This window comes from Kitasatospora sp. NPDC096077 (genome assembly GCF_040303245.1).
GTDB lineage: Bacteria > Actinomycetota > Actinomycetes > Streptomycetales > Streptomycetaceae > Kitasatospora.
This window is the reverse complement of the sequence record NZ_JBEOSV010000013.1, coordinates 113282-162955: the sequence shown is the minus strand read 5'-3', so window position 1 is coordinate 162955 and position 49674 is coordinate 113282. Positions and strand designations below refer to the sequence as shown.

The window sequence follows — 49674 nt, the reverse complement described above, 5'->3', positions numbered from 1 at the left end:
GGGCGGGGGGCGCCCCGCCCCGCCCCCCCGCCCCCCCCGCCCCACTGAGGCCGGCAACGCCCAGCCCCGGTCCGTTCCCGCCCTCCGCCCGCCCGGCCGGGCGTGCGGACCGCGGCCCCGAACCCACGGCGAGGGTTCGGGGCCGCGGCGTTCACGGAACGGGGTTCAACGGACAGGATTCAGCGAACAGATTTCAGATGACAGAGTTCAGCGAACAGATGATGAATGCCGTCATCTGTTCGCTGAACTCTGTTCGTTGTCAGCTGTTCGTTGTCAGCTGTCAGCTGTTCGCCGTCAGGCCGTGCGCCCGAGCGTCGCCAGGTAGGCGCGCCAGCCGCCGTGGTGGGTGATCTCGCGGTGCACTCCGCGCTCGACCTCACCGCGGGCGAGCAGCATCGAGAAGCACGCCGAACCGTCCTCCAGCTCGATCACACCGAGCTCCAACTCCCGGGGCTCGCCGGGCAGGATGACGTCCCGCAGGCGCTCCAGGGTGATCTCGTACAGCTCGCCCTCGATCGCGCTGTCGACCGCCGGGTCGGACAGCAGGCCCGGGCAGACGTCCGTCCCGCCGCTGTGGTCGATGGAGAAGAAACGGTAGCCCGGAGCGGTGCGGGCCGGGCCGATCAGGGCGTCGGCGACCTTGGCGTGGAACGGGCCACCGACCATCGCCTGGCCGTTGAAGAAGATGCGCGCCATCTCTGAACTCCTCAGGTGCAAAAGGCCGTTCCGCACGGCGACGAGAGGACAGGTGGATTCGTCGCCGTACGGAACGGAGTTGGGGGGAAAGGGGTGCCGCTCAGCCGAGCAGCGGCAGGGCCGGGAGGGTCAAGAAGTCCGCGAACTCCTCGGCCAGGGCGACCTGCTCGAAGAGCTGGGCGGCCTCCCGCCAGCGGCCGGCCTCGTAGGCCTGGTCGCCGAACTCGGCGCGCAGCTCGGCCAGTTCGGTGGCGACCAGGGTGCGGACCAGCTCCGAGGTGGCCTTCTCGCCGGTGTCGGCGAGCACCACCCCGTTGTGGATCCACTGCCAGATCTGCGAGCGCGAGATCTCGGCGGTGGCGGCGTCCTCCATCATGTTGAAGATGCCGACGGCGCCGAACCCACGCAGCCACGCCTCGATGTAGCGGAGGCCCACCTGGACGGCGTTGTGCAGCCCCGCGCGGGTGCAGGTGCCCCCGGCGCCCGCGATGTCGAGCAGTTCGGCGGCGCCGACCGGCTCGGCCGGTCCCGGGTTGTCCTTCTGGTTCGGCCGCTCGCCGAGCACCGCGTCGAAGGAGGCCCGGGCGACCGGGACCAGGTCCGGGTGGGCGACCCAGGAGCCGTCGAAGCCGTTGCCGGCCTCGCGGTCCTTGTCCGCCTTGACCTTCTCCAGGGCGGCGGCATTGACCTCGGGGTCCTTGCGGCTGGGGATGAACGCGGCCATGCCGCCGATCGCGTGGGCGCCGCGCCGGTGGCAGGTCCGCACCAGCAGTCGGGTGTAGGCGGCCATGAACGGCGAGGCCATGGTGACGCTGTTGCGGTCCGGCAGGATGTAGTGCTCGCCGGCGTCGCGGAAGTTCTTGACGATCGAGAACAGGTAGTCCCAGCGCCCGGCGTTGAGGCCGGCCGCGTGCTCGCGCAGTTCGTGGAGGATCTCGTCCATCTCGAAGGCCGCGGTGATGGTCTCGATCAGCACGGTGGCCCGGACGGTGCCGTGCGGGATGCCCAACTCGGCCTGGGCGTGGGTGAAGACGTCGTTCCAGAGCCGGGCTTCGAGGTGGCTCTCGGTCTTCGGGAGGTAGAAGTACGGGCCGGAGTTGGGGTCCTCGGCACCCTTGGCGAGCAGCCGGGCGGCGTTGTGGAAGAAGTACAGGCCGAAGTCGACGAAGGCGCCGGCCACCGGGACGCCGTCGACCAGCAGGTGGTTCTCGTCCAGGTGCCAGCCGCGCGGGCGGACCACGACGGTGGCGAGTTCGGCGGCGGGCTTGAGGGCGTAGGCCTTGCCGGCCGAGCTGGTGAAGTCGATCCGGCCCTCGAAGGCGTCGATCAGGTTGACCTGCCCGCTGACCACGTTCTCCCAGGTCGGCGAGGTGGCGTCCTCGAAGTCGGCGAGCCAGATCCGCGCCCCGGAGTTGAGCGCGTTGATGACCATCTTGCGGTCGGTCGGGCCGGTGATCTCGACCCGGCGGTCCTGGAGGGCGCGCGGTGCCTCGGCGACCTTCCAGTCCCCGGCCCGGACGTCGGCGGTCTCGGGGAGGAAGTCCAGCGTGCCGGTGCGGGCGATCTCCGCCCGTCGGGTCCTCCGCCTCGCCAGGAGCTCCTGCCGGCGGCCCTCGAAGGCGCGATGGAGGCCCACGACGAAGGCGACCGCCTCCGGGGTGAGCACCTCCTCCGCCCGGTGGACGCGCGGTCCGGCGACAGTGACGACCGGAGCGGCGAGAGAGGAGGTGATTGGGGGTACCCCCGGCCGGAGGCTGGGGGAGGGTCCCTGATCTGCAGCCATGAGCAGGACACTCCTAAGACGGTTGAGCCTGACGAAGGGAGCTCCGGTGGGAACTTCCTGGGGAACTTCCTCGATCGTTACCCGCCTGTCGGCGAGTTCGATTCTGTAAGGTGGAGACTAGTTTCCGCGATACAGAATTTCAACGGTTTGTTGAAGAGGTCGCCGGGACTCTACTCCTCCCCGACAGCGAAGGGAACGCCGGTGGTTGCGACCCCCGACACAGCATCGACGACAGGCGCCGACCGCGCGAGCGGCGGCGTGCAGTCCGTCGAGCGCGCCTTCCAACTCCTGGAGGCGCTGGCCGACTCCGGCGGGATCGCCACCCTCAGCGAGCTCTCCAGCACGTCCGGCCTCCCCATGCCGACCATCCACCGACTGGTCCGCACCCTCGTCCAGCAGGGCTACGTCCGCCAGGACACCGCGCGCCGCTACACCCTCGGCCCCCGGCTGATCCGGCTCGGCGAGACGGCCGGCCGCCTGCTCGGCAGCTGGGCCCGCCCGTACCTGGCCGAGCTGATGGAGGCCACCGGCGAGACCGCCAACCTGGCGGTGCTGGAGGGCGGCGAGGTGGTGTACGTCGGGCAGGTGCAGTCGCGGCGCTCGATGCGGATGTTCACCGAGGTCGGGCGGCGGGTGCAGCCGCACTGCACCGGCGTCGGCAAGGCGCTGCTCGCCCAGCTGCCGGAGGACGAGGCACGCGCGATCCTGGGCCCCAACCCGCTTCCCGCGCACACCGAGTACACCCTCACCGACCCGCAGCAGCTGATGGACCAGCTCGCCGAGGCGCGCGAGCGCGGGTACGTGGTCGACGACCAGGAGCAGGAGATCGGCGTCCGCTGCATCGCGCTCGCGGTGCCCGGCGCGCCGACACCCACCGCGTTGTCGGTGTCCGGCCCGGAGGCCCGGATCCGGGCCCTGGAGGAGCAGGCGGGGGAGTCCGCGCTGGTACCGGTGATGCACCAGATCGCGGCCCGGCTCGGGCAGGTCCTGGCGCCCTGACCTCCGGGTCCACTGACGTGATGCCCCGTCAATTCATCTGCACAGCACGGGTGGAGACGCAAGAACCGGCAGCCGCCCGACCTCGGGGAGGTCGGGAGGCTGCCGGTTCCTGAGAGCGGCTGGTCCTGGGGGTCGGCTGGCCTCGACGGCCTACGCGACGGCCTAGCGGTAGACGCGCACGTAGTCGGCGGAGAAGCTGATCGGGGTGTTCCCCTGCGGCGCCGGGTGGTACTTTCCGGCGCTCACCGAGAGGTTGAGGATCAGGTACGCCGAGAAGTTGGCGCCCACGCCCTTGTTGTCCGAGTACACCTTGACGCCGTTGACGTACCAGTCCACCGAGTTGGCGCCGTAGTAGGTGCCGATGGTCACCCACTGGTCCGCGGCGACGGCCTTGGCGTCGGTGTAGTACTCCGGGTTGCTGGGGTTGACGTGGTTGGTCAGCTCCAGCAGGTTCGGGTTGTCCGGGTGGTACTCGAAGGAGTCGATCTCCCCGTTGCCGTTCTTCCAGGTCCACAGGGCGGGCCAGGCGCCGGCCACGGAGGGCATCTTGACCCGGGCCTCGGCGTAGTCGCCGGTCTTGACCTGGAAGCCCTCCGCGGAGCCCTCGGTGGTCAGGAAACCGGTGTTCCAGGACTGCTGGCCGTTCTCCAGGGCGGGCCCGCCCGGGGTGGCGGTGAAGGTGGCGACGCCGTTCGCGACGGTGACGTTGTTCTTGTTCAGCCAGTCGAGCTTGTTGTCGCCCGGGTTGTGGTTGCCGTACTTGTACGCGGTGCTCTTGTCACCGACCCAGCGCTGGCCCCAGGCGATCGGGCCGTTGAACTCGTCGGACCAGGTCAGCGACTTGCCGGCGATCGGGGAGGACGGCGCCGGGGTGCTCGGGGTCGCGGTGGCGCTCGGGGTCGGGGTCGGGGTGACGCTCGGGGAGGGCTGCGCGGTGGGGGCGGTGGTCGGGACCGGGGTCGGGGACGGCTTGGCGGTCGGGGTCGGCGCCGGGGTCGGGGTCGGCGTCGCGGTACCGGCGCGGGAGACCACCAGCTGCTGCGAGGGCAGGTTGTGCCAGGCGCCGCCGAGGTCCTGCCAGAAGCCGAACTGATTGTACGTCCCGGCGGGCAGGGTGCGCGCGCCGCTGGTGAAGCTGAACCCGCTCGGGCATATCTGCACGTTGCTCGCGTTGCCCGGGAAGTCCAGGTTGGTGCCGCGGGCGTCGCGGACGCCGACGCCGACGGTCTTCGCGGTGACGCAGGACGAGGAGTGCAGGGCCAGCGAAGCGGTGGTGGCCTGGCCGGCGACCATGGCGGCGGGGGCGAGCCGGTCCTGGGTGACGGTCGGGGCGGTGGCGGCCTGGGCGCCGGACGGCAGCGCGAACAGGCCGGCGCCGGTGATCGCGATCGCGCCGGTGGCGGCGAGGGCGGCGTTACGGCCGCGGTGGGAGGGACGGGCGTGGCGGGGCGCGCGACGGCGCCCGGCAGGCTGGTGCATGGCGGGTCCTCTGCGACGCCTGCGAGGTGAGCTGTCGGATTCGGGCTGCAGTTGCCCGGCCGCCTGTGGAGCGGCTTCACCCCTAGCCACGGCCCGCACGCTGGTGCGTACGGGCCGGGCGCTGACCTTGGTTCCCCCGCTCCCGTCCGCTGTGGTGCTCGAGTGCCCGCCGGCGGGTGGACGGGACTCGGCGTCCCGGCGGCGGGGTCCGCGACGGCGGACGACCGTTGCAGGCTAGGCAGTCCGTCCGTGAACGGACAACTGGATCCGGCCGGTTGTCGCACAGCTCACAGTGGTGTCGATCAACGACGCTGCGTGGTCGGCGAGTTGATCAATCCCCGGGCGGTGCCCGGAGGCTCACCCAAGGGCTCGACCGAAGTTCGACCGGGGACTCGGCGAAGGGATCAGCCAAGGGCTCGGCCAAGGGCACGGCCGGAGCTTCAGCCGAGCCAGGCGGCGACCTGGGCCTCGGCGTCCGGCGCCCAGGCCAGCTCCAGGTGGTTGAGCCCGGTGAGCAGCCGGGTGCCGCCGACCGTCGCGATGCCGGTGGTGTCCAGGGCGCTCGCGGTGAACACGATGCCGTCGCTAGGTCCGCGGTTCTCGTTCAGCACGCCCGGGATGTCGGCCGACCCGCCCGCGAGGAGGTAGGTGGGCACCGAGGCCGGGATCCCGGCCCGCTGGAGCGGCGCGATCAGCGAGCCGGCGTCGACGGCCGCCTGGATGCCCTGGCCGGAGGTGTAGAAGCCCTGGCCGCCGTAGTAGGTGGTCCACCAGTCCTGGGCGGTGGTGTCCACCCCGTAGGTCGCGTCCCAGCGGGCCAGCAGCTGGCGCTGGCCCGGGTAGCAGTCGCTGCCGCCGGTCGGCAGCACGCCGAGGCAGGGCTGCGCCGTGTACGTTCCGTAACAGGTCATGTACAGGTGCGGGGAGGGCGCGTTGGCGGTGCCCCCGCAGGCCGGCCAGGTGGCCAGGTCGAAGTCCCAGCCGTGTGCGTAGACGTAGTCGAGCCCGCCGTTCGGCCCGCCGAGGGTGATCAGGCGGCGCACGTCGCCCGCGTACGCCTGTCCCCGCGCCGGGCGCACCGAGGACACGTACGCCCGGGCCGCCACCTCGCCCTTGCTCCAGGCCACCACGTCGACCCGGGGGACGCCGAGCCGGGCCCGGATCAGGGCGAGCGCGTCGCCGACGGCCTGGGCCTGGAGCAGGTTGTCGCCCTGCTTGTGGGCGAAGCCGACGGCGAAGACCCGGCGGCCGGTGCTGGCCAGGTACTGGGCCAGGCCGGTGGAGGGGCAGGCGGACGCCCCACAGGTGCCGCTCTCCCCCGGGTTCGCCCAGGCCCGGTCGGCGTTGTCGTTGGCGCCGTGGACCAGCAGGACGGGCGTGCCGGTGCCGCCGGCGTCCCAGCCGGTGGCCGAGTAGAGCAGGAAGCGTGCCGAGGAGGGCTCGCCGGTGCCGAAGTAGGTGCGGCGGGCGCCGTCCTGGTCACCGCGGCCGTCGGCGGGGTACTGCTCGGGGCCGAAACCCGGGGTGGGGTCGAGGTAGCGCTCGACCTTCGCCCAGCCGTTGCCGGGGGCGGGGAAGGTCGCTTCGAGGGTGAGGGGGACGGCGGTCGCCGTGGCTGCGGTAGGGGCCGCGCCGGCGGTGGGGGCGCCGAGGAGGAGGGCGGTGAGGGTCAGCAGCAGCGCGACGAGTGCGGCGGGGACGCGTCCGGCGGGGGTCCGGGCGGGCGTCCGGGCGGGGCTCCGGGCCGGGAGCCCGGCTGCGGCGCTGGTGGGGGCACTGGTGGGGGCACGTCTCATGGGCGTGGACGGTAGGACCGGCGCGTCGTCCGTGCCCATGTGCCGGTCGCACACCGCGGGCGGCCGGGCGATGGCGGACCGTACCGTGGCGCGGGGCCGCCCGAGTCCGCCCGGTCGGATAAATTGGAACCCTGGCGTTTTCCGCGGTGCACAAAGAGCACCGAACCCGAGCCGCACGATCCGCACCGCCCGTGACCGTCCGTGACCGTCGCGGCGCACGCTTCCGAGAAGAGGTCCCGCCCCACCATGACCGCGTCCCTGCCCGCCTTCGCCGGCCGCACCTACCTCTTCCAGGTCGACAACGGCGCGGCCTTCCGCAACTCCTACTCGGCCGACGGCACCCGGCTGCGCTGGGAGGGCCTCGGCGAGTCGGCGGGCCAGTGGGAGGACGTGCGGCTGCACGTCGCCGAGGTCGCGCCGGAGATCTACTTCGTCAGCTGGACGGAGCAGAGCGGGATCACCGTCAGTCATGTGATGGACCTCAACGCGCTGACCGTCCGGGCCTTCTGGACCTTCGAGGGCGAGGGCGGCCGGGTCGGCCAGCTGCACACCGGGACGCTGGAGCGGGTGGCCTGACCGGCTCCGCGCCGAGCATGCGATGAACCCCCGGAGCGCCATCGGCTGGCGCTCCGGGGGTTCATCGTGTGCTCGGCGCCGGCTCGCCTGAGGGAAGCCTCGTCCGAGGGGGGCGTCGCCCGAGGGGCGTCAGACGGTGTGGCCCGGCTGGGCGGGCACCTTGAGGTGCTGGGACAGCCACTCCAGCGAGGACGGCAGCAGCGTGCTCCAGGTCTCGAAGTTGTGGCCGCCGTTCTCCAGCATGCTGTACGAGACCTTCATCGGGCTCTGGACGGCGTCGACGAACGCCTCGGTCTCCTGCCGGTAGTTGCCGTCGCCCTTCTTGGTGCCGGCCAGCAGGACCGAGACCTCCGGCTGCGGCAGGTTCTTCAGCCGCCACATCAGGTTGGCCTCGTTGCGGCGCTGCTTGCTGCCGCCGAAGAGGTCACCGGTGGTCGGGTCGTCGGCGGCGTCGTAGTAGCCGGAGAGGGAGACTGCGGTCGGGAACACGTCCGGGTGGCGCATGGCCATCTTGACCGCGCAGTAGCCGCCGGTCGAGTTGCCCATGAAGGCCCAGGCGTGCGGATCGGTCGAGACCCGGTAGCTGGCCTGGATCGCCGAGGTGACGTCCTTGGTGAAGTACGTGTCGGACTGGGCGCCGCCCGGAATGTCCTCGCACTCGGTGTCCTGCGGCAGGGCGGGCGAGGGCTGCAGCATGATCATGACGGTCGGCTGCATCCGACCCTCCTGCAGCAGCTTGAGCGCGGCGCCGGGGTAGTTGAAGCGGGTGATCAGGTTCTCGGCGATTCCCGGGAACCCGGTGCTGACGATCACGGCCGGGAACTGCCGCTGCGCGTACTCGGGTTGGAAGTACTGCGGCGGCAGGTAGACGAAGCCCTCGGTGGAGAGCCGGCTCTCCTTGCCGTCGATCCGGACCTTGCGGATCTCGCCGGACTGGCCGGGCTCACGGCCCATCGCGCCGCCGCCCTTGACCGACGCCTGGCCGATGGTCTCCACGAGCAGGCGGCCGGAGGCGTCCGCCTTGTTGTGTATGACCACCGGGCCGGTGCTGCCGGTACCCAGCAGGTCGTCCCAACTGCTGTAGAACGCGAAGTAGTTGTTGGCCACCAGGCCGAGCGCGGCGAGCACCGCGAGCTGGGTGGTGAGCAGCGCGCCGATCCGGCCGAGCACCGCCTGCCAGCTCTTCCTGGCGAGTCTGGGCCACAGCCAGACCGTGCCGACCATCATCACGACCGCGATCAGTACGGCCAGTGCCAGCACCTTGTGGCTCGTCAGACCCATGTCCCAGTTGCTCCCACGCCTCGAACTCCGCGCCCCCTCCGCTCAGGGACATCCGAGGCGATCACCCCGGTTCCCCCACCGGGGCACGAGGACCAACCCTAGCGGGAGCTGGGAGGAAGCTGATCGGCGGCTGTGCGGCTGCGGCCGTGGGGCCACGCCTCGGCCGTCCGACCCCAGAGCCGCAGGCCCGCCGTGAGCTCGCGCATGCAGCGGGCACCGAGGTCCTGCGGGGAGCCCGGGCCGGTCACCGGCGCCTCCGAGGCCGCCCACTGCTCCAGGGCCACCCGGATCGCCGCGGTGGCCGCGGCGGCGGCCAGCCGGATCTCCAGCGGGTCGGCGCCTTCCGGGCAGCGGTCGGCCAGCACGGACCGCAGCCGCTCCTCCGACGCCGAGTGGACCCGCTGCCAGGTGCCGTCCAGCCGGGGGTCGCGCAGCAGGCTGCGGGTCCAGTGCATCGCCTCGACGGCGCCGTCGTCGGCCGGGGTCAGCGACTCGACCGCCGAGCGCTCCAGCGCCTCCCGCAGCGGGAGCTCGGCCGGGCTCTCGGCGAGCAGGTCCACCCAGCGCTGCCCGCCCGCCGCCAGCAAGGGGGCGACGGCGTCCTCCTTGACGGAGAAGTACCGGTAGAAGGTGCGCAGCGAGATGCCCGCGGCGGCGGCGATCTCCTCGGCGGTGGTCGCCTCGGCGCCCTGCTCGGCGAAGAGCGCGGCGGCGGTGCGGGCGATCTCCAGCCGGGTGGCATCACGGCGGCGCTGGGTCAGGGTCGGGCGTCCGGTCACAGGGGTCAGCGTACGCACTCGACGATCAGCATGGCACGTCGCGCCGACATGTCACATCAAGCCTTATTGGCACAACGTGCCATCCAGGCGTACCGTGCCTCTTGAGGTCGAGAGACCACGAACGAAGGAGAACCACCATGGAGCGCTTCAGCGGACGGAACGTCCTGATCACCGGCGGCGGCTCTGGCATCGGCCAGGCGACCGTGCACCGGATCCTCGCCGAGGGCGGGAAGGTCGTCGCCGTCGACGTCAACGAGGACGGCCTGAAGAAGACCCTGGACCGCGCGGCCGCCGACGGCACCGCCGAGCGCCTGACGATCCAGGTGCTGGACATCTCGGACGAGGCCGCCGTGGCGGCGGGCGTCGCCGAGGCGATCGCGGGCCTGGGCGGCCTGGACGTCCTGGTCAACGCGGCCGGCATCCTGCGCTCCTCGCACACCCACGAGACCACCCTGGAGTTCTGGAACAAGCTCCTCGCGGTCAACCTGACCGGCACCTTCCTGATGACCCGCGAGGCGCTCCCCGCGCTGCTCACCGACGGCCGGGGCGTGGTGGTCAACTTCAGCTCCACCTCCGCGAGTTTCGCCCACCCCTACATGGCCGCGTACGCCGCGACCAAGGGCGGCATCCAGTCCTTCACCCACGCGATCGCCTCGGAGTACTCGAAGCAGGGCCTGCGCGCGGTCTGCGTCGCGCCGGGCAGCATCGACAGCGGCATGACCAACAACCCGGGCCTGCCCGCCGACGCCGACTTCAGCCTGCTCGGCAAGCTCTCCCCCGCCCTCGGCCAGGGCTTCGCAGGCCCCGAGACGGTGGCCGGCGTGATCGCCATGCTGGCCTCCGACGACGGCGCCTTCGTCACGGGCACCGAGCTCCGCATCGACGGCGGCACCCACATGTGAGCCCGCGGCCGTGAACCCTCGGTCCGGCTGTGAACCGTGGGTCCGGTTGTGAATTCTGGGTCCGGACGACGGCGGGGCCTGTGCCATCCCCCATGGGGCACAGGCCCCGCTCCATGGGCGCACGGGACGGTTCAGCGGTCAGCGGTCAGCGGTCCAGCGGTCCAGCGGTCCAGCGGTCCAGCGGTCCAGCGGTCCAGCGGTCCAGCGGTCCAGCGGTCCAGATGCTCTCAGGGCGTGCGCCAGTCGACGGCCAGGGCGACCGCCGGGTTGGTGACCAGCAGCCGGTCGGGCAGCTCGGGCCCGAAGGTGCGGGCCAGCCGCGGGGCGAGCTCGGTGAGCAGCCGGACCGGGCCGCCGGCCGCGCGGGCCGTCCGAGTGGTGGTGTCGGCACCGAGCAGCAGGCGGTCGGCGTGGCCAGCCTCGACCAGGTCGGCGATCAGGTCGAAGGCCTGGAGGTCGTCGGGGTGACCGATCCTGGAGGGGCTGTCCAGGGCGAGGAACACGCCTTCGGCGGCGAGGCTGCGGTGCACGGACCGGTCGGTGAAGCGGGTGAGGTGGCCGAGCACGATCCGGTCGGGGCTCACTCCGTGGCGTCCGGAGAGCCGGTCCAGGAGGCCGTGCGGGTCGCCCGCGGGTTCGAGGTGGACGGCGATCGGGGCGCCGGTGGCGTGGTGCGCCTCGGCGGCTGCGGCTGCCGTCCGGCGGGTGTGCTCGGTGAGCGGGCCCGCGTCGTCGGCGATCTTGATCAGACCGGCCCGGACGCCGTCGACGGCGCCGCCGGGGAGACCGGGGAGAGCAGGGAGACCGGTGGTGAGCTCGGTGACGAAGCGCTCGGCCAGGTCGGGGGACGGCACCGCCCCCGGGACGGCGTGCGAGGTGGGGCCGGGGAGACGGCCTGCGGGGTAGTGGGCGGCCTGATGCGCGCCGGTTGCGGCGACGAGGTGAACGCCGGTCGCGCGGGACAGCGCGGCGAGGGACTCCGCGCCGCGGCCCATGCCCCACGGGGTCCACTGGACGAAGGTGCGACCGCCGGCCGCGGCGTAGGCGCGCAGCACGTCCTCGGCGGCGGCCGGGTCGTCCAGCTCCTGGCCGGGGAGCAGGGGGCTGCGGATGAAGAGGTGGTCGTGGGAGTCGGTGGCGCCCAGCTCGGCGGGGGCGAGGTCGCCGAGGACGGTCCGCACCGTGCGGGTCGCCGTCATGCCGCGTCCTCCGTCCCGGTGCCGGCTGCCCCGGTGCCGGCCGAAGCGGCCGCGAAGGTCGTGGTGGCGACCCGCAGGCCGGCCAGGGCCTTGGGGACGCCGACGTACGGGGCGAGGTGGACGATGACCTCGGTGATCTCCTCGCGCGTCAGCCCGATCCGCAGGCTGTTGCGGACGTGGTCGGCGAGCTGCGGCTCGACGCCGCCGAGGGCGGTCAGCGCGGCCAGGTTGGCGATCTGCCGGTCGCGCAGGGCCAGGCCGGGGCGCTGGTAGGTGCCGCCGAAGAGGCTGGTGACGATCCAGTCGGGGAAGCCGGGGGCGAGCGCGTCCAGGCCACCGAGGGTCTCGGCGGCGACCGGGCCGCCGAGCTCGGCGAGCAGCGCGTAGCCGGCTTCGCGGTCGAGGGCGGCCGGGGCGAGGTCGGCGGGGGCGAGCGAGGCTGCGGCGACGTCGGCGGGGGCGGGCGGGGGCAGGGGCGTGGCGGGCATCGCGGGGAGGGGACCTTTCACCAGTGGCGACCGGCCGGCAGCCGGTCGAGTTCGGGGCGGGACAGGTGCAGCACCCGGTAGCGGGTACCGGGCACGTCCTCGGGGGCCGGGCCGTGCCAGAGGGCGAACCTGAGCAGTTCCCAACGGCTGGGGTCCACGGCGACGACGGCGGTGTGCAGGGCGGGGTGCGCGTGCTGCGCGGGGAGTTCGGCCAGCGCCCGTTCGACCACCTCGGCCGGGTCGGCGGCCTCGGGGAGCCGCACGGTCGTGCGGGTGGCGGTGGTCGGAGCCTCGGTCCGGCTGCCCTCGGCCAGGCCCGCGCCGAGCCAGTGGTGGACGACGGGGCGGCCGAAGTCGGCGCTCAGACCTCGGAAGCCCGGGCCCCAGAGGAATCCGTTCATACCCTCGGCGGTGCGCCAGAGGTAGAACGGCGCGTACTGGTTGACCGGCGAGCCGTCCTGACCGCGCTCGCGGACCAGGTAGGCCTTGAGGCCGAGGCCGGGGTGGGCGTCGAGCAGGTGGCCCTTGTCGGCCACGCGCTTGCGGATGATGCCCATGTCGTAGTCGGCGGGGAGGGTGATCTCGTACTGCATGGCGTGCACGGCGGGACTCCCGGGCTCGGCGGGCTTCAACGGTGGTTCGGCCCGCAGTCGGCGGGCTTCGGTCGTCAGGCCCGGCGGTGGGCGGCGAGCAGGCCGAGGGCGCCGCGGACGGCCTGGTCGAAGGGCTCGGCGCTGTCCGCCGCGCGGGCCAGGACGTAGCCGCCCTGGACGACCGCGACCACGGCGGCGGCGGTGTCCGCCGGGTCGAGGCCCGGGGCGAACTCGCCGTGCGTCTGCCCCTCGGCGACCAGGTCGGCGATCCGGCCGCGCAGCCAGTCGAAGGTCTCCTCAACCGGGGCGCGCAGCTGCGGGTCGGCGACCACGTCCGGATCCTGGGCCATCCGGCCGATCCGGCAGCCGCGCAGCACCTCGCGGTCGCGCTGCAGGTAGGCGGCGATCCGGTCGTACGCGGTGCCGGGGGCGGCCAGGTCGGCCTCGGCGATGCCCCGCATCTGCTCGGCGCTGCGGCGAAGGGCGGCGGCGGCGAGGTCGGGCTTGCCGGTGAAGTGGTGGTACATGCTGCCCTGGCCGACGCCGGAGCGCTGCTGGATGGCCTTCGGGCTGGTGCCGACGTAGCCGCGCTCCCAGAGGAGTGCCTGGGTGCTCTCGATGAGGCGGTCCTGGGTGCTCATGGCCCCACTGTACATACCAGTAGGTACAGAGGGAAGTGGTTTTCCTCGCCGGGCGGGAGCAAACAGTGGGGGCAGGCGGTGGGAACGCACGGTGGGAACGCGTAGTGGGAGCGCGCGACGGGATGGCCCGCGGAAGAACAGAGGGCCGTGCGCCGCCCCCCGGCGGCCACGGCCCCTCGACCGTTCGCCATCCCCCTGCCACCGAGGGGCATTCCGTCTCCGCCGGTGGCGCGCGTCACGTCACGTACCGTGGCGGGCGTCACACGGAGTAGGCACCGACCGACAGGGGCGGGGCCGGCCCCTCAGGGAAGTTCGCGCCGGATCACCGGGGCCACCTCCTCGGCGAACAGCTCCAGTTGCTCCCGCTGGGCACCCTCGGTCAGCGCGTCCACCCCGATGCCGACCACCTCGTTGCCGAAGGCCTCGTGGTAGCGGTGGATCTTCTCGACCACCTGCTGCGGACTGCCGACCAGGGCCGACCCCTCCTCCAGCGCGTCCTCCAGCGACCCGAACGGCGAGTTGTTGTGCCTGCCCGCCGCCGAGTTGAACATCGCGTCCCAGTAAGGGCGGAAGCCCTCGACGGCATCCTGGGAGCGCTTCGCGACGTACAGCCCACCGAAGCTCGCACCCACCCGGGCCTCCTTCGGGTCGCGGCCGTAGTGCTCCCAGCGCTCGCGGTAGTGCTCCACCAGGGCCCGGTACTTCGCCAGCGGATGGAAGGAGTTGGCCGAGAACAGCGGGTCGCCGAAGCGGGCGGCCAGGTCGGTGGACCCGGTGCTCGTCGCGCTGCCGTGCCAGACCGGGATCGGTTCCTGCAGCGGGCGCGGCCAGACGGTGACCTCGGTGAGCGGCGGGCGGGTCGACCCCTGCCAGGTCACCTTCTCCTCGCGCCAAAGCCTGCGCAGCAGTGCGTAGTTCTCGGCGAGCGCCTCCCACTGACGCTCCTCGGGGAGACCGAACAGGCCGAAGTGGCGCGGGTCATTGCCCTTGCCGATGATCAACTCGACCCGGCCGTCCGACAGTTGGTCCAGCAGTGCGTAGTCCTCGGCGACCCTGACCGGATCCAGGACGCTGAGCACGGTCACCGCGGTGAACAGCCGGATGGTGGTGGTGCGGGCCGCGATCGCGCTCAGCAGGACGGGCGGCGCCGGGGAGAGGAACGGCTCGCCGTGCCGCTCCCCCACCCCGTAACCGTCGTAACCGAGTTGCTCGGCCAGGACGGCCTGGTCGATCACGTTCCGCAGCTTCTGCTGCGGACTGCGCCGGACCCCGGTGACCGGATCGGGGACGTTGGCGACGAGGGACGAGACGGTGAACCGCACGGCGGTCTCCTTGGGGCGCTCGATGGTCGGAGGACGGGAGGGCACTGGGCCGCTCGGAGCGCTGCGGGGACGGGTGCGGTACGGGCACGGCGGCGCTGCGCTCGGGCGGGCAGCACCGGGGCGGACCGGGGACCGGAATCGGAGCCCGAACCGGGGGCGGGTCTGGATCCAGGACGGACCCGGCGGGCGAGGCCGCTCGGCGGCGGCCTCAGCGCGCGGTGCTGCGGCGGGTGCGACGACAACAACAGCGGGGCGCGGCGGTCACGGTCCGGACTGCCATCACGCTCCCCCTCGCCTCGCTCGTCGCTCTGTACGGCCCACACGGTCCTCCGCGAGGATAAGCAGCGGCCGGAAAGTCGGGCAAGGGCTTGATCGAGCGGGCCCGGCTGGCAAGATGTCCGGCATGAGCTACCTCGCCGCGGATGACCGCTATGCCTCGATGACCTACCGGAAGGCCGGCCGCAGTGGCGTGCAGCTGCCCGCCGTCTCGCTGGGGCTCTGGCACAACTTCGGTGACGCCCAGCCGCTGGACGTGCAGCGGGCGGTGCTGCGCCGGGCCTTCGACCGGGGTGTCACCCACTTCGACCTGGCGAACAACTACGGCCCGCCGTACGGCAGCGCCGAGCGCAACTTCGGTTACCTGTTCGCGCAGGACTTCCGGCCGTACCGCGACGAGCTGTTCATCGCGACCAAGGCTGGCTGGGACATGTGGCCCGGCCCGTACGGCAACGGCGGCAGCCGCAAGTACCTGCTGGCCAGCCTGGACCAGTCGCTGGAACGGATGGGACTGGACTACGTCGACGTCTTCTACTCGCACCGCTACGACCCGGAGACCCCGATCGAGGAGACGATGGGGGCGCTGGACAGCGCGGTGCGCTCGGGCAAGGCGCTCTACGCGGCGATCTCCAACTACCCGGCCGAGCAGCACCGGGAGGCGGTGGCGATCCTGCGCGAGCTGGGGACGCCGGTCCTGCTGAACCAGTCGGTGTACTCGATCCTCAACCGGAAGGTCGAGGAGGCCGGGGTACTGGACGCGGTGGGCGACACCCAGACCAGCCTGATCGCCTACTCGCCGCTCGCCCAGGGCCTGTTGACGGACCGCTACCTCTCCGGACAGGTGCCGGTCGGGTCGCGGATGTCGGTCGGCAAGTTCCTGAAGGAGGAGGCACTGACCGAGCAGAAGCTGGAGCAGCTGCGGGCGCTGAACAAGGTCGCCGAAGGACGCGGGCAGAGCCTGGCGCAGCTGGCGCTGTGCTGGGTGCTGCGGGACCCGCGGGTGGTGTCGGTGATCATCGGGGCGAGCAGCGTGGCCCAGCTGGACCAGAACCTCGACGCGCTGGCCGGGGGGCCGCTGACGGAGGAGGAGCTGGCCGAGATCGACCGGCTGAGCCTCTGAGGGTGACAGTGGCGGGCGGGTGACGAATGACGGATGACAGCTGACAGATTTCGAAATCTGTCCGCTGTCATCCGTTCGCTGTCATCTGTTCGCTGTTCGCTGACGTTTCGCCCTCGGTCGGCGGATCGGCGGATCGGCGGATCGGCAGGTCAGCGCCGGATGCCCAGCGCGGGCAGCACGGTCTCGGCGACCCGGTGGGCCTCCTCCAGCAACGGGTTGCCGGAGAGGATGAAGGTGTCGACCCCCAGGCTCTCGAACTCCTTCAGCCGTTCGACCACCTGGGCGGTCGAGCCGACCACCGCCGTTCCCGGCCCGGGGCGGAACAGGCTCATGCCCGGCCAGAGGTTGGGGTAGGCCTCCAGCTCCCGGGCGCGCGCCGGGACCTTGCCGCCGTGCTGGCGGAACTGGCGCTGCCAGCCGACGCCGTCCTCCCCCTCGGCCGAGCCCAGCTGTCGGGCGTACGTGGCCTGGCTGGTCACGTCCAGCAGCCGGTCGGCGGCCGCCCAGGCCTCGTCCTCGGTGTCCCGGACGATCAGGTGCAGCCGCAGGCCGATCCGCAGGGTCCGGCCGTGGGCGGCGGCGCGTTCGCGCACCAGGTCGAGCTTCTCCCTGAGCAGGTGCGGGGGTTCGCCCCAGGTCAGGTACACATCGACGTGCTGGGCGGCCATTTCGATGCCGGCCGGCGAACTGCCGCCGAACCAGAGCGGGATGCCGCCGGACTGCACCGGGGTGAGCTCGCGCAGGCTCGCGCCGGCGTTCGTCAGCTGGTAGAACTCGCCCTCGTGGTCGAAGACTTCGCCGCTGGTGAGGCGCCTGACGATCGACCAGTACTCGGCGCTGAGCCGGTAGCGGTCGTCGTGCTCGACGTTCAGGCCGTACTCACGCAGCTGCGCGGTGGAACCGTTGACCACGTTGAAGCGCAGCCGCCCGCCGTACTGGTGGTCGAAGCTGAGTGCCATCTTGGCCAGCAGGGTCGGCGAGACCAGTCCGGGGTGGACGGCCAGCAGCGGCTTGAAGGCCGGTCCGGTGGCGGCGGCGAGCGCGCTGCCGAGCGTCCAGACGTCGTACAGGTCGGTCGCGAGCAGCGCGCCCGTGTAGCCCAGGCGCTCGACACTGCCCGCGAGTTGCTGGAGGTAGCCCAGGTCCACCGGGCGACGGCCGGCCGGCTCCCAGGGGTAGTGGCCCTCGCGCGGGATGATGTACCAGAGGACTTCGGAGGCCACGGCTCAGCTCTCCTTCCCGAGCGCGGCGGCCACCGGGGCCTCCAGGGCGGGCAGATGGGCGTCGGCGACGGTCAGCGCGCGGTCGATGAAGCCGACCCGGTGGAAGATGTCCGCGGCCTCCTGCTGCTCGGCGATGAACTCGGCCGTGGCGGGCTCCAGTTGCCAGGGCAGTGCGGCGAACGCGGTGCGCCAGTCGGCGACCGTCCCGCCCAGTTCCCCGGCCGCGATCGCGGCGGCCTCGGCCGGGTGGGCCGCCACCCAGGCGTCCGCCCGGCGCAGTGCGGTGGCGACGGCGGCGACCACCTCCGGGCGCGTGGCGGCGAAGTCCCGGCAGGTGAAGAAGACCGAGCGGTCGGTGATGACGTCACCGGTGCGGATAAGCTCGCGGAACTCCCCGCTGCGGCGGGCGGCGGCGAGCTCGGCGCCCTGGGCGATCCAGCCCGCGATCCCGCCCTCGCGCAGCCGCCGGGCCTGGTCCTCCCCCGCCGTCGGACGCTCCGGGGTGACGTCCTCGCCGTACGAAAGTCCGTGCGCATGCAGGGCCTTGGCGAGCAGGTGGGTCTGCCAGGAGCCGACGCCGAGGACGACGGTGCCGCCCTTGAGGTCGGCGACCGTACGGACCGGTCCGCCGTCCAGCACCAGCAGCGCGCCGTGGTCGGGACGGGGCGCGGAGACGACCGCGTACACCAGGTCGTGTCCGGCCGCCTGGGCGGTGATCGGCGGGGTCGAACCGGTGCCGCCGAAGTCGATGGTGCCGTCGGCGAGCAGCTCGCCGGTGCGGGTGCCGTCGGTGTAGTGGTGGAACCCGCCGGTCTCGCCGAGCGGGGACAACTCCTCGTCCAGATAGGGCAGTCGGGCGAGGTAGTAGAGCGAGGGGTTGCTGGCGTGGACGCCGAGGGTGACGGTCATCTGGTCAACTCCGGTGGTGCGTGCGGTTTCTGCGGGAGGACTGCGAAGGCATGCGCGGGGTGGCGGGTTACGCGGGTTACGCGGGTTACGCGGGTTACGCGGGTTACGCGGGTTACGACGGCCCGCCGCTCAGTGGACGCCCAGGTCGGCGAGCAACCGGCGGCGCAGGTCGGCGAAGGCCGGGTCGGCGGGGTCGCGGGGCCGGTCGACGGCGACCGGCTCGTCCCGGACCAGAAGGCCGTCACGGAGCACGGCGACCCGGTCGGCGAGCCGAACGGCCTCGTCCACGTCGTGGGTGACCAGCAGGACGGCCGGACGGTGGCGGCGGACCAGGTCCCCGACCAGGTCCTGCATGCGCAGCCGGGTCAGGGCGTCCAGGGCCGCGAACGGCTCGTCCAACAGCAGGAGTTGGGGCTCGCGGACGAGCGCCCTGGCCAACGCGACGCGCTGCGCCTCACCGCCCGAGAGGGTAGCCGGCCAGGACTCGGCGTGCCGCTCCAGGCCGACCTCGGCGAGCGCCTTCAGCCCGGTCGCCCGGGTCGCGGCGCCGCGCGGCAGGCCGACCGTGACATTGGCCAGCACCCGCTTGGACGGAACGAGTCGGGGTTCCTGGAAGACCACCGTACGGACCGCCGGGACGAGCACCGTGCCCTCGTCGGCCCGGTCTAGCGCGCCGAGGATGCGCAACAGGGTGGTCTTGCCGGTGCCACTGGCCCCGAGCAGGGCGACGAACTCGCCCCGGGCGATGGAGAGGTCGACACCGTCGAGGACGGCCCGGGTGCCGAACACCCGACGCAGGCCGCGCAGATGGACGGCCGGAGTGGCGGCGGTGGTCGCGGCGGGAGTGCCGACCGGAGTGGTGGGGGACGTCATCGGGCGCCTCCTGGGACGGCCCGGCGCCACGGCATCAGCAGGCGTTCCAGGACCCGGACGACGCCGTCGGCGACAAGGCCGAGCAGCCCGTAGATCAGGATGCAGACGGCGAGGACGTCGGTGCGTGAGTAGTTCTGGGCCTGGGCCATCAAGTATCCGATGCCTTCGGTGGAGTTGATCTCCTCGGCGGCGATCAGGGCGATCACGCTGAGCGTCATGGAGAGCCGCAGCCCGGAGAGCAGCGAGGGCAGCGCACCGGGCAGCACGACCGTGCGCACGATCGCCCAGCGGCCCAGGCCGAAGCTGCGCATCGCCTCGACCAGCTTGCGGTCGGTGGCGCGGACGCCGCCGGAGGCCGAGACGTACATCGGGAAGCTGGTGGCCACCCCGATCAGGGCGACCTTCGCGGTCTCGGTGATGCCGAACCACACCATGAACAGCGGGACGAGCGCCAGGAACGGCACGGTGCGCAGGACTTGGATCGCCGAGTCGAGCAACTCCTCACCGAGCCGGGTGAATCCGGTGACCACGCCGAGGACCAGGCCGGTGCTGGCACCGAAGAGCAGGCCGAGTCCGGCCCGGGTGAGCGAGACGGTGAGGGCGTCGGTCAGCTGCCCGTTGCCCCACAACTCGCCGACGGCTTCGGCGACCTGGGCGGGTGAGGCGAGCACGTCCTGGGTCAGCGCCCCGGTGGCGGAGGCCAGCGCCCAGCCGCCGAGCAGGGCCAGCGGGCCGAGCGTGCGCAGGAGAGCGGCGAGCGCCCGGGGGCGGGGGCGTCGGCGCTCGGCCCGTGGGGGCACCAGACCGGCGGCTAGGGCGGCGGCCAGGGCGGCCCCGGTCTCCTCGGCGGCGTGCGCCGGCTGCGGTGGGCCGTCCGCTCGTCCCGTTGCCGGGGCGGTCACTTGGCACCGTCCCCGAGCTTGTCGATGTCGATCAGATAGGGCTTGACGTCGACCAGTTGCTTGGTGACCTTCTGGTCGGCGAAGAACCGGGCGACGGTGCCGAAGCGGGCGGTGTCCGCCTCGGAGATGGCGGCGGCCGCCGCGCCCTGCCGACTGACGTTGACCGCGACGTCCTTCTCGGCCGCGGTGACGGCGGTCGGGCCGGAGTCGGTGAACACGTTGAGGTAGGCGGCCGGGTCGGCCTTCTCCTTCAGGCCGTTGTCGCGCAGGTACGCGTAGAAGGCCTTGACCACCTCGGGGTGCTTGTCGGCGAAGCCGTTGCGCACCGCCCAGACCGCGTAGTTGTCGGAGCCGATCGCCTTGCCGTCGACCAGGAAGTGCGCGCCGGCGTTGGCGATCGTGGGGGTGGAGAAGATGTTCCAGGTCGCCCAGGCGTCCACCTGGCCGGAGTTGAAGACCCCCGAGGTCTGGTCGGCCCGCAGGTAGACCCGCTGGACCTGGTCGGCGGGGACGCCGTTCTTCTCCAGCGCCTTGAGCAGGAGGTACTCGCTGGTGCCGCCCTGGGACACCGCCACCTTCCGGCCGACCAGGTCCTGCACGGTTTTGACGGCGGAGTCGTTCTTGACCAGGATCCCCTCGCCGACGCCGTCGGGAGCGGTCTGGGCGAACAGCTTGAATCCGGGCTTCTGGGCGAGCGCGGCGACGGCCGAGGTGATCGAGCCCTGGGCGACGTCGAGTTGGTCGGCGGAGAGCGCCTGGGCGGCGGGGGCGAAGGGGCCGGCACTGCCCGTCCAGGCGACCTTGGCATGGACGGCCGCCAGGGCCTGGTCCAGCGAGCCGTCCTTCTTGCCACGGGCGAGGAAGCCGTTGTTGCCGGGGTCGGGCAGGCGGAGCACGACGTCCGCCGTACCACCGGACCCGCCCTCGGCGGAGCCCTTGGCCGCGTCGGCGGTCGAGCCGCAGGCGGCCAGGGCGGTGGAGGCGAGCAGCGCGGTGGCGGCGAGGGCGAGGCGGGCGGTGTTCACGGGGTCTCCAAAACAAGTGACAGATGACGGCGAACAACTTTCAGATGTTGTTCGCTGAATTCTGTTGTCTGAACTCTGTTCGCTGAAAGCTGTTTGCCGAATGCTGTTTGCTGAAAGCTGTTTGCTGAAAGCTGTTCGCCTGCGGCCGTCCACTGGGGGACGTTCGCCGACGGCCGTTCGCCGAGCGCTGCCGATGGAGCGAGGCCGGACCGCCGGGCGGACGAACGACCGGACGAACGACAGGACGGTCAGCCGGTCACGCCCCGCCGTTCGCGCAGCAGCGCACGGGCGGCCCGGAGCGGCTCCGGATCGGCCCAGGAGCGGACGTCCACCGACGCGGCGAGGAACCCCTGCCCGCCGAGGAATCGTTCCTGTTGCGCCAGCAGTTCAAGCCGCTCCTCCGAGAGATCCAGGTGCAGGGTGCGGTGACCACCCGCCGCGTACGCCCCCGCGACGCCCTCCGCGCCGGCCCCCGTCTCGGCCTGCAGGATGCGGGCCACCTCCGCCGGGCGCTCGGCCGCCCAGTCGGCGGCCTCCAGCAGGACGGCCAGGAACCGGGCGACCAGCCGCGGGTGTTCGTCCAGCAGCCGCTGGTGGACGGTGACCGGCCGGGGCGTCCCGTTGTTCACCCGGGCCCGGCGGTCCGGCGCCGTGTCCAGTTCCACCGCCACCTCCGCGCCGATCCGGCGGGCGGCCTCGACGGCCAGCGCCCCCTTCACGTACACCGCGTCCACCACGCCGTCCCGCAATGCGGACAGTTCGGCGGACCACTGCCCGCCGCCCCGGATCGCCGGGACGTCGACCAGCTCGACGTCCGCCAGCCCGAGACCGGCCAGCCCCAGGGCGCCACGGAAGCCCGCCAGTGCCATCGCCCGCCAGAAATCGATGCCAATCCCATGACGTGGGATCGCCAGTCGCAGCCCGCGCAGCTGACCCGGCTCACCGATCCCACTCCCGGCCCGGACCAGGACGACCTGCCGCTCCTCGATCCAGGTCAGCCCGATCAGCCGGGTCGCCTCGCCCCGCGAACGGGCCCACAGCGCGGGCACATTGCCGCCCTCGCGGAACAGCCCGGTCAGCGCATGGGTGTAGTGGTGGTCGGCGGCCACCTCCGGCGGGGCGTCCTGGAGCGAGCGGACGGCGATCCCGTCGGCGGCGAACTCCCGGGCCAGCCAGCCCTGGTCGGCCGCGATCCCGGTCGCGGTGGGCACCGGGCAGCGGGTGAACCAGAGCGTCTCGGGGAGGGCGGGCGAACCTGGCGAACGACTGGACACGGGAGTTGTTCCTCTCCGGGGGCTCCGGCGGCGGCCGGAAGCAGCGGCGATCGAGTACGTCCCGGGCCATCGGGCTTCGGGCGCAGCGGAGTTGTGACCTGCGAGCGGTGGCAGGAGCGGGTGGCGCGGGGTGCGTCAGCGACAACAGGCACAGGAGGGGAGACACCGGTGGGACATCACGGCGCCGCTCCTTCCTGTTCGGGCGCGCCCCCGGACCGAGGAGTTGGGCGGCGCGATGCGAGGAGCGTTCCACGGTGGCCGAGCCGGAGGCAAGCCTTTGCCACATGGTGGGATCAGTTGTTCATCAATGCCTTCCCATTGCAACACCGTTGACACATTCCCGCAGCACCGGCTGCCCTACGCTGAGACTCCCTCCGGCGGTCCGCCCGGAGCCACCCGACCGAACGCGAGTTGCCATGGCCGAGGCCGCCACCGCCGTCCAGAACCCGCCGGCCGGTGCGCAGGCCGTCCAGCGCGCCCTCGGGCTGCTGCACTGCTTCCATGACAACGGCCCGGACCTGAGCGCCTCGGACCTGGCCCGACGGATGGGGCTCCCGGTGTCCACCGCGCACCGACTGGCCCGCACGCTGGTCAGCGCCGGGTTCCTGGAACAGGACGAGCAGACCGCCCGCTACCGGCTCGGCCCGGCCGTCGCCGAACTCGGCCAACTCAGCTTCCACCAGCGCGGACTGCACCTGGCCGGGCCCGAGCTCGACCTGCTCGCCCGGCGCACCCAGACCACCGCCGACCTGGCGATCCGCAGCGGTCCGCACGCGGTGATCCTGGTGGGCGGCTCGGTCCGCCCGGACACCGGCCTGGGCCTGCGCCGGCCACTGCACTCGACGGCGCTCGGCAAGGTGCTGCTCGCCTGGCCGCGGTCGGGTGAGACCGCGGTGGCCGCACTCGGCCCGCTGGCCTCCTTCACCGACCGCACGATCACCGAACCGGCGCTCCTGGAGGAGGAGTTGGCCAAGGTACGGGCCGCCGGTCACGCCCTGAACGACGGCGAGTCGGCCGCCGGGGTGCGGACCGTCGCGGTTCCCGTCCTGGACGCCGCCGGGCAGGCCCGGTTCGCGCTCGCGGTCCGCTCGACTCCCGCGCACCTCACCGACGACCGGCTGGGCTGGTTCCTGGGCCACGCCCGGACCTGCGCCGACGCCCTGGCCGTCCTCCTGCTGCCGCCCGACCAGCGCCCCTGAGCATCCGGCCCGACCGCCCGGTCCGACCGCGCCATGACATGCCGACAGGCCGCAGCGGGTTGTCCGTTCACGGAACGAACGGACAACCCGCTGCGGCGCTGGACGACTCGGCGAATCGGCGAATCGGCGAATCGGCGACGGTCAGTTGACCGGCGTGTACTTGTACCCGACCCGACGCACCGTCACGATCGAGTCCCGGTAGGCCGGTCCGAGCTTGCGGCGCAGCCGGGCGACGTGGACGTCGACGGTGCGGCCGTCGCCGACGTGGCCGTAGCCCCAGACGGCCGAGACCAGGTGGTCCCGGGTGTGCACCCGCTGCGGGTGCTCGGTGAGGTGGGCCAGCAGCTCGAACTCCAGGTAGGTGAGGTCGAGCAACCGCCCGTCGACGTAGGCGTTGCGCCGCTCGGCGTCGACGCTGATGCCGCGGCCGGCGGGTCGGACCGGGCGGACGGCGCCCGGAGCGCCGCCCGGCAGGGCACCGGTCGCAGCAGCCCCGGCCGCACCGGGCACGCCGGCCGGGGCGGACAGGCCCTCGGCCGGCACCAGCACCAGGTAGCCGACCATCGGGTGCCCGGCGGCCGCGCCGGCCTGCGCACCGTACTGGGCGAGCAGGCCCTGCGGCAGCAGTCCGTGGGGCAGCGCGGCGACGACGGTCGCGCCCTCCGGCAGTGCGGCGAGCAGCGCGGCGGGGGCCGGCGGTGCGACCGCACCGGGCTGCGGGCCGACGACCGGTCCCACGCCGCCCTGGCGGTTCGGCGCGAGGGCCTGGCCCACGCCCGGGCGGTGCGGCCCGACGGCCGGGGTGTGCGGCGGGACGGCGGAGACGGACGGGAGGACGGAGACGGGGTGAACGGACCGGACCGCGCGCAGGTGCGGGGTCGCGGTGGGCAGGGGCAGGGTGGCCGTGGAGGAGGAAGACATGGTGTGCCGCTCATTTCGCGCGTGACGGACGGGGTGGAGTCGTCTGCGCGTCGACCGGGCGTACTGCCGGAGCTGGACCGGGTGGGCCGGTGTCAGCGGGCGGAGGGCCGGGACGCGCTGGGCGAGCCCGGACACGTCTGATCGAACAGGTGCGGCTGCCGCGACGGCCAGAACGGTTCGAGGTCGAGGTGACCCCGTCGGCCGTCCCGGGTGAGACCGTCGACGCCGGGGGGACCGGCGACACCGGGGGATTTGCTGGGGCAGGCGATGTTCACTGGTGGTTTCTCCGCGGGGCGGGGCCGGATCGGTCGGCCGCGGACGCACCTGACGGGCGATCCGCTACGGCCTGGTCGACGGGGTCGGCGGTGCGTCGGGCGGCAGCGGCCCGCGTGGGCCGGAGGTGCCGGGGACGTACCGGGTCGGGGCGAGGCCGGTCAGCGACAACAGGCGCTGCAGATCAGCGCGTGGTCGATGTAGCGGCGGACGGTGAGCACCGGCATGACGGGGCCGGGCACGGCGGTGATGCGTCGCTGGCCGACGGTCATCCCTGCTGCCCTCCCCCTTCGTCCTGCCTCGTCGTGCTGCGGGTGCGCGGCGACCTGCCGCGCTCCGGTGTGCGGCGACGGTGCCGCGTCGGATCGTCGAAGGCCGGTGGCCGGTCGGCGGCGCCCGTACGGACCCACCGGCCCGAACGGACCGGCGTGAACAGGACGTTCCCGACCTTCCCGACGGCATGGCCGGGACGGCTTTCGTCCACAGAGCCTTCCACGCCCGAGCCTGTCTAGGCAACCTTCCGCACGACGAGCGTCCGACATGTGGACGGCCGAATGAGACGTCGGGTGCGTGAAGCATTCCTGACCAGCGGCGATCCCACGGAGTCTCAGGTCCGCGCGGCGGCCCGGCGACGGCGGTCGGCGGCGTGCTCGACCAGGGCGACCAACAGTTCCTTCCCGTCCTCCCGCAGCCGCGCGTCGCACAGCATCACCGGGATCCCCGGGTCGAGGTCCAGCGCGTCCCGGACCTCCTCCGGGGCGAACCGCTCGGTGCCCTCGAAGCAGTTGACCGCGACCAGGAACGGGATGTCGCGCTGCTCGAAGAAGTCCACCGAGGGGAAGCAGTCGGCCAGCCGCCGGGTGTCCGCGATCACCACCGCGCCGAGCGCGCCGCGCGCCAACTCGTCCCAGAGGAACCAGAACCGGTCCTGCCCGGGCGTGCCGAACAGGTAGAGCGCGAGGCCCGGCCGCAGGTCGATCCGGCCGAAGTCCATCGCCACCGTGGTGGTGCGCTTGGCCTCCACCCCCGAGGTGTCGTCCACCGGGCGGCCCAGTTCGCTGAGCTCCTCCTCGGTGCGCAGCGGCCGGATCTCGCTGACCGAGCCGACCAGGGTGGTCTTGCCCGCGCCGAACCCGCCGGCCACCAGGATCTTCACGGCGACGGCCGGGCCACCGCGCCAGCGCGGTTCGGTGGCGCTCCGGCCCGACGCCGGCGGGGCGCTCGGAGCAGCACTTCGCGTGGGACTCGGCGGGGTGCTCCGCGGAGCACTCGGCGGGATCGGGTCAGAGCGCACGGAGTCCATTGATCACGTCTCGCAGCAGGCGCTCGTCCGGCAGCTCGGCGAGCGGAACGGGTCGGGTGACGCTGATCAGGTCGGCGTCGTAGAGGTCGCCGAGCAGGACGCGCACGACGCTGACCGGCAGATCGGTGTACGAGCCGAGCTCGGCGACGGACAGCGGCTCGTGGCGGCACCAGGCCAGCAGCGTGTGGTGCTCCGGGTCGAGCACGTCCGCGGGCACGGCCCCCGCGTCCGGCCCGGGCTCCTTGGCGGTGATCAGCGAGATCAGGTCGAACAGGCCGTCCTCGACCGGCCGGGTACGGCCCCGGGTCATCGAGTAGAGCCGCACCACCGGGCCGGCCTCGTCGTCGAACCACCGGTCGTCGACGGGGGTGCGCGGACGGAACAGGTCGACCTCCGGGTCGTCCGGGGTCCCCTGCTCCGGCTCCGCGCCGTCGCTCCCGCCGCTGCTCGCGACGCCGCCGACACCGCCCTCGACGGGGCCCTCCGGCGCCGCCGGGGCCGGGTCGTAGAGCGCCGCCGGGCCGTCGTGCCCCACGGAGCCGTCGAGCACCGCCCGGCCGTCGTGCGCCGCGGGGCCGCCCGGCCCGTCCGCCTTGGGATCCGCCATCGGACCGCTCAGCCCCTCGGCGCGGCGGTTTCGGTGCGCGGTTCGGCGGCCAGGTGCTCGCCGACCCGCTTGACCAGCAGGGCCATCTCGTAGGCGATCTGGCCGATGTCCGCCTCGGCCTCGCTCAGCACGGCCAGACAGCTGCCGTCGCCCGCCGCCGTGATGAACAGGAACGCCTCGTCCAGCTCCACCATGGTCTGCCGGACCCCGCCGACCTTGAAGTGCCCGCCCGCCCCCTTGGCCAGGCTGTGGAACCCGGCCGCGACGGCCGCCAGGTGCTCGGCGTCCTCACGGTCGAGGTCGCGCGAGGCGCCGGTGGCCAGCCCGTCGCTGGAGAGGATCACCGCGTGCCGCAGGGCCGCGACGCGGCCCACCAGGTCGTCCAGGAGCCAGTTGAGGTCCCCGGACGGCTGCGTCGAAGTGGTCATGAATCAGTTCCTTCCGCTGGAGCGGGTGGTGCGGGTGGTGCGGGTACTACGGCCACTGCTGGTACTGCGGGTACTGCGGTCGTTCCGGGTCCTGCCGGCGCTACGGGTGTCGAGGGTGTCACTGGTGGTACGGGCGGGACCGTCGCAGGGTTCCGCCGGACCGGCTGGCCGGGCGGGATCCGACGGGCCAGCGACGCCCGGTCGGAGTCCCCGGGCGCGGGTGCGGGCAGCGCCGCCGGGGCGGGCGCCGGACTGATCGCCCGCCGGGACGGGTCCGGCGGCAGCCAAGCGGGTACGGCGGCGGGCCGGGCGTTCGACGAGCCCACCGAACCCGACGAACCCTGCGAAGCCGGCGGACCCGTCCGGCCGAGCGAGCCGGGCGAGCCGACCGGACCGGTGGCCCCGCGTCCCCGGGTGAAGCCGCGCTGGAACGAGGCGAAGGTGGCCCTGGCCTCCTCCGGCGAGCGCTCCCGGGCCTCCCGGGCCTCCGCCGTCTCGGCCGACTGCGCGCCCGACCGACCGGCCCGGTCCTCGGGCCCGGCCTCGCCGCGGAGCCGCTCCTTCGCCTGCTCCTTGAGCTGCGGCGCGAGGTTCGCCTGCCGGACCCGCCGGGGCAGGCCACCGGGTGTCCGGGGCACCACGTCCACCGGCACCGCATCCGCCGGCACCACGTCCACCGGCGCCCCATCCGCCGAAGACGGGTCCACCGAGGACGGGACCACCGGCCCCACGTCCACGGGAGCCGCGTCCGGGAACGCCGCCGCCTCCACCAGGTCCCGCCGGTGCCGCCCCGTCCCCGCTCCGCCGTCGACGTCCGCCCCCGGCGCGGGCACCAGCACCGGTCCGCCCTTGGTCCGCGCCGCCCGGCGCGGCAGCCCGTTGGCCGTGCGCCCCGGCTCGGGCGCGGACGGTCGCGGACCGCCGCTCCCCCGGTGCCGCCCGCCCGTCCCCGCTGCGGACGCCGAGCCAGCCGGCGCGTCCGTGGCCGTACCGGACGAGGCGGAGGAGCCCGGGTCGGGCACCGCGACCAGGTCGCGCCGTCCCGCAGTCCGCCCCGCCGGGCGGCGTCCCCCGCCCCCGGTCGCACCGGCCGCGGGCGGCTCGGGCAGCCCGTCCGGCGCCTCCGCCAGCAGTTCGCGCGGGATCAGCACCACGGCCGTCGTCCCGCCGTACGGGGAGGGCCGCAGGTGGACCCGGATGCCGTGCCGGCGGGCGAGCCGGCTGACCACGAACAGTCCCAGCCGGTCGGTGTCGGCGAGGTCGAACTCCTGCTCCACCGTGAGGCGTTCGTTGATCTCGGCGAGCAGCTGTTCGCTCAGTCCGAGGCCGCGGTCGTCGATCTCCAGCGCGAAGCCGTGGGCCACCACCTCGCCCTGGACGGTGACTTGGGTGGTCGGCGGGGAGAACACCGCGGCGTTCTCCACCAGTTCGGCCACCAGGTGGGTCACGTCCGCGACGGCGCTGCCGAGCAGGCCGGTGCCGGGGAAGGGCCGGACGATCACCCGGGCGTACTCCTCGACCTCGCCGATCGCCGCCCGGACCACGTCCACCATCCGGACCGGCTTGCGCCAGGCCCGCCCCGGCGAGCCGCCGGCCAGGATGATCAGGCCCTCGGCGTGCCGGCGCATGCGGGTGGTGAGGTGGTCGACCTTGAAGAGGTCCTCCAGCTCGGCCGGGTCCTCGGTGCGGCGCTCCATGGTGTCGAGCAGGGTGAGCTGCCGGTGCAGCAGCACCTGGCTGCGCCGGGCCAGGTTGACGAAGACCGCGGCGACGCCCCGGCGCAGTTCGGCCTGCTCGACGGCGGCCTCGACGGCGGCCCGCTGGACCGCGTTGATGGCCTGCCCGACCTGCCCGATCTCGGCCTGCCCGAAGCGCAGTTCGGGCGTCTCGGCGGCCACGTCCACCGGCTCGCCGCGGCGCAGCCGGAGCATGACGGACGGCAGCCGGGTGGTGGCGAGTTCGTTGGCGGCGTTGCGCAGGCCGATCAGTTCACGGGCCAGGCCGCGGCCGATCCGGAACGAGATCAGCACCGACAGCACCACGGCGACCAGGCCGACGGCGCCGGCGATGCCGCCGCGCCACAGTGCCGTGACGGCCGCGGAGCGACCCCGGTCGTCCAGCCCGGCACCGATCCGGGAGTTGATGGCGGAGAGGTCGCCGAGCGACCGGTCGGCGGTCTGCCGCCAGTCGTCGCCGTTGAGCGCCTGGACCACCCGGTCGGGGCCGCCGGCGCCGACGAAGTCGGCCTCGGCACGCGCCAGCGCGCCCCAGGCCTCGCCGCCGCGCAGGGCGAGGTAGTCGGACTGGTCGGCGGGTTCGAGCTCGGCGATGTAGACGGTGAAGAGCGCCTGCTGGTTGTGCAGGGCGTCCAGCGCGGTCTGGTACTGCTCGCCGGTGGGCCGGGTCGCGCCGGTGCGCAGGCCCTCCATCGCCGCGTCCTCCTGCGCCAGGTACTCGCGGGCGCGCACCAGCTCGATCAGGATGGTGCCCTGCCGAGGGAGTTGGCCGCTCTGCCGGGCGACGTAGGCGGACCGGAAGCCGAACACCGGCCTGACCAGGTCGTTGTACTGTCCGAGCGCGAACTCCCAGTTGAGCGCCAGCCGGCCGACCTGGGCCCGCAGCGGGCCGAGCTGGTCGGCGGCGGCGATGATCTGCATCAGGCGGGCCCGCTGGGCGGTGGAGAGCCGGTCGCCGGCGCCGTCCTTCTTCTGCCGCAGCACCGCGAGGCTGCGGTCGGTGGCGGTGGTGGCGTGCTCGAAGGCGTCCCGGGCGACCGGTGAGTTCGGGTCGGCCAGGTGCTGGACGGCCGCGCGGCGCTCGTTCTGCAGGTCGCCCGTGTACTGGTCCACCGCCGCCCCGTACTCCTTGTACGTACGGCTGATCGCCAGCTGGTTCCAGGCGTCCCCGGTGGCGGCGAGCGTCGCGTACGCCCACAGGGCGACGAGCGCGACGATGGGCACCAGGAGCAGCGCGATGATCTTCGCGCGGATCGAGCTGCTGCGCAGACGCATGGAGTCCTCGGTCGGGAAGTGCCAGGCGCGGACGGGGAGCGGTTCGGAGGGTATCCGGGCCGCTGGAGCGGCCGGTTCGGCGGGGCGTGGGGAGCCCTGGGGCAAGGGAGCCGGAGGAGGTCCCGGCCACAGGTCTGCGAGACTCTACTACGCCCTGACCACACGTTCGAGGGCCGAACCATTCCACTTCTTCACCACATTCTTACCTTGCTCCGATCCCGTGCCCCGCCCCGCGATCGCCCCGTGCCCCGCCCCGCGATCACCCCGTGGTCGCTCCGCGGTCGCCCCCCGGCCCGCCGCCCGGACGCCTCCTCGACTCCTCCCCAACTGCGACACCATTCGTACGGGCCCGTGCCGATCTCGTCGCGTCGCCGTCACAACCCTGGGCAGTGACAGGGCGATCCGATAGTTTCGCTCCACCCCGCGCGACCGGGCGCCGCCCTCCGGTGCTCGCGCGCCGGGTCGGCGGACAGCGCCGAGAGACGCGAACCGGGGAGGAATGTGCGCGAGTTCACCACCCCCGCCCCGGCCGGGCCCGAGGCCACCGGAGGACTCGCCGACTCCCTGTACGACACCGCCGACCGCCTCCCCGACCTGGTCCAGCTCTCCCGCCGCACCGGCGAAGGACGCTGGCAGGCCGTCACCGCACGGGAGTTCCGGGACGAGGTGCTCGCCCTCGCCAAGGGCCTGCTGACCCGCGGCGTGCGCTACGGCGACCGGGTCGCCCTGATGTCCCGCACCCGCTACGAGTGGACACTGTTCGACTACGCCCTCTGGTCGATCGGCGCGATCACCGTCCCGGTCTACCCGACGGCAGCACCCGAGCAGGTGCGCTGGATCCTCGCCGAGACCCAGACGGTGGCCTGTCTGGTCGAGGACGAGGACGCCGCGATGACCGTCGGGGCGGTCTGCGACGCCCTGCCCGACCTGACCGGGATCTGGCAGCTGGACCGGGACTGCATCGCCTCGATCACCGAGGACGGCCGGGACGTCCCGGACTCCCTGGTGCACCGCCAGCGGCTCGGCGTCACCGCCGACAACATCGCGACCGTCGTCTACACCTCCGGCACCACCGGACGCCCCAAGGGCTGCCTGATCACCCACGCCAACCTGGCCGCCGAGGCCGACGCGCTGCTCGCCGGCTGGGGCGAGGTGCTCCGCGACACCGGCGGCTCCGGCCAGCCCGCCACCCTGCTGTTCCTGCCGCTGGCACACGTCTACGGACGGGCGGTGCAGATCGCGGCGATCCGCGGCGGCTTCCGGATCGGCCACGTCCCCGAGGTCTCCACCGACGCCCTGCTGCCCGCCCTGGAGAGCTTCCGGCCGACCTTCCTGCACGCCGTCCCGTACGTCTTCGAGAAGATCTTCCAGCGGGCCCGACGCGCCGCCGAGGCGGCCGGTCGCGCCGAACTCTTCGAGCAGGCCCGGCAGGTGGCCGTCGAGTGGGCGGCCGCCCGGGAACAGAAGGCCTTCGGCCGCGGCCCCGGGCCCGGCGCGGCCCTACGGCTGCGCCACCTCGCCTACGAGCGGACGGTCTACCCGAAGCTGCGCGCCGTGCTCGGCGGCCGGGTGCGCACGGTGATGTGCGGAGGCTCCTCGCTACGACGGGAGTTGGGCCTCTTCTTCACCGGCGCCGGGCTCCACCTGTACGAGGGCTACGGCCTCACCGAGACCACCGCGGCGATCACCGCCAACCCGGCCGGACGACAGAAGCTCGGCACCGTCGGACACCCGGTGCCGGGCGCCTCGGTGGCGATCGCCGACGACGGCGAGGTGTGGGTGCGCGGCGGATCGGTGTTCGGCGGATACCTCAACCATCCCCAGTGCACGGCCGATTCACTGATCGACGGCTGGTTCGGGACGGGCGACCTGGGCCGGCTGGACGAGGACGGCTACCTCACCATCACCGGCCGCAAGAAGGACCTGATCGTCACCAGCAGCGGCAAGAACCTCGCCCCCGCGGCCCTGGAGGAACGGGTCGAGGCGCATCCGCTGGTCTCCCAGTGCCTGGTGGTGGGCGACGACCGCCCCTACGTGGCGGCCCTGATCACGCTCGACCCGGGCGCGCTGGCGCACTGGCTGAAGACCCACGGACGGGAGCAGCTGGACGCCTGGGCGGTGCTCGCCGACGAGCAGCTGCACGTGGAGGTCCAGCGCGCGGTGGCGGCCGCCAACACGGCGGTGTCGCGCGCCGAGTCGATCCGCGCGTTTCGGCTGCTGCCACGGGAGTTCAGCGTGGAGCAGGGACTGCTGACCCCCTCGCTCAAGCTGCGGCGGGCGGCGATCGCGGAGCACTACGCGTCGGACATCGAAGAGCTGTACCTCTCCTGAACCTCACCGCTCCACACTGTTTCTGACGTGACGTCTTGTCCCGTTTGGGGCTGGTGTGTTCGGCCGCCGGTTCACCTGCCGTTCCCTTGACGGGTCGATTGGTCCAGTCCATTGTTGCTCTTCGGTCCGAGTGCGGCGCACCAGCACCACCCGCTCCCGCCCCTCCGGGAGCGCCCCGGTTCCACGGTTCAGATTCCCGTTCACGCCCTCCCCACGGGCGTGCCCCCACCTGCTGGAGTCCTCACGTGTCGATGTCCACGCGCCTGCCTGCCCGCCTGCCTGCCCGCTTGTCCGCGGTGGCCGCCTCCGTCGCACTGCTCACCGCCTTCGCCGTCCCGGCCGCCTCCGCCGGCGTCGCCGGTGCCGGTGCCAGTGCCAGTGCCCCGACCGTCAACCTGGTCACCAACCCCGGCTTCGAACTGCCCTCCCCCAACCTCGCCGATTGGGGCAGCATCCCCGGCTGGAACTGCACCGGCGGCCCGGCCGAAGCGGCCGTCGCCACCACCGCCGCCCACTCCGGCACCTCGGCCCTCACCGTCACCCCGGCGAACGCCGACTCCACCGGCGAGTGCGCGCAGACCGTCGCCGTCCAGCCCGACACCACGTACACCGCCTCGGCCTGGGTGCGCGGCAACTTCGTCTACCTGGGCGCCACCGGGACCGGCCGGGACGTCGCCCCCGCCTGGACCGAGACCACCTCCGGCGGCTGGCAGCAGCTGACCACCCGTTTCACCACCGGCCCGAACGCCCACAGCATCCGGCTGTACGTGCACGGCTGGTACGAGCAGGGCCCGTTCTCGGTGGACGACGTCCGGATGGACGGCCCGGCACCCGCCCCGGCGACGGCGGCCGGCTCGATCCCGACCACCGACAAGGTCGTCTTCTTCACCGTGGACGACGGCTGGACGCGCACCCCCGAGGCGGAACGGTTCATCGCCGACCACCACCTGCCGATCACGGCGTTCCCGCTGCCGATGCCGGCCGGCACCGACCCGGACTTCTTCCGGCGGGTCACCTCGGTGCCCGGCTCGTCCATCCAGGACCACAGCGTCTCGCACTCCGACCTCAGCAAGCTCCCGCTGGAGCAGCAGCAGGTCGAGATCTGCGACGCGCGGGACGCGATGACCCGGCTGTTCGGCACCGCACCGGTGGTGTTCCGCCCGCCGTACTTCGCCTGGAACGCCGACACCCTCCAGGCCGCCGCCAACTGCGGCATCCGCACCGTGCTCACCGCCGACGCGGACTTCAGCTGGGGCGCCTCCAACATCTGGCACCCGGGCCCGCTCCAGCCGGGCGACGTGATCCTGATGCACTGGACCGACACCCTTGCCACCGACCTGCCCCGCGCCCTCGCCGCCGCCGACGCCGCAGGCCTCAAGCCGGCCGGACTGATCGACTACCTGCGCTGACCGCATCAGGTCGCGGCTGACAACAGACGGATTTCAGCGAACAGATTTCGTCATCTGAACTCTGTTCGCTGAAATCCGTTCGTTGACATCTGTTCACTGACATCTGTTTGCCGACATCTGTTCGCTGAGATCTGTCAGCTGTTCGCCGCGGCCCGATCAGCCGCCGAACACCTCGCCCGTCCAGGCGATCAGCCGCTCCTCGAAGTCGGCGTCGGAGACGATGCCCTGGGCCGGAAGCACCCCGACGCCCGCCGTCTCCCCCTCATGCGCCGCGCTTCCCTCGACCGCCCAGTCGCGCGCCAGGTAGTCCACGTCCGCCCAGCCACCGCGGAACAGCACCACGTGCAGTTCCGCACCCGTACGCGGATCCACCACCTCGACGCCGACCGAATCCGGATCGGCGACCCTACTCCGGTCCGTCTCCAGCGGCTGCGGCCAGGGGGCGCCGTCGGCCCGCCAGGTCAGTGCGCCGACCACCAGGCCGGCCGCGTGCCAGTGCGGGGCCCGGGCGGTGATCCGTTCGGCGGCCCGGTCGAGATCGACGATGTGCTCCACCGCGGTGCCGGCTTCCCTTCGATGGTGATCATGCTCGTTGACAGGGCGTCCGCGGCTTGGCTCTAATGGGGGCGTGCAGCGCGGCGTCGGCCACAGAGTAGTGGGCCGGCCGGCAGCCGAGCCAGCACCTGACGTGTAAAGGGACGATGCGCGATGAACACCTTCTCCGCTGCCCTGATCTGACCTCGGCGGTCACCGCGGTGTCCGCCCGTTCGTCGCGTGGTACCGCGTGTGGCCGCGAATCCCCGAATTACCAGGAGACTTCACCACACACCTATGTCCATGTCCTTCAATCTGAACGTCATCGAAGAGTTCCGCGCCAACGGCGGCCGGGTCGGCGGCCCGTTCGAGGGCGGAGACCTGCTCCTGTTGACCACCACTGGGGCCCACTCCGGTCGGCCGCACACCGTACCGCTCGGGTTCGTCCGAGCCGAAGGGCTGCTCCTGGTGGTCGCCTCGGCCGCCGGGGCGCCGGAGCACCCGCAGTGGTACCGCAATCTGCTGACCCACCCCGTGGTCCGGGTCGAACTCGGCACCGAGGCCTTCGAGGCGATCGCCGTCCCCGCCGAAGGCCCCCGCCAGGAGCGGTTGTTCGCTGCGGTCGTCCACGCAGCGCCCGGGTACGGCGACTACCAGGCACACACCGAGCGGGAGTTGCCGGTGGTCGTACTGGAGCGGCCCGCAGCGCCACCGGGCCGGCCGCACGAGGTACGCAGCCTGGCCGACAAGCTGTTGGAGACCCACGGCTGGCTACGCGCCCAGCTGCGGCACGTCCGGACGGAGGCGCGGTCGCACGTCCCCGGGCGTCCGGCCGGGCTCGGGCTGCAACTGCGCCAGCACTGCCTGGCGTTCTGCGCCGGACTGACCCACCACCACACCGGGGAGGACTCGGCGATCTTCCCGGCCCTGGCACGTAGCCACCCCGAGCTCGCCGCCGTGCTGGAACGACTCGGCGAGCAGCACCGGGCGATCGGACGGATCAAGGAGGAGCTGGTGGCGCTGCTGTCCGACATCGAGATCGCCGAGCCGGAGCGACTCCGGGCCGAACTGGACCGGATGGCCGACGAGTTGGAGTCGCATCTCGACCGCGAGGAGGCCGAGCTGCTGCCGGCGCTCGCCGCGATCCCCTTCCCCCCGGTGCGCCCGACACCCGACCGGCGCTGACGCGGCGGTGCCGCCGTCCGCTCCGGTGGAGCGGGAGCGGACGGCGGCACCGGTGTCACGCCGGGACTCCGACAGGACTCCGACGGGACGGTGGAACCGGGGGCCTCAGGACTGGCTGAAGACCGGGAAGTAGCCGTTGGCCTGGCCGGCCGCGTTCGGGTGGTAGCTCTCGTCGATCGGCAGGGTGGTGCTGTGCAGCCAGGTGTCCAGCGAGCCGCAGATCTCGTGCCCGGAGAAGGCACTGCGGACGTCGCCGAAGGTGAAGCCGGCGTTGGCGACCTCCTTGGCGATCACGCCGTCCAGCGTGTCGGAGGCCTCGTTGATCGCGGCGCGCTTGGTGTCGCCGATGCCGAACAGGCAGTCGCCGCCGACCTGGTAGAGGTGCGGGTAGCCCATCACGACGACGTGGGCGTTCGGGGCCGCCGCGCGGATCGCGTTGTAGACCTGGTCGAGCTGGCCGGGCAGGGTGTTGGTGGCGTAGCTCTCGGCCGTGTTGACGGCGTTGAGGCAGTCGCTGTCGGAGCTGAGTACGCAGGTCTTCATGGTGCTGGAGAAGCCCGCGTCGTTGCCGCCGATCGAGAGGCTGACCAGCGTGGTGCCGCTGTTCAGCGCGGAGATCTGACTGTTGAGGACGTCACCGGTTCTGGCGCCCGAACAGGCGACGAAGGTGAAGGAGGACGGCGAGTTGGCGTTCGCCCAGAGGGAGGCGTACGCGTTGGCGCTGCGCTTGCAGCTGCCGCTGTCGCCCAGGTAGTTGCCGGCGCCGACGCCGGCCGAGTAGGAGTCGCCGAGGGCGACGTAGTTGACGCCGTCGGCGTTGGCGGTGGATGCCGTGAAGAGCGTCGTCATGGTGAGGACGGCGGCTATCGCGGCGACGGAGAGAGCACGGGCGGGGCGGAACATTGCACCTCCAGGTATGACGCGGGTCACAGAAAGGGATACCAAGCGGTAATCGAACACGGAAGCGTTCATGCCAAGGCAATTGACGGATCGTCAGTTGTCGCTTGAGTGAACTGCCGTTGCGGTGGCGCTGGTTCGACTGACATGGCGCGGGACTGCGTCCGTGCGCGCTCCGATGACGACGGCGCACGTGCGCGCACGCCGATGCAGGGCAGGTCGTGCGGGAGCAGGGCGGGGCGGGGCAGGACGGAGCGCACCCGGGCAGGACGGGGCAGGACGGAGCGCACCCGGGCAGGACGGGGCCCGTCGGGGAAGGCCGACCGGGATCAGAAGGGGAGCGACCCCGGCGCCGCCACCCCTCCCGCATCGCGGGAAGGCACGGCGACTCCGGCCACGGTCAGCGGCGCCGCCCGGACGACCGGACGGCGGCCGTCACGACGGATCCACTCAGGAGCGGCTGAAGACCGGGAGGTACCCGCTGGCCTGGCCGGCCGCGTTCGGGTGGTAGCTCTCGTCGATCGGCAGCGTCGTACTGTGCAGCCAGGTGTCCAGCGAGCCGCAGATCTCGTGCCCGGAGAAGGCACTGCGGACGTCGCCGAAGGTGAAACCGGCATTGGCGACCCGCTTGGCGATCACGCCGTCCAGCGCGTCGGCAGCGCCGTTGATGGCGGCGCGCTTGGTGTCGCCGATGCCGAACAGACAGTCGCCGCCGACCTTGTACAGGCGCGGATAGCCCATCACCACGACATGGGCCTTCGGCGCCTTGGCGTGGATCGCCGAATACACCCGGTCGAGCTGGCCGGGCAGGGTATTGGTGGCGTAGCTCTTCGCCGTGTTGACGGCGTTGAGGCAGTCGCTGTCGGACCCCAGCACGCAGGTCTTCATCGTGTCGGCGAAGCCCGCGTCGTTGCCGCCGATCGAGAGGCTGACCAGCGTGGTGCCGCTGTTCAGCGCGGAGATCTGACTGTTGAGCACATCGCCGGTTCTCGCACCCGAACAGGCCACGAAGGTGAAGGAGGACGGCTTGTGCGTGTTCTTCCAGAGATACGCGTAGGCGTTGGTGCTCCGCTTGCAGCTACCACTGTCGCTCAGGTAGCCACCGGCACCGACGCCGGCCGAATAGGAGTCCCCGAGGGCGACGTAGTTGACGCCGGCCGCATTGGCGGCCGACGCCGTGAAGAGCGTTGTCATGGTGAGACCGGCCGCTATCGCGGCGACGGACAGGACACGAGCATGGCGGAGCATGGCACCTCCTGATATGACGCGGGTCACAGAAGGGATACCAGGCAGTAGCCGTACGGGGAAGCGGTCATGCCAAGGACATTGACGGACAGTCTGATAGCGGAGAAGTGAACCGACCCCGACGGAGCGTGAGTTCGCCCAGGTGGGTGTGGGTCTATGTCGACACACATCGGTCATCGCGTGTAGATGAGAAACTTTCGAGAAGTCAGCTCGGCGTCGACCCGTGGTCAGCGTACGGCCGCCGGTGCGTCAGTTCGGCGGCGCGAGTCCCCTCCGTCGAGGCCGCCCCGGAGCGCCGTTCGAACACCCGCCGTGGGCACGGCTCAGCGCCCCGGGGGCGCGTCCGCCGCCCGCGTGGACGGGGCCCGGTTAGACCGAGCCCGGGTGGACGCCGCCCGGGTAGACGGAGCCCGGCAGGACCGTGCAGCCATCGACCGGGAGCTCCTCGATCGTCTCGTTCGCGACCTCGGGCACGCCGAGCCAGTGGGCGGCCATGGCGACCGCCGCCCGGGCCTGGCGCAGCCCGGGCGCGCCCCAGCCCAGCAGCTCGACCGCGAGGCCCGGCGCGACCAGCAGCCGCCGGTAGTGTCGGCCCGAGGCCGGGTCGGCCGTGCTCGGGCCCACCGACCGCAGCGCCGCCGCCATCCGGACCCGCGCGCACTCGTGCCCGCCGTTCGCCGAGCCGACCCGGTCGTAGAGGTAGCCGAGGTAGTACGGCCGACCGATCACGGCCTGGGCCTCCTCGCCCGCCTCCCGCGCCAACGCGGCCGCCGGGTCACCGTCGTCCTCCGGCTCCAGCGAGCCGCCGGGCAGTGAGCAGATGCCGTCCCGGGGGTTCACCAGGGTCAGCACCCGCCCGTCCGGGGCGAACAGCCAGCCCCAGGACTGCTTCACCGGCAAGCCGTCCGGCACCTGCTCGCCCGGCCGCCACGGCCAGCCCGCCGTGGGACGTCGGCGCACCTTCCCGAGCAGCTCGGCGATCTCCGCCGTGAACTCGATCCGGCTCATGCCGCGCGCCCCCTCTCGCTGTCGGGCTCGCCGGACCTGCGGAGCACGGTTCGGAGCGGAGCGACCGGAGCGGCGGCGTGGGGTACCGCGCGCTCCTGCTGTTGATCTTCTCCGATCTTCCCCGAACAGGCGGTCGATGAACAGTCCCCAGCGCCGCATGGTGGATGCCGAGGCCACGAACGCCCTGATCACCCCAGCGGCCCACCTCCGCCCCCGGCCTCCGGGAAGCCCGGCAACGGGAACCCCGGCTGCGGGACCACACCGGGCGGGAAGGGCAGCCCACGCGCCGCGTCGTCGGCCAACTCGTCGAACACCTCGTGAGCCGTCATCGGCCGCAGACGTCCCCCGGCCAGCGCCCAGCCCCGCACCCTCGGCCCGGACCCCGCCCCACCCGACGGCCCGTCCGACGAGCGCCCCGCCGGGAACCCACCCGACGGCCCGTCCGGGTCGCCGTGCAGCAGCAGCGCCCCTTCGCCACCGGAGACCGCCCCGGCCGCGAGCGTGACGCAGAACGCCTCGACGTCCCGCCCCGCCGGCTGCAGGCGCCCCGCCTCCACGCAGACGTCCACCGCGGAGGTCAGCTGCTCACCGTCCTCCGGGCCGTGGCAGCGCAGCGTCAGCAGGTGGCAGCCCTCCCCCGCCCCCTCGGCCAGCGCCAGGTAGACCGAGGTCACGTACCGCATCACCGCCGCCATCCGCCGCTGCCCGACCGGGTCGTCGCCCAGCGCCTCCAGCAGCACGGCGCAGGCCACGGACATCCGCACCCGCGCCCGGTGGTCGTCCAGCAGCACCGGGGCGAGCTCCGCCAGCCGCTGCCCCGCGTAGACGAAGGGCTCCCCGGCCAGCTCCGGATCCCCTGCGTACGCGACCCGGGCGGCCGACGACCGGGGATCGAGGCCGAGCGCGGAGCAGTAGTCCTCGAAGTCGCCCGCCTCCAGCACCCGCAGGTGCACCTCCAGCCCCTGTTCGTACAGGGCCCTCAGATGCCCCTCCGCCCGCCTCAGGTACTCCTCGTGCCCGAGCGCACCGAACAGCCCGTACCCCGCCAGGCCGGCGAAGTTCGCCGCCTGCACGGCCAGCGCCAGCGCCACCGGCTGCGGCGGCGCGCCCCGGGCCCGGCCGCCGCGCCGCCCACGGGCACCGCCGGAACCGCCGCCGAGGGCGCGCGCCCCCGGCGCCCGACCACCCCCGGGCGGCGGAGCCCCGCCGAGCACGCCCGGCCCTCCTCCCGGCAGACCACCGGGACCGAACCCCGACCCGGGACCGGACCCCGGCCTCCGCCCGCCGAACAGCAACGCCCGGGGCGTCCGCGGCCACCGCCCGCGCACCATCACGACGCCCGGCACCTCGTACACCGACTCCCATCCAGTCATGGGGTCCTCCCATCCACTCGACCAGCACACAAAGAAAGAACAGAACGGAACAGCACGAACCAGCACCAACCACCCCGGATCCCGGAGTCGCCGACATCACGGAACCTACACAGAGCCACTGACAATCCACCCCGAGTAATCGAACACCCTCGTCCTTAGGCCTCCCCGAGGCCGTCTGGAGAGGCGATCAGGGCCGCCCCAGCGGGCCAAAATGTGCCCTTCACAGCCCCGTCGCCCGCCCACAACGCCGCGCACCCGAGCATCGAGGGAACAAAATGTGCCCCTCACGTGGCCACCGGACCGGCACGGGCACCGGGGCTCGAAATTCCCGGCATCCCCGGACTCCTCGAAATCCCCGGGAGCCCCCCTGAACCCCTGTGGCCACTGCGCCCACCGGGATTGTCGGTGCCGGGCGTTAGGGTCGGGGACCATGCGACTGCTGCATACCTCCGACTGGCATCTCGGGCGATCGTTCCACCGGGAGAGCCTGCACGACGCCCAGCGCGCCTTCCTGGACCACCTGGTGGACGTGGTCCGGTCCGAGGGCGTGGACGCCGTGCTGGTCGCCGGGGACGTGTACGACCGGGCACTGCCGAGCCTGGACGCCGTCGCGCTGTTCGACGACGTACTGCACCGACTGGCCGACCTCGGGGTGCCGACGGTCTTCATCAGCGGCAACCACGACTCGGCCCGCCGCCTCGGGGTCGGCGCCGGTCTGATCGGCCGGGCCGGGATCCACCTGCGGACGGATCCGGGCGCGTGCGCCGAGCCCGTGCTGCTGGCGGACGAGCACGGCCCGGTGGCGGTGTACGGGCTGCCGTACCTGGAGCCGACGCTGGTGCGCGAGCGGTTCGGGCTGGCCAGGGGCGGGCACGCGGCCGTGCTCGGCGCGGCGATGGAGCAGGTCCGGGCCGACCTGGCGGCGCGCCCCGAGGGCACCCGCGCCGTGGTGCTGGCGCACGCCTTCGTCACCGGTGGCGAGGCCAGCGACAGCGAGCGGGACATCGCGGTCGGCGGGGTCGCCTCCGTGCCGACCTCGGTGTTCGACGGGGTGCACTACGCCGCGCTGGGCCACCTGCACGGCTGCCAGACCCTGGCCCCGCACCTGCGCTACAGCGGCTCCCCGCTCGCCTACTCCTTCTCCGAGGTCCGCCAGCGCAAGACCATGTGGCTGGTCGACCTCGCCGCCGACGGCTCGGTGGCGGCCGAACGCGTCGACTGCCCGCAGCCGCGCCCGCTCGCCACCCTGCGCGGCCCGCTGGAGGCGCTGCTCACCGAAGAGCGGTACACCGAGCACGAGCAGTCCTGGGTGCAGGCCACGCTCACCGACCCGGCCCGCCCGAGCGAGCCGATGGAGAAGCTGCGCCGCCGCTTCCCGCACACCCTCCAACTGCTGTTCGACCCCGAGGACGGCGAGACCGAGCCGACCCGGTCCTACGCGGCCCGGGTCAGCGGACGGGGCGACCTGGAGATCGCCGAGGGCTTCCTGCGGCACGTCCGCCCCGGTGCCGCGCCGGAGGCGGACGAGCTCGGCTGGCTGCGCGAGGGCTTCGAGCACGTCCGCGAGGGCGCCGACCGGAAGGCGGACCTGCCCCGATGAGGCTGCACCGGCTGACCGTCACCGCCTTCGGCCCGTTCGCGGGCAGTGAGACGGTGGACTTCGACGCGCTCGCCGCCGGCGGGCTGTTCCTGCTGCGCGGCGCGACCGGCGCGGGCAAGAGCAGCGTGCTGGACGCGGTCTGCTTCGCCCTGTACGGCGAGACGCCGAACGCCCGCCGGGCCAACCGGCTGCGCAGCGACCACGCCGATCCGGGGCGGCTGACCCAGGTGGAGCTGGAGCTGACGCTGGGCGGGCGGCGGCTGCAGATCACCCGGCTGCCCGAGCAGCGCCGCCCGAAGAAGGTCGGCACCGGCACCACCGTAGAGCGGCCGCAGACCCTGTTGCGTGAGTGGGCCGTCGACGCGGGCGACGGCGCGCCCGGCTGGCGGCCGGTCAGCACCTCGCACCAGGAGGCCGGGGAGGAGATCCACCGGCTGATCGGCATGAGCCGCGAGCAGTTCTGCCAGGTGGTGCTGCTGCCCCAGGGCGACTTCGCCCGCTTCCTCAAGGGCGACTCCGAGGAGCGCGGCAAGCTGCTGCGCCGGCTGTTCGACACCGAGCACTACGGACTCGTCGAGGCCTGGCTCGCCGAACGGCGCCGCGCCCAGGAGAACGCCGTCCTGGCCGGTCGGCGCCGGCTGCGCGACCTCGCCAGCAAGGCGGAACAGGCGGCCGGGCCCGGCGCCGAGCCCGCCGAGGAGTGGGTGCCGAGCGAGGACGGCGACGCCGAGCTCTCCGCCGGGCTGCTCGGCTGGGCGGCGATCCTGCGCAGCGGCGCGGCCGAACGGCTCGCCGTCGCCGAAGCCGCGCTCACGGGCGCGGAGGCGGCGCAGCGGTCGGCCCAGCAGCGCCGGGAGCTCGCCGAGGAGCTGGCCGGACGGCAGCGCCGGCACCGAGAGGCGCTGGCCGAGGCCGAGCGGTTGGCCGGTTTCGAGTCGGCCGCGGCGCGCGACCGGCAGCGGCTCGCGGCCGCCCAGGCGGCGGTCGGGGTGGAGTCGGCGCTGCGCCTGCGGGAGAACGCGGCCGAGTCGCTCGGACGGGCCCGGGCCGCGGAGCGGCTACGGCGGGAGGCGCTCGCCCACGCCAACGGTCTTGGCCACTCCAACGGTCCCGCCCACGCCAACGGCCTTGCCCACTCCGCCGGTCCCGCCGGCCTGGCCGAGGCGGGGGCCGCCGAACTGGCCGAGGCCGAGCAGTGGCTGCGCGCCGAGGTGGTCCGGTTGGAGACGGCCCGGGCGGAGGAGCTGCGCTGCGCCGAACTCGCCGGCGAGCAGCGCTCCTTGACGCAGGAGCGGCGGGGTGCCGAGGAGCTGGCCGAGGAGGCCGAGGACTGGCTCGCCGAGTTCGACGGCGAGCTGGCCCGCCTGGAGGAGCAGCAGACGCGGGCCCAGGCGGCGGGCGCCCGGGTCGAGCAACTGGACGGTCGGCGCACCGAGTTGACCGCCCGCCTGGGTGCGGCCCGGGAACGGGACGGCCTCCGGGTGGAGATCGCGGCCGCCGAGCCGAGGGTCGCCGAGCTGCGCACGGCCGCGCTGGACGCCCGCGAGTTCGGCCTGGACCTGCGGGACCGCCGACTGGCGGGCATGGCCGCCGAACTGGCCGAGCAGTTGCGCTCGGGCGAGGCCTGCCGGGTCTGCGGTTCGCCCGAGCACCCGTCCCCCGCCGAGGCCGCCGAGGGCGGCCGGGTGAGCGCCGAGGACGAGGAGCGGGCCGGCCGGGCCCAGGCCGCGGCCGAGCGCGTCTGGGGCGAGGCCGACCAGGCGTTGACCGCACTGCGGGTGCGCGAGGCGACCGCCGTCGGCGCGGCCGGTCCGGAGCCCACGGACGTGCTCGCGCACGCGCTCGCCGGGCTGGAGCAGCAGCACCGCACCGCGCTGCACGAGGCGGAGGCGCTCGGCCGGGTCGGACAGGAGATCGCCCGGCTGTCGCAGGACCGCACCCGTCGGCTCGACGAGCTGCGCGAGGCCAAGGAGCGCGCCGCCGTGCTCACCGACCGACTGCTGCAACTGAGCGATGAGCAGCGGGAGTTGACGGCCAAGGTCGCGGTCGCCCGCGGCGAGGCCGGCTCGGTCGCCGACCGGGCCGCGGGGCTGACCGCGTTGGCCGAGGCGGTCGCCGGGGCCGCCGGGGCCGCGCGGGCGGTCGCGGAGGCCCGGGCCCGGCTGGACGAGAGCGAGGAGGAGCTCGGCAAGGCCGCCGCCGGAGCGGGCTTCCCGGACGCCCGGGCAGCCCTCGCCGTCCTGCTGCCGCGCGAGGAACGGGAACGACTGGAGGCCCGGCTGGAGCGGCACCGCGCGGAGTCGGCCGCCGTCCGGCACGAGCTGGCGCTGCCCGAGCTGGTCGAGGCGGCGGCCCGTCCACCGGTCGACCTGCCCGCCGCCGCGGCCACGCTCGACGCCGCCACCGACCGGCTCGGCCGGGCACACGCGGCCCGGTCGGTGGCCCAGGAGCGCTGCGCGGCGCTGGCCTCGATCGGGCAGGGCCTCGGCGAGCTGGCCGCCGAGCTGGCCCCGGTGCTGGAGCAGTACGGGCGGATCAACCGGCTCGCCGCGCTGGCCGCCGGCACCTCCACCGAGAACCGGCTGCGGATGCGCCTGGAGTCGTACGTGCTGGCGGCCCGGCTGGAGCAGGTCGCGGCGGCGGCCAGCGCCCGGCTGGTCCGGATGTCCGGCGGTCGCTACACCCTGGTGCACAGCGACGACCGGGGCACCGGCAACAAGCGCTCCGGCCTGGCCCTGCGGGTGGTCGACGCCTGGACGGGCACTGAGCGGGACACCGCGACCCTCTCCGGCGGCGAGAGCTTCTTCGCCTCGCTCTCGCTCGCCCTCGGCCTCGCGGACGTGGTCACCGACGAGGCCGGCGGGATGCCGCTGGACACCCTGTTCATCGACGAGGGCTTCGGCACCCTGGACGAGCAGTCCCTGGAGGAGGTGATGGACGTCCTCGACGGCCTGCGCGAGCGGGACCGCGCGGTCGGCATCGTCAGTCACGTGGCCGACCTGCGCAGCCGGATCCCCACCCAGCTGCTGGTCCGCAAGGGCCGGCACGGCTCGACCCTGGCCCTGGCCGGACGGGAGGACGCCTAGAGGACGCCCAGGCCCCGACCCCGCCCGCCCCGCCCCGCCCGCACAGGCAGAGCCCGAGGAGGCTCAGCCGGAACAGGCGATCCGCTGGGCCTGCTGCCAGGCGCAGGTCGGGCACAGCGTGCTGCCCGGCTGATCGGCGGGAAGCACGGTCGGCTCACCGCAGAGCACACAGTCGGCGCGCGGCCCGACCGCCGCCGGGTCCTCCCGCAGTGCCGCCTCCGCCGAAACGGCGGGCGCGAGGTCGCAGACCGCCGCGCCCTCGCTCACAACGGCCTCGTTCGTCGGGAAATCGCTCATGCCGCCTTCCTACTCCCCGCCCCCACCCCGCCGCAAGGCGCCCCCCCGACCCTCGCCCCCGCCCCCGCCCCCGCCCCCGCCGAAGGCCGTACCCGACGCCCGGGCTACCGTGGCCGACATGGTTGGCGATCTTCAACAGCGACTGCGTGCCGCCCGAGCCGCCGAGCCCACGTACGCCGAGGTCGGGGCCACCCGGGGCGGGCGGCTGCCGGACGGGTACGCGCACCTGCGGCGGCGGGTGCACCTCGGGCGAGGGCCGGAGGTGCTGGAGCGGGCCGGCCGGTACGTGCTCGGGTGGGGCAGCCAGCTGGGGACCGGCTTCGCGGTGCACCCCGCCGGCCCCGCCCGGGAGGGGGCCACCGTACTGCTGCGGCTGAGCCTGCCGGGCAGCCGCTGGCCGCGGTTGGTGATCCCCTGCCGGGTGGTGTGGACGGTGGCCGAGCCGGACCGGATCGGCTTCGCGTACGGGACGCTGCCGGGACACCCCGAGTGCGGCGAGGAGTCGTTCCTGGTGTCGACGGACGCCGAGGGCGAGGTGTGGTTCGAGGTCGCCGCGTTCTCCCGGCTGTCCGCCTGGTACGCACGGTTGGGCCGCCCGGTCGCGCTGCTCTGCCAGTACCTGGCGATCGAGCGCTACCTCGCCGCCGTGGCCGAGCACGTCCGGCAGTCCGGCTAACCGAGGAAGGACAGCCGGACGGTGCGGCGCGGATTGTCCCCGTTGGTGTCGATCAGCACCACGGACTGCCAGACGCCGAGCGCCAGTTGACCGCCGAGCACCGGCAGGGTGGCATGCGGGGCGACCAGGCCGGGGACCACGTGGTCGCGTCCGTGGCCGGGGCTGCCGTGCCGGTGGCGCCAGCGGTCGTCGGCCGGGAGCAGCTCGCGCAGCGTGGCGAGGAAGTCGTCGTCGCTGCCGGAGCCGGTCTCCAGGACGGCGATCCCGGCGGTGGCGTGCGGGACGAAGACGTTGAGCAGTCCGTCCCGTCCCGGGGCCCGCTCGTCGAGGAACGCGGCGCAGCGGTCGGTGATGTCGAGCGCGACCTCGCGGTTGCCGGTGGTGATCTCCAGGATGGTGGTCTGGAACGACCCGGTCGATCCGGTTGACGTGGAGTGGTTGTTGTCCGCCATGGCGCCATCCTGACCCAGCTCAGCGAGCCGGGCGTACTGCCTCGCCGACTGCCCGCGCCGGAGCGGCGGCCTCGCATAGGCTGAGAGGTTCAGACCAAAGTGGCCTCCCGGTCGCCGGATACGCCGACGACCCGACGGACCGAGTGGTCCACCGGGTCGTTCGGAAGTCGACGCCAGGACCGGAGCCCCGGAAGCCGATGTTCCGGAAAGCCGATGCCCCGGAGATCCGGAAGGCCGGAGCTCCGGTGACCGGAACCCCGGGCCGGAACCCCGGACCTAGCCGCGTCCGCCGAAGAGGCTCCGCCGCAGCCGGCGCAGCGGCGCCAGCAGGGAGACCCGCGTGTGGCGACGACGGGCCGGCGTCGGGGCGTCGGCGCCACGCGGCGTCAACTCCCTTATCAGCCCGAGCGCCTCGGCGGTGTCCACCGCCGGGAGCGCGGGCGCGCCGAGCACGGCCAGGTGTCGGTCGATCCGGCGGCCGGTCGCGCCGACACCGCACTGGATCGCCGGCACACGGGGCCGAGTCCGCACTTGCATGTGTTCCATCAGTTTTCCCACCCCTACGAGGCGCCAGGGCCGTGAGGCGAAGACTATCCGTGAGAGACGGCCTTCGCGCAACCGTCCATGGTGTTGTGCCACCGTACCGCGCGACGTCAACTGACGATGCACCAGGGGCCACCAGGGCGGTCACGACTAGGCATCAATGATGGTGCACGACCGGCCGTCCGTCACCAGGGCCAGGAGGCGCGGGCCCGGCGCCCGTTCGCGCCGCGTGCGCCGGGCGCGGGAAGGCGCCCGGGCGAAGCCGTGGCCGTGTCGACGAATCGCTCCTATATAGGGGACAGCCGCGAGGTCGACAAAACGATCATCAGCGCCCTGCGGCACCCGGTGACCGGCCCATCGGACAACTTCATGAAGTGAACACATTCGAGGGATTGACTCGCGTCAATCCTCCAAGCAATATCTGATGCAACACGCAGGTGCCCGCATCGCACCGACCGTGTGTTCGAGTGGTGAATGGCTCGAACGAAAAACCCCGGCTCCCGCGGGCCACTGCCCGGTCACCTCGACGCTGCGGTGGCCAGGTCCGCGCGGTGCCCGGACCGGCGGCCGGCCGTCGAGGGTCGGCCGGGCCGCCACCTGACTGCCGGTGCCGCCCCACTCGGGGCCCGGCACCGGCGGTTCCGGGTCCCGGCCCCCACGCAGCCACCCCGCCTCCCGCCCGGCGCTCGAACAGCCGGACGTCCCCGCAGGTCGCACCGTGTGGATCGGTAGACTCGGCCAGCGTGTCCCTCCTCCTCAGCATCGTGCTTCCGGTCCACGGCGTGGAGCGGTACCTGCCGCGCTGCCTCGACTCGATCCTCGGCGAGACCCCCGCCGCCGAGACCCGCTTCGAGGTGATCGCGGTCGACGACCTCTCCCCCGACGGCTCCGGCGCGATCCTGGACGCCTACGCCGCCCGTGACCCCCGGCTGCGCGTGATGCACCTCACCGAGAACCAGGGCCTCGGCGGCGCCCGGGCCGCCGCCCTGCCGCAGGTGCGCGGCGACTACGTCTGGTTCGTGGACAGCGACGACTGGCTGCCCGAGCGGACGGTCGGCGTGATCCTGGACGAGCTGGCCCAGGAACGGCGCCGCGAGGTGCCCGCCGACGTGCTGCTCACCGACTTCACCCACGTCTACCCGGACGGCGGGAGCGAGCCCAACCCCTGGCGGCACGTGCTGGTCGGCTCCCCGCTGGTCGAGGGCTGCACCGCGGCCGAGCACCCGGCGCTGTTCCAGACCGTGATGTCGGTGTGGAACAAGGTGTTCCGCCGCGCCTTCCTGGAGGGCCTGGACGTCGCCTTCGGACGCGGCTACTACGAGGACATCTCGGTCACCTACCCGGCGCTGCTGGCCGCCGAGCGGCTGCGCTACCTGGACCGGCCCTGCTACTTCTACCGGCGCGGCCGGGACGGCGCGATCACCGCCACCGCCTCCCCCAAGCACGCCGACGTGTTCGCCCAGTACGACGCCATCTTCGCCTTCCTGGACCGCTGCGACCGCCCGGGCGGCCCCGCCCGGCCCGTCCCGCAGTCGCTGCGCACCCTGGTCTTCGACCGGACCGTCCGCCAGGCGCTGAACGTCTACGACACCCCGGGACTGATCCCCCTCCACCGGCGCAAGGACTACTTCCACCGGCTCGCCGTGCACTTCGAACGCCACCGCCCGGCCGACTACCGCTTCCCCGGCGGGGTGCGCGGCGTGCAGTACCGCCTGGCCGCCCGAGGCGCCCGGATCGCGTACGCCGAGCTGCGCCGCACCGGCCGGCTGCCGCGCGAACTCAAGCGCGGGGCACGGGCGGTGGCACCGGCGGTGAAGAAGGGCATGCGCAGCGGCGCCCGGTTCACCGCGTACAACGCGTTCCGCCGCCTCCCGCTGGACGAGCACCTGGCGGTCTACGCCGCCTACTGGCACCGGGGTTACGCGTGCAGCCCGGCGGCGATCTACGAGAAGGCGAAGGAACTCGCCCCGCAGATCAGGGGCGTGTGGGTGGTGGAGAACCGCCGGCAGGCCGAGGCCATGCCGCCCGGCGTGCCGTACGTGATCGTCAACACCCCCGCCTACCTCAAGGCGATGGCGACCGCGAAGTACTTCGTGAACAACGTCAACTTCCCGCGCACGATGGCGAAGCGCCAGGGCACGGTGCACGTCCAGACCCAGCACGGCACCCCGCTCAAGGCGATGGGCATGGACCTCCAGGGCCGTCCCGAGGCGGCCGAGGGGATGGACTTCGACCGGCTCCGGGAGGCGATCGACCGCTGGGACTTCCTGGTCTCCTCCAACCCGCACACCAGTGAGCACTTCACCCGGGCCTTCCCCGGCCGGTACGAGCTGCTGGACACCGGCTACCCGCGCAACGACCGCCTGGCCAACGCCACTTCGGCGGAGGTCCGGGCGATGCGCGAGCGGCTGGGACTGCGCCCCGGCACCACGGCGGTGCTGTACGCGCCGACCCACCGCGGCGGCAAGGGCGGCTACGTGCCGCTGCTGGACGTGGCGGAGCTGGCCCGTCGACTGGGCCCGCGGTTCACGCTGCTGGTGCGCACCCACTACTTCCACACCGACGGCCCGGGCGACCTGACGGCCGGTGCGGACGCGGCGGAGATCGTCGACGTGTCGGAGCACCCGGTGGTCGAGGACCTCTACCTGGCGGCGGACACGCTGGTGACGGACTACTCGTCGATGATGTTCGACTACGCGGTGCTGGACCGCCCGGTGGTGATATTCGCGCCGGACTGGGAGGAGTACCAGCGCGAACGCGGCGTGTACTTCGACCTGTTCGCCGAGCCGCCGGGCGCGGTCACGGTCGACCTGGACGGGCTGGCGCGGGCGCTGCGCGCGGGCGATCCGGAGCCGGCGGCGCGGGAGCGGTTCCGGGCGAGGTTCTGCGTCTGGGACGACGGCGGGGCGGCGGAGCGGGTGGTGCGCCGGGTGTTCCCGGTGGCGCCGGCCGACGAGTGACCGGGCGGTAGCGACCCCTGGCGGGCGCTCCGGGGCCTTCGAGGGGCCTCAGGAGGCCGGGGGCCTTCGAGGGGCCTCAGGAGGCCGGGGGCCGTCGAGGGGCCGCCGACGGGAGCCGGTGCCGCCGGTACGGCGACCGGCCCCGTCGGCGCGCGCTCAGCGCTGGCGGGCGGCCAGGAACTCCTCGAAGTCCAGGTAGC

Annotated in this window: 43 protein-coding genes and 1 riboswitch (1 of these 44 running past the window's edge); of the genes, 12 read left to right on the top strand and 31 right to left on the bottom strand. The window is 73.2% G+C overall.

The window, feature by feature from the left end:
- Positions 1–294: 294 nt before the first annotated feature.
- The gene (locus ABTZ03_RS15450; RefSeq protein ID WP_350513446.1) at positions 295–696 is read right to left on the bottom strand and encodes an allophanate hydrolase-related protein; all 402 of its coding nucleotides are present in this window, start codon (positions 694–696) and stop codon (positions 295–297) included.
- A 100-nt stretch (positions 697–796) separates the two neighbouring features.
- Positions 797–2479 (bottom strand): malate synthase A, encoded by a 1683-nt coding sequence (aceB, locus tag ABTZ03_RS15445; RefSeq protein WP_502894475.1) that lies wholly within the window; start codon positions 2477–2479, stop codon positions 797–799.
- A gap of 201 nt (positions 2480–2680) precedes the next feature.
- Between aceB and ABTZ03_RS15440 the strand changes: the two genes are divergently transcribed.
- Entirely contained in the window at positions 2681–3478 is a 798-nt protein-coding gene (locus tag ABTZ03_RS15440) for an IclR family transcriptional regulator (protein ID WP_350513445.1), read from the top strand.
- A gap of 162 nt (positions 3479–3640) precedes the next feature.
- On the opposite strand, the gene ABTZ03_RS15435 is transcribed toward ABTZ03_RS15440, so the two are convergent.
- Together ABTZ03_RS15435 and ABTZ03_RS15430 are read right to left on the bottom strand one after the other, a co-directional pair.
- Positions 3641–4957 carry a glycoside hydrolase family 16 protein gene (locus ABTZ03_RS15435; protein WP_350513444.1) on the bottom strand — a complete coding sequence of 439 codons (1317 nt, stop codon included), beginning with the start codon at positions 4955–4957 and terminating at the stop codon, positions 3641–3643.
- 8 nt (positions 4958–4965) lie between these two features.
- A riboswitch (cyclic di-AMP (ydaO/yuaA leader) is annotated at positions 4966–5073 on the bottom strand.
- A 324-nt stretch (positions 5074–5397) separates the two neighbouring features.
- On the bottom strand, positions 5398–6753 hold the full coding sequence (locus ABTZ03_RS15430) for an esterase/lipase family protein (protein WP_350513443.1): 1356 nt from the start codon (positions 6751–6753) through the stop codon (positions 5398–5400).
- 246 nt (positions 6754–6999) lie between these two features.
- On the opposite strand from ABTZ03_RS15430, the gene ABTZ03_RS15425 reads away from it, so the two are divergent.
- Positions 7000–7329, top strand: a complete 330-nt coding sequence (locus tag ABTZ03_RS15425) for a phenolic acid decarboxylase (RefSeq protein WP_350513442.1) — start codon at positions 7000–7002, stop codon at positions 7327–7329.
- 129 nt (positions 7330–7458) lie between these two features.
- Here the strand turns inward: ABTZ03_RS15425 and ABTZ03_RS15420 are convergent, their stop codons facing one another.
- On the bottom strand, positions 7459–8610 hold the full coding sequence (locus ABTZ03_RS15420; protein ID WP_350513441.1) for an alpha/beta hydrolase: 1152 nt from the start codon (positions 8608–8610) through the stop codon (positions 7459–7461).
- Between the two features lie 98 nt (positions 8611–8708).
- On the bottom strand, positions 8709–9389 hold the full coding sequence (locus ABTZ03_RS15415) for a TetR family transcriptional regulator (RefSeq protein ID WP_350513440.1): 681 nt from the start codon (positions 9387–9389) through the stop codon (positions 8709–8711).
- A 137-nt stretch (positions 9390–9526) separates the two neighbouring features.
- On the opposite strand from ABTZ03_RS15415, the gene ABTZ03_RS15410 reads away from it, so the two are divergent.
- On the top strand, positions 9527–10291 hold the full coding sequence (locus tag ABTZ03_RS15410) for an SDR family NAD(P)-dependent oxidoreductase (protein ID WP_350513439.1): 765 nt from the start codon (positions 9527–9529) through the stop codon (positions 10289–10291).
- 227 nt (positions 10292–10518) lie between these two features.
- On the opposite strand, the gene ABTZ03_RS15405 is transcribed toward ABTZ03_RS15410, so the two are convergent.
- From ABTZ03_RS15405 to ABTZ03_RS15385, 5 genes are all read right to left on the bottom strand, one after another.
- Complete coding sequence (locus ABTZ03_RS15405) at positions 10519–11490, bottom strand: phosphotriesterase family protein (RefSeq protein ID WP_350513438.1); 972 nt, start codon at positions 11488–11490, stop codon at positions 10519–10521.
- A complete protein-coding gene (locus ABTZ03_RS15400; protein ID WP_350513437.1) occupies positions 11487–11978 on the bottom strand; it encodes a carboxymuconolactone decarboxylase family protein in 492 nt (163 codons plus the stop codon). The genes ABTZ03_RS15405 and ABTZ03_RS15400 overlap by 4 nt, the downstream gene beginning before the upstream one ends.
- Positions 11979–11995: 17 nt before the next feature.
- Positions 11996–12580, bottom strand: coding sequence for a DUF4865 family protein (locus tag ABTZ03_RS15395; RefSeq protein ID WP_350513436.1), 585 nt, complete (start codon positions 12578–12580; stop codon positions 11996–11998).
- Between the two features lie 65 nt (positions 12581–12645).
- Positions 12646–13212, bottom strand: coding sequence for a TetR/AcrR family transcriptional regulator (locus ABTZ03_RS15390; protein ID WP_350513435.1), 567 nt, complete (start codon positions 13210–13212; stop codon positions 12646–12648).
- A 302-nt stretch (positions 13213–13514) separates the two neighbouring features.
- Positions 13515–14534, bottom strand: a complete 1020-nt coding sequence (locus ABTZ03_RS15385) for an LLM class flavin-dependent oxidoreductase (protein ID WP_350513434.1) — start codon at positions 14532–14534, stop codon at positions 13515–13517.
- A 403-nt stretch (positions 14535–14937) separates the two neighbouring features.
- Between ABTZ03_RS15385 and ABTZ03_RS15380 the strand changes: the two genes are divergently transcribed.
- Positions 14938–15930: an aldo/keto reductase gene (locus tag ABTZ03_RS15380; RefSeq protein WP_350513433.1), complete on the top strand. Its 993-nt coding sequence runs from the start codon at positions 14938–14940 to the stop codon at positions 15928–15930.
- Positions 15931–16079: 149 nt separating this feature from the next.
- On the opposite strand, the gene ABTZ03_RS15375 is transcribed toward ABTZ03_RS15380, so the two are convergent.
- The 6 genes from ABTZ03_RS15375 to ABTZ03_RS15350 form a co-directional block, all read right to left on the bottom strand.
- On the bottom strand, positions 16080–17153 hold the full coding sequence (locus ABTZ03_RS15375) for an LLM class flavin-dependent oxidoreductase (protein ID WP_350513432.1): 1074 nt from the start codon (positions 17151–17153) through the stop codon (positions 16080–16082).
- A gap of 3 nt (positions 17154–17156) precedes the next feature.
- Positions 17157–18062: an ABC transporter substrate-binding protein gene (locus tag ABTZ03_RS15370; protein WP_350513431.1), complete on the bottom strand. Its 906-nt coding sequence runs from the start codon at positions 18060–18062 to the stop codon at positions 17157–17159.
- Positions 18063–18191: 129 nt separating this feature from the next.
- Positions 18192–18935: an ABC transporter ATP-binding protein gene (locus tag ABTZ03_RS15365; protein WP_350513430.1), complete on the bottom strand. Its 744-nt coding sequence runs from the start codon at positions 18933–18935 to the stop codon at positions 18192–18194.
- The gene (locus tag ABTZ03_RS15360; RefSeq protein ID WP_350513458.1) at positions 18932–19762 is read right to left on the bottom strand and encodes an ABC transporter permease; all 831 of its coding nucleotides are present in this window, start codon (positions 19760–19762) and stop codon (positions 18932–18934) included. The genes ABTZ03_RS15365 and ABTZ03_RS15360 overlap by 4 nt, the downstream gene beginning before the upstream one ends.
- A gap of 71 nt (positions 19763–19833) precedes the next feature.
- A complete protein-coding gene (locus ABTZ03_RS15355) occupies positions 19834–20862 on the bottom strand; it encodes an NrtA/SsuA/CpmA family ABC transporter substrate-binding protein (protein ID WP_350513429.1) in 1029 nt (342 codons plus the stop codon).
- A gap of 248 nt (positions 20863–21110) precedes the next feature.
- Positions 21111–22136 carry an ABC transporter substrate-binding protein gene (locus ABTZ03_RS15350; RefSeq protein ID WP_350513428.1) on the bottom strand — a complete coding sequence of 342 codons (1026 nt, stop codon included), beginning with the start codon at positions 22134–22136 and terminating at the stop codon, positions 21111–21113.
- Between the two features lie 416 nt (positions 22137–22552).
- On the opposite strand from ABTZ03_RS15350, the gene ABTZ03_RS15345 reads away from it, so the two are divergent.
- Complete coding sequence (locus ABTZ03_RS15345; protein ID WP_350513427.1) at positions 22553–23335, top strand: IclR family transcriptional regulator; 783 nt, start codon at positions 22553–22555, stop codon at positions 23333–23335.
- A gap of 141 nt (positions 23336–23476) precedes the next feature.
- Here ABTZ03_RS15345 and ABTZ03_RS15340 read toward each other — a convergent pair whose 3' ends face one another.
- The 5 genes from ABTZ03_RS15340 to ABTZ03_RS15320 all read right to left on the bottom strand — a co-directional run bounded on the left by ABTZ03_RS15340 (position 23477) and on the right by ABTZ03_RS15320 (position 29878).
- Positions 23477–24256: a winged helix-turn-helix domain-containing protein gene (locus tag ABTZ03_RS15340; RefSeq protein WP_350513426.1), complete on the bottom strand. Its 780-nt coding sequence runs from the start codon at positions 24254–24256 to the stop codon at positions 23477–23479.
- Positions 24257–25136: 880 nt separating this feature from the next.
- Complete coding sequence (locus ABTZ03_RS15335; protein WP_350513425.1) at positions 25137–25685, bottom strand: GTP-binding protein; 549 nt, start codon at positions 25683–25685, stop codon at positions 25137–25139.
- 127 nt (positions 25686–25812) lie between these two features.
- The gene (locus ABTZ03_RS15330; protein ID WP_350513457.1) at positions 25813–26217 is read right to left on the bottom strand and encodes a DUF742 domain-containing protein; all 405 of its coding nucleotides are present in this window, start codon (positions 26215–26217) and stop codon (positions 25813–25815) included.
- Positions 26218–26447: 230 nt separating this feature from the next.
- On the bottom strand, positions 26448–26867 hold the full coding sequence (locus ABTZ03_RS15325; protein WP_350513424.1) for a roadblock/LC7 domain-containing protein: 420 nt from the start codon (positions 26865–26867) through the stop codon (positions 26448–26450).
- Entirely contained in the window at positions 26864–29878 is a 3015-nt protein-coding gene (locus tag ABTZ03_RS15320; RefSeq protein ID WP_350513423.1) for a sensor histidine kinase, read from the bottom strand. The genes ABTZ03_RS15325 and ABTZ03_RS15320 overlap by 4 nt, the downstream gene beginning before the upstream one ends.
- 501 nt (positions 29879–30379) lie before the next feature.
- Between ABTZ03_RS15320 and ABTZ03_RS15315 the strand changes: the two genes are divergently transcribed.
- Both ABTZ03_RS15315 and ABTZ03_RS15310 read left to right on the top strand, forming a co-directional pair.
- Positions 30380–32209, top strand: coding sequence for an AMP-dependent synthetase/ligase (locus tag ABTZ03_RS15315; protein WP_350513422.1), 1830 nt, complete (start codon positions 30380–30382; stop codon positions 32207–32209).
- Positions 32210–32505: 296 nt separating this feature from the next.
- The gene (locus ABTZ03_RS15310; RefSeq protein WP_350513456.1) at positions 32506–33618 is read left to right on the top strand and encodes a polysaccharide deacetylase family protein; all 1113 of its coding nucleotides are present in this window, start codon (positions 32506–32508) and stop codon (positions 33616–33618) included.
- A gap of 156 nt (positions 33619–33774) precedes the next feature.
- On the opposite strand, the gene ABTZ03_RS15305 is transcribed toward ABTZ03_RS15310, so the two are convergent.
- Positions 33775–34173, bottom strand: a complete 399-nt coding sequence (locus ABTZ03_RS15305) for a hypothetical protein (protein WP_350513421.1) — start codon at positions 34171–34173, stop codon at positions 33775–33777.
- Between the two features lie 276 nt (positions 34174–34449).
- On the opposite strand from ABTZ03_RS15305, the gene ABTZ03_RS15300 reads away from it, so the two are divergent.
- A complete protein-coding gene (locus ABTZ03_RS15300) occupies positions 34450–35337 on the top strand; it encodes a nitroreductase/quinone reductase family protein (protein WP_350513420.1) in 888 nt (295 codons plus the stop codon).
- A 105-nt stretch (positions 35338–35442) separates the two neighbouring features.
- On the opposite strand, the gene ABTZ03_RS15295 is transcribed toward ABTZ03_RS15300, so the two are convergent.
- The 4 genes from ABTZ03_RS15295 to ABTZ03_RS15280 all read right to left on the bottom strand — a co-directional run bounded on the left by ABTZ03_RS15295 (position 35443) and on the right by ABTZ03_RS15280 (position 39701).
- Positions 35443–36240, bottom strand: coding sequence for an SGNH/GDSL hydrolase family protein (locus ABTZ03_RS15295; RefSeq protein WP_350513419.1), 798 nt, complete (start codon positions 36238–36240; stop codon positions 35443–35445).
- Between the two features lie 444 nt (positions 36241–36684).
- Positions 36685–37482, bottom strand: a complete 798-nt coding sequence (locus tag ABTZ03_RS15290) for an SGNH/GDSL hydrolase family protein (RefSeq protein ID WP_350513418.1) — start codon at positions 37480–37482, stop codon at positions 36685–36687.
- Positions 37483–37848: 366 nt separating this feature from the next.
- Positions 37849–38487 carry an NUDIX hydrolase gene (locus tag ABTZ03_RS15285; protein ID WP_350513417.1) on the bottom strand — a complete coding sequence of 213 codons (639 nt, stop codon included), beginning with the start codon at positions 38485–38487 and terminating at the stop codon, positions 37849–37851.
- Positions 38488–38675: 188 nt separating this feature from the next.
- Complete coding sequence (locus ABTZ03_RS15280) at positions 38676–39701, bottom strand: DUF8829 domain-containing protein (protein ID WP_350513416.1); 1026 nt, start codon at positions 39699–39701, stop codon at positions 38676–38678.
- A gap of 589 nt (positions 39702–40290) precedes the next feature.
- Between ABTZ03_RS15280 and ABTZ03_RS15275 the strand changes: the two genes are divergently transcribed.
- Positions 40291–41460, top strand: a complete 1170-nt coding sequence (locus tag ABTZ03_RS15275) for an exonuclease SbcCD subunit D (RefSeq protein WP_350513415.1) — start codon at positions 40291–40293, stop codon at positions 41458–41460.
- On the top strand, positions 41457–44546 hold the full coding sequence (locus ABTZ03_RS15270; protein ID WP_350513414.1) for an AAA family ATPase: 3090 nt from the start codon (positions 41457–41459) through the stop codon (positions 44544–44546). The genes ABTZ03_RS15275 and ABTZ03_RS15270 overlap by 4 nt, the downstream gene beginning before the upstream one ends.
- 63 nt (positions 44547–44609) lie before the next feature.
- On the opposite strand, the gene ABTZ03_RS15265 is transcribed toward ABTZ03_RS15270, so the two are convergent.
- The gene (locus tag ABTZ03_RS15265) at positions 44610–44843 is read right to left on the bottom strand and encodes a hypothetical protein (protein ID WP_350513413.1); all 234 of its coding nucleotides are present in this window, start codon (positions 44841–44843) and stop codon (positions 44610–44612) included.
- Between the two features lie 118 nt (positions 44844–44961).
- On the opposite strand from ABTZ03_RS15265, the gene ABTZ03_RS15260 reads away from it, so the two are divergent.
- On the top strand, positions 44962–45519 hold the full coding sequence (locus tag ABTZ03_RS15260; RefSeq protein ID WP_350513412.1) for a DUF1990 domain-containing protein: 558 nt from the start codon (positions 44962–44964) through the stop codon (positions 45517–45519).
- Here ABTZ03_RS15260 and ABTZ03_RS15255 read toward each other — a convergent pair.
- Complete coding sequence (locus ABTZ03_RS15255) at positions 45516–45971, bottom strand: YjbQ family protein (protein WP_350513411.1); 456 nt, start codon at positions 45969–45971, stop codon at positions 45516–45518. The two genes, ABTZ03_RS15260 and ABTZ03_RS15255, sit on opposite strands and share 4 nt — an antisense overlap.
- A 276-nt stretch (positions 45972–46247) precedes the next feature.
- Positions 46248–46517, bottom strand: a complete 270-nt coding sequence (locus ABTZ03_RS15250; protein WP_350513410.1) for a hypothetical protein — start codon at positions 46515–46517, stop codon at positions 46248–46250.
- A gap of 740 nt (positions 46518–47257) precedes the next feature.
- On the opposite strand from ABTZ03_RS15250, the gene ABTZ03_RS15245 reads away from it, so the two are divergent.
- Positions 47258–49474: a bifunctional glycosyltransferase/CDP-glycerol:glycerophosphate glycerophosphotransferase gene (locus tag ABTZ03_RS15245; RefSeq protein ID WP_350513409.1), complete on the top strand. Its 2217-nt coding sequence runs from the start codon at positions 47258–47260 to the stop codon at positions 49472–49474.
- Positions 49475–49630: 156 nt separating this feature from the next.
- Here the strand turns inward: ABTZ03_RS15245 and ABTZ03_RS15240 are convergent, their stop codons facing one another.
- Positions 49631–49674, bottom strand: the end of a protein-coding gene (locus tag ABTZ03_RS15240) for an EF-hand domain-containing protein (RefSeq protein WP_350513408.1). It continues 169 nt past the right edge of the window; only the last 44 of its 213 coding nucleotides appear in the window; its start codon lies beyond the right edge, outside the window; the stop codon is at positions 49631–49633.

Bases quoted from the DNA above. Each gene is read 5' to 3' on its own strand.
- ABTZ03_RS15450 (WP_350513446.1), bottom strand. From the start codon at position 696: ATGGCGCGCATCTTCTTCAACGGCCAGGCGATGGTCGGTGGCCCGTTC.
- ABTZ03_RS15340 (WP_350513426.1), bottom strand. From the start codon at position 24,256: ATGTCTTCCTCCTCCACGGCCACCCTGCCCCTGCCCACCGCGACCCCG.
- ABTZ03_RS15285 (WP_350513417.1), bottom strand. From the start codon at position 38,487: ATGAGCCGGATCGAGTTCACGGCGGAGATCGCCGAGCTGCTCGGGAAG.
- ABTZ03_RS15290 (WP_350513418.1), bottom strand. From the start codon at position 37,482: ATGCTCCGCCATGCTCGTGTCCTGTCCGTCGCCGCGATAGCGGCCGGT.
- aceB (WP_502894475.1), bottom strand. From the start codon at position 2,479: ATGGCTGCAGATCAGGGACCCTCCCCCAGCCTCCGGCCGGGGGTACCC.
- ABTZ03_RS15420 (WP_350513441.1), bottom strand. From the start codon at position 8,610: ATGGGTCTGACGAGCCACAAGGTGCTGGCACTGGCCGTACTGATCGCG.
- ABTZ03_RS15405 (WP_350513438.1), bottom strand. From the start codon at position 11,490: ATGACGGCGACCCGCACGGTGCGGACCGTCCTCGGCGACCTCGCCCCC.
- ABTZ03_RS15380 (WP_350513433.1), top strand. From the start codon at position 14,938: ATGAGCTACCTCGCCGCGGATGACCGCTATGCCTCGATGACCTACCGG.
- ABTZ03_RS15295 (WP_350513419.1), bottom strand. From the start codon at position 36,240: ATGTTCCGCCCCGCCCGTGCTCTCTCCGTCGCCGCGATAGCCGCCGTC.
- ABTZ03_RS15345 (WP_350513427.1), top strand. From the start codon at position 22,553: ATGGCCGAGGCCGCCACCGCCGTCCAGAACCCGCCGGCCGGTGCGCAG.
- ABTZ03_RS15430 (WP_350513443.1), bottom strand. From the start codon at position 6,753: ATGAGACGTGCCCCCACCAGTGCCCCCACCAGCGCCGCAGCCGGGCTC.
- ABTZ03_RS15275 (WP_350513415.1), top strand. From the start codon at position 40,291: ATGCGACTGCTGCATACCTCCGACTGGCATCTCGGGCGATCGTTCCAC.
- ABTZ03_RS15435 (WP_350513444.1), bottom strand. From the start codon at position 4,957: ATGCACCAGCCTGCCGGGCGCCGTCGCGCGCCCCGCCACGCCCGTCCC.
- ABTZ03_RS15425 (WP_350513442.1), top strand. From the start codon at position 7,000: ATGACCGCGTCCCTGCCCGCCTTCGCCGGCCGCACCTACCTCTTCCAG.
- ABTZ03_RS15325 (WP_350513424.1), bottom strand. From the start codon at position 26,867: ATGACCACTTCGACGCAGCCGTCCGGGGACCTCAACTGGCTCCTGGAC.
- ABTZ03_RS15390 (WP_350513435.1), bottom strand. From the start codon at position 13,212: ATGAGCACCCAGGACCGCCTCATCGAGAGCACCCAGGCACTCCTCTGG.
- ABTZ03_RS15250 (WP_350513410.1), bottom strand. From the start codon at position 46,517: ATGGAACACATGCAAGTGCGGACTCGGCCCCGTGTGCCGGCGATCCAG.
- ABTZ03_RS15265 (WP_350513413.1), bottom strand. From the start codon at position 44,843: ATGAGCGATTTCCCGACGAACGAGGCCGTTGTGAGCGAGGGCGCGGCG.
- ABTZ03_RS15400 (WP_350513437.1), bottom strand. From the start codon at position 11,978: ATGCCCGCCACGCCCCTGCCCCCGCCCGCCCCCGCCGACGTCGCCGCA.
- ABTZ03_RS15410 (WP_350513439.1), top strand. From the start codon at position 9,527: ATGGAGCGCTTCAGCGGACGGAACGTCCTGATCACCGGCGGCGGCTCT.
- ABTZ03_RS15300 (WP_350513420.1), top strand. From the start codon at position 34,450: ATGTCCATGTCCTTCAATCTGAACGTCATCGAAGAGTTCCGCGCCAAC.
- ABTZ03_RS15260 (WP_350513412.1), top strand. From the start codon at position 44,962: ATGGTTGGCGATCTTCAACAGCGACTGCGTGCCGCCCGAGCCGCCGAG.
- ABTZ03_RS15270 (WP_350513414.1), top strand. From the start codon at position 41,457: ATGAGGCTGCACCGGCTGACCGTCACCGCCTTCGGCCCGTTCGCGGGC.
- ABTZ03_RS15370 (WP_350513431.1), bottom strand. From the start codon at position 18,062: ATGACCGTCACCCTCGGCGTCCACGCCAGCAACCCCTCGCTCTACTAC.
- ABTZ03_RS15255 (WP_350513411.1), bottom strand. From the start codon at position 45,971: ATGGCGGACAACAACCACTCCACGTCAACCGGATCGACCGGGTCGTTC.
- ABTZ03_RS15365 (WP_350513430.1), bottom strand. From the start codon at position 18,935: ATGACGTCCCCCACCACTCCGGTCGGCACTCCCGCCGCGACCACCGCC.
- ABTZ03_RS15320 (WP_350513423.1), bottom strand. From the start codon at position 29,878: ATGCGTCTGCGCAGCAGCTCGATCCGCGCGAAGATCATCGCGCTGCTC.